This is a genomic window from Phosphitispora fastidiosa (genome assembly GCF_019008365.1).
GTDB classification, from domain to species: Bacteria; Bacillota; Thermincolia; order Thermincolales; family UBA2595; genus Phosphitispora; species Phosphitispora fastidiosa.
The window spans coordinates 1-52,859 of the sequence record NZ_JAHHUL010000024.1; the positions used below are offsets into that span (position 1 = coordinate 1).

Annotated in this window: 48 protein-coding genes, 3 pseudogenes and 1 riboswitch; of the genes and pseudogenes, 40 read left to right on the plus strand and 11 right to left on the minus strand. The window is 46.9% G+C overall.

The features are described 5' to 3' along the window. Positions 1–153: 153 nt before the first annotated feature. Positions 154–1,857, minus strand: coding sequence for an IS1634 family transposase (locus tag Ga0451573_RS16980; RefSeq protein ID WP_231685354.1), 1,704 nt, complete (start codon positions 1,855–1,857; stop codon positions 154–156). A gap of 431 nt (positions 1,858–2,288) precedes the next feature. Between Ga0451573_RS16980 and Ga0451573_RS16985 the strand changes: the two genes are divergently transcribed. The 11 genes from Ga0451573_RS16985 to Ga0451573_RS17035 all read left to right on the plus strand — a co-directional run bounded on the left by Ga0451573_RS16985 (position 2,289) and on the right by Ga0451573_RS17035 (position 13,966). Continuing rightward, positions 2,289–3,140, plus strand: a complete 852-nt coding sequence (locus Ga0451573_RS16985; RefSeq protein WP_231685355.1) for a methyl-accepting chemotaxis protein — start codon at positions 2,289–2,291, stop codon at positions 3,138–3,140. A gap of 114 nt (positions 3,141–3,254) precedes the next feature. Further along, positions 3,255–3,917, plus strand: coding sequence for an HD domain-containing protein (locus tag Ga0451573_RS16990; protein WP_231685401.1), 663 nt, complete (start codon positions 3,255–3,257; stop codon positions 3,915–3,917). Beyond that, the gene (locus tag Ga0451573_RS16995; RefSeq protein ID WP_231685356.1) at positions 3,914–4,447 is read left to right on the plus strand and encodes a methylated-DNA--[protein]-cysteine S-methyltransferase; all 534 of its coding nucleotides are present in this window, start codon (positions 3,914–3,916) and stop codon (positions 4,445–4,447) included. The genes Ga0451573_RS16990 and Ga0451573_RS16995 overlap by 4 nt, the downstream gene beginning before the upstream one ends. A gap of 294 nt (positions 4,448–4,741) precedes the next feature. Then, positions 4,742–5,455 carry a phosphatase PAP2 family protein gene (locus tag Ga0451573_RS17000; RefSeq protein ID WP_231685357.1) on the plus strand — a complete coding sequence of 238 codons (714 nt, stop codon included), beginning with the start codon at positions 4,742–4,744 and terminating at the stop codon, positions 5,453–5,455. Between the two features lie 120 nt (positions 5,456–5,575). Further along, a complete protein-coding gene (locus Ga0451573_RS17005) occupies positions 5,576–6,511 on the plus strand; it encodes an AAA family ATPase (RefSeq protein ID WP_231685358.1) in 936 nt (311 codons plus the stop codon). Between the two features lie 55 nt (positions 6,512–6,566). After that, entirely contained in the window at positions 6,567–7,796 is a 1,230-nt protein-coding gene (locus Ga0451573_RS17010; protein WP_231685359.1) for a DUF58 domain-containing protein, read from the plus strand. Then, positions 7,783–9,900, plus strand: coding sequence for a transglutaminase TgpA family protein (locus Ga0451573_RS17015; RefSeq protein WP_231685360.1), 2,118 nt, complete (start codon positions 7,783–7,785; stop codon positions 9,898–9,900). The genes Ga0451573_RS17010 and Ga0451573_RS17015 overlap by 14 nt, the downstream gene beginning before the upstream one ends. Before the next feature lie 68 nt (positions 9,901–9,968). Continuing rightward, a complete protein-coding gene (gene hpt, locus Ga0451573_RS17020; RefSeq protein WP_231685361.1) occupies positions 9,969–10,508 on the plus strand; it encodes a hypoxanthine phosphoribosyltransferase in 540 nt (179 codons plus the stop codon). Positions 10,509–10,554: 46 nt separating this feature from the next. After that, on the plus strand, positions 10,555–12,096 hold the full coding sequence (guaA, locus tag Ga0451573_RS17025; protein WP_231685362.1) for a glutamine-hydrolyzing GMP synthase: 1,542 nt from the start codon (positions 10,555–10,557) through the stop codon (positions 12,094–12,096). Positions 12,097–12,752: 656 nt separating this feature from the next. Further along, complete coding sequence (locus Ga0451573_RS17030) at positions 12,753–13,244, plus strand: hypothetical protein (RefSeq protein ID WP_231685363.1); 492 nt, start codon at positions 12,753–12,755, stop codon at positions 13,242–13,244. Continuing rightward, positions 13,241–13,966 carry a YetF domain-containing protein gene (locus Ga0451573_RS17035; protein WP_231685364.1) on the plus strand — a complete coding sequence of 242 codons (726 nt, stop codon included), beginning with the start codon at positions 13,241–13,243 and terminating at the stop codon, positions 13,964–13,966. The genes Ga0451573_RS17030 and Ga0451573_RS17035 overlap by 4 nt, the downstream gene beginning before the upstream one ends. A gap of 54 nt (positions 13,967–14,020) precedes the next feature. On the opposite strand, the gene Ga0451573_RS17040 is transcribed toward Ga0451573_RS17035, so the two are convergent. Together Ga0451573_RS17040 and Ga0451573_RS20460 are read right to left on the minus strand one after the other, a co-directional pair. Then, positions 14,021–14,194: a DUF2512 family protein gene (locus Ga0451573_RS17040; protein WP_231685365.1), complete on the minus strand. Its 174-nt coding sequence runs from the start codon at positions 14,192–14,194 to the stop codon at positions 14,021–14,023. A 45-nt stretch (positions 14,195–14,239) separates the two neighbouring features. Next, entirely contained in the window at positions 14,240–14,590 is a 351-nt protein-coding gene (locus Ga0451573_RS20460) for a four-helix bundle copper-binding protein (protein WP_231685366.1), read from the minus strand. A 194-nt stretch (positions 14,591–14,784) separates the two neighbouring features. Between Ga0451573_RS20460 and Ga0451573_RS17050 the strand changes: the two genes are divergently transcribed. Both Ga0451573_RS17050 and Ga0451573_RS17055 read left to right on the plus strand, forming a co-directional pair. After that, complete coding sequence (locus Ga0451573_RS17050) at positions 14,785–15,498, plus strand: DUF421 domain-containing protein (protein WP_231685402.1); 714 nt, start codon at positions 14,785–14,787, stop codon at positions 15,496–15,498. A gap of 1 nt (position 15,499) precedes the next feature. Next, the gene (locus tag Ga0451573_RS17055) at positions 15,500–15,892 is read left to right on the plus strand and encodes a DUF4363 family protein (RefSeq protein WP_231685367.1); all 393 of its coding nucleotides are present in this window, start codon (positions 15,500–15,502) and stop codon (positions 15,890–15,892) included. A 12-nt stretch (positions 15,893–15,904) separates the two neighbouring features. Here Ga0451573_RS17055 and Ga0451573_RS17060 read toward each other — a convergent pair whose 3' ends face one another. Further along, positions 15,905–16,786 (minus strand): LysR family transcriptional regulator, encoded by an 882-nt coding sequence (locus tag Ga0451573_RS17060; protein ID WP_231685368.1) that lies wholly within the window; start codon positions 16,784–16,786, stop codon positions 15,905–15,907. 125 nt (positions 16,787–16,911) lie between these two features. Between Ga0451573_RS17060 and Ga0451573_RS17065 the strand changes: the two genes are divergently transcribed. From Ga0451573_RS17065 to hisZ, 13 genes and pseudogenes are all read left to right on the plus strand, one after another. Beyond that, on the plus strand, positions 16,912–20,751 hold the full coding sequence (locus Ga0451573_RS17065) for a phosphoribosylformylglycinamidine synthase (RefSeq protein WP_231685369.1): 3,840 nt from the start codon (positions 16,912–16,914) through the stop codon (positions 20,749–20,751). Between the two features lie 11 nt (positions 20,752–20,762). Continuing rightward, a complete protein-coding gene (locus Ga0451573_RS17070) occupies positions 20,763–22,754 on the plus strand; it encodes a monovalent cation:proton antiporter family protein (RefSeq protein WP_231685370.1) in 1,992 nt (663 codons plus the stop codon). A 132-nt stretch (positions 22,755–22,886) separates the two neighbouring features. After that, positions 22,887–22,988, plus strand: a riboswitch (guanidine-I (ykkC/yxkD leader). 142 nt (positions 22,989–23,130) lie between these two features. Next, positions 23,131–24,504, plus strand: a complete 1,374-nt coding sequence (locus Ga0451573_RS17075) for an NCS2 family permease (protein ID WP_231685371.1) — start codon at positions 23,131–23,133, stop codon at positions 24,502–24,504. An 86-nt stretch (positions 24,505–24,590) separates the two neighbouring features. Continuing rightward, positions 24,591–25,121 (plus strand): 5-(carboxyamino)imidazole ribonucleotide mutase, encoded by a 531-nt coding sequence (gene purE / locus Ga0451573_RS17080; RefSeq protein ID WP_231685372.1) that lies wholly within the window; start codon positions 24,591–24,593, stop codon positions 25,119–25,121. A gap of 21 nt (positions 25,122–25,142) precedes the next feature. Further along, complete coding sequence (purB, locus tag Ga0451573_RS17085; protein ID WP_231685373.1) at positions 25,143–26,435, plus strand: adenylosuccinate lyase; 1,293 nt, start codon at positions 25,143–25,145, stop codon at positions 26,433–26,435. A 420-nt stretch (positions 26,436–26,855) separates the two neighbouring features. Further along, the gene (purC, locus tag Ga0451573_RS17090) at positions 26,856–27,584 is read left to right on the plus strand and encodes a phosphoribosylaminoimidazolesuccinocarboxamide synthase (protein ID WP_231685374.1); all 729 of its coding nucleotides are present in this window, start codon (positions 26,856–26,858) and stop codon (positions 27,582–27,584) included. Positions 27,585–27,657: 73 nt separating this feature from the next. Continuing rightward, entirely contained in the window at positions 27,658–29,106 is a 1,449-nt protein-coding gene (gene purF / locus Ga0451573_RS17095; protein WP_231685375.1) for an amidophosphoribosyltransferase, read from the plus strand. After that, complete coding sequence (purM, locus tag Ga0451573_RS17100; RefSeq protein ID WP_231685376.1) at positions 29,103–30,161, plus strand: phosphoribosylformylglycinamidine cyclo-ligase; 1,059 nt, start codon at positions 29,103–29,105, stop codon at positions 30,159–30,161. The genes purF and purM overlap by 4 nt, the downstream gene beginning before the upstream one ends. Positions 30,162–30,165: 4 nt before the next feature. Further along, positions 30,166–30,774 carry a phosphoribosylglycinamide formyltransferase gene (gene purN / locus Ga0451573_RS17105; RefSeq protein WP_231685377.1) on the plus strand — a complete coding sequence of 203 codons (609 nt, stop codon included), beginning with the start codon at positions 30,166–30,168 and terminating at the stop codon, positions 30,772–30,774. A 442-nt stretch (positions 30,775–31,216) separates the two neighbouring features. Next, positions 31,217–31,801, plus strand: a pseudogene (gene purH / locus Ga0451573_RS17110) (bifunctional phosphoribosylaminoimidazolecarboxamide formyltransferase/IMP cyclohydrolase); the annotation flags it as partial. A 17-nt stretch (positions 31,802–31,818) separates the two neighbouring features. After that, a complete protein-coding gene (gene purD, locus Ga0451573_RS17115) occupies positions 31,819–33,090 on the plus strand; it encodes a phosphoribosylamine--glycine ligase (protein ID WP_231685378.1) in 1,272 nt (423 codons plus the stop codon). A gap of 315 nt (positions 33,091–33,405) precedes the next feature. Further along, positions 33,406–33,693 (plus strand): YerC/YecD family TrpR-related protein, encoded by a 288-nt coding sequence (locus Ga0451573_RS17120; protein ID WP_231685379.1) that lies wholly within the window; start codon positions 33,406–33,408, stop codon positions 33,691–33,693. Positions 33,694–33,998: 305 nt separating this feature from the next. Then, positions 33,999–35,216, plus strand: coding sequence for an ATP phosphoribosyltransferase regulatory subunit (gene hisZ / locus Ga0451573_RS17125; RefSeq protein ID WP_231685380.1), 1,218 nt, complete (start codon positions 33,999–34,001; stop codon positions 35,214–35,216). A gap of 52 nt (positions 35,217–35,268) precedes the next feature. On the opposite strand, the gene Ga0451573_RS17130 is transcribed toward hisZ, so the two are convergent. Continuing rightward, the gene (locus Ga0451573_RS17130) at positions 35,269–35,469 is read right to left on the minus strand and encodes a hypothetical protein (RefSeq protein WP_231685381.1); all 201 of its coding nucleotides are present in this window, start codon (positions 35,467–35,469) and stop codon (positions 35,269–35,271) included. Positions 35,470–35,681: 212 nt separating this feature from the next. Between Ga0451573_RS17130 and hisG the strand changes: the two genes are divergently transcribed. From hisG to Ga0451573_RS17175, 9 genes are all read left to right on the plus strand, one after another. Continuing rightward, positions 35,682–36,341 carry an ATP phosphoribosyltransferase gene (hisG, locus tag Ga0451573_RS17135; RefSeq protein WP_231685382.1) on the plus strand — a complete coding sequence of 220 codons (660 nt, stop codon included), beginning with the start codon at positions 35,682–35,684 and terminating at the stop codon, positions 36,339–36,341. After that, positions 36,338–37,621, plus strand: a complete 1,284-nt coding sequence (gene hisD, locus Ga0451573_RS17140; protein ID WP_231685383.1) for a histidinol dehydrogenase — start codon at positions 36,338–36,340, stop codon at positions 37,619–37,621. Before hisG ends, hisD begins: the two co-directional genes overlap by 4 nt. An 11-nt stretch (positions 37,622–37,632) precedes the next feature. After that, the gene (gene hisC / locus Ga0451573_RS17145; RefSeq protein ID WP_231685384.1) at positions 37,633–38,703 is read left to right on the plus strand and encodes a histidinol-phosphate transaminase; all 1,071 of its coding nucleotides are present in this window, start codon (positions 37,633–37,635) and stop codon (positions 38,701–38,703) included. Positions 38,704–38,719: 16 nt separating this feature from the next. Continuing rightward, the gene (gene hisB, locus Ga0451573_RS17150) at positions 38,720–39,313 is read left to right on the plus strand and encodes an imidazoleglycerol-phosphate dehydratase HisB (protein WP_231685385.1); all 594 of its coding nucleotides are present in this window, start codon (positions 38,720–38,722) and stop codon (positions 39,311–39,313) included. A 94-nt stretch (positions 39,314–39,407) separates the two neighbouring features. Continuing rightward, positions 39,408–40,010: an imidazole glycerol phosphate synthase subunit HisH gene (gene hisH / locus Ga0451573_RS17155; RefSeq protein ID WP_231685386.1), complete on the plus strand. Its 603-nt coding sequence runs from the start codon at positions 39,408–39,410 to the stop codon at positions 40,008–40,010. Then, positions 40,010–40,747 (plus strand): 1-(5-phosphoribosyl)-5-[(5-phosphoribosylamino)methylideneamino]imidazole-4-carboxamide isomerase, encoded by a 738-nt coding sequence (gene hisA / locus Ga0451573_RS17160; RefSeq protein ID WP_231685387.1) that lies wholly within the window; start codon positions 40,010–40,012, stop codon positions 40,745–40,747. The genes hisH and hisA overlap by 1 nt, the downstream gene beginning before the upstream one ends. Positions 40,748–40,759: 12 nt before the next feature. Then, positions 40,760–41,518 (plus strand): imidazole glycerol phosphate synthase subunit HisF, encoded by a 759-nt coding sequence (gene hisF / locus Ga0451573_RS17165; protein WP_231685388.1) that lies wholly within the window; start codon positions 40,760–40,762, stop codon positions 41,516–41,518. Beyond that, positions 41,518–42,141, plus strand: a complete 624-nt coding sequence (gene hisIE / locus Ga0451573_RS17170; protein ID WP_231685389.1) for a bifunctional phosphoribosyl-AMP cyclohydrolase/phosphoribosyl-ATP diphosphatase HisIE — start codon at positions 41,518–41,520, stop codon at positions 42,139–42,141. The genes hisF and hisIE overlap by 1 nt, the downstream gene beginning before the upstream one ends. A gap of 126 nt (positions 42,142–42,267) precedes the next feature. Continuing rightward, positions 42,268–42,513 (plus strand): SHOCT domain-containing protein, encoded by a 246-nt coding sequence (locus tag Ga0451573_RS17175; RefSeq protein WP_231685390.1) that lies wholly within the window; start codon positions 42,268–42,270, stop codon positions 42,511–42,513. 41 nt (positions 42,514–42,554) lie between these two features. On the opposite strand, the gene hpt (Ga0451573_RS17180) is transcribed toward Ga0451573_RS17175, so the two are convergent. Beyond that, a complete protein-coding gene (gene hpt, locus Ga0451573_RS17180; RefSeq protein WP_231685391.1) occupies positions 42,555–43,094 on the minus strand; it encodes a hypoxanthine phosphoribosyltransferase in 540 nt (179 codons plus the stop codon). Beyond that, positions 43,091–44,095, minus strand: a complete 1,005-nt coding sequence (locus Ga0451573_RS17185) for a cytidylate kinase family protein (RefSeq protein ID WP_231685392.1) — start codon at positions 44,093–44,095, stop codon at positions 43,091–43,093. Before Ga0451573_RS17185 ends, hpt (Ga0451573_RS17180) begins: the two co-directional genes overlap by 4 nt. 827 nt (positions 44,096–44,922) lie before the next feature. Here Ga0451573_RS17185 and Ga0451573_RS17190 point away from each other — a divergent pair. The 3 genes from Ga0451573_RS17190 to Ga0451573_RS17200 all read left to right on the plus strand — a co-directional run bounded on the left by Ga0451573_RS17190 (position 44,923) and on the right by Ga0451573_RS17200 (position 46,883). Beyond that, a complete protein-coding gene (locus Ga0451573_RS17190) occupies positions 44,923–45,615 on the plus strand; it encodes an HD-GYP domain-containing protein (protein WP_231685393.1) in 693 nt (230 codons plus the stop codon). Positions 45,616–45,717: 102 nt separating this feature from the next. Continuing rightward, a complete protein-coding gene (locus Ga0451573_RS17195) occupies positions 45,718–46,521 on the plus strand; it encodes a sulfite exporter TauE/SafE family protein (RefSeq protein WP_231685394.1) in 804 nt (267 codons plus the stop codon). A 2-nt stretch (positions 46,522–46,523) separates the two neighbouring features. Further along, the gene (locus Ga0451573_RS17200; protein ID WP_231685395.1) at positions 46,524–46,883 is read left to right on the plus strand and encodes a DUF1634 domain-containing protein; all 360 of its coding nucleotides are present in this window, start codon (positions 46,524–46,526) and stop codon (positions 46,881–46,883) included. A gap of 357 nt (positions 46,884–47,240) precedes the next feature. Here the strand turns inward: Ga0451573_RS17200 and Ga0451573_RS20435 are convergent. Continuing rightward, a pseudogene (locus Ga0451573_RS20435) lies at positions 47,241–47,966 on the minus strand (IS3 family transposase); the annotation flags it as partial. Positions 47,967–48,597: 631 nt separating this feature from the next. Between Ga0451573_RS20435 and Ga0451573_RS20330 the strand changes: the two are divergent. Both Ga0451573_RS20330 and Ga0451573_RS17210 read left to right on the plus strand, forming a co-directional pair. Next, a pseudogene (locus Ga0451573_RS20330) lies at positions 48,598–48,864 on the plus strand (reverse transcriptase domain-containing protein); the annotation flags it as partial. 44 nt (positions 48,865–48,908) lie between these two features. Next, a complete protein-coding gene (locus Ga0451573_RS17210; RefSeq protein ID WP_231685397.1) occupies positions 48,909–49,292 on the plus strand; it encodes a group II intron maturase-specific domain-containing protein in 384 nt (127 codons plus the stop codon). Between the two features lie 298 nt (positions 49,293–49,590). Here the strand turns inward: Ga0451573_RS17210 and Ga0451573_RS17215 are convergent, their stop codons facing one another. The 3 genes from Ga0451573_RS17215 to Ga0451573_RS17225 all read right to left on the minus strand — a co-directional run bounded on the left by Ga0451573_RS17215 (position 49,591) and on the right by Ga0451573_RS17225 (position 52,615). Continuing rightward, positions 49,591–50,811, minus strand: coding sequence for an IS110 family RNA-guided transposase (locus Ga0451573_RS17215; RefSeq protein WP_231685398.1), 1,221 nt, complete (start codon positions 50,809–50,811; stop codon positions 49,591–49,593). 468 nt (positions 50,812–51,279) lie between these two features. Next, positions 51,280–52,026: a hypothetical protein gene (locus Ga0451573_RS17220; RefSeq protein WP_231685399.1), complete on the minus strand. Its 747-nt coding sequence runs from the start codon at positions 52,024–52,026 to the stop codon at positions 51,280–51,282. A gap of 37 nt (positions 52,027–52,063) precedes the next feature. Then, positions 52,064–52,615, minus strand: coding sequence for a hypothetical protein (locus Ga0451573_RS17225; protein ID WP_231685400.1), 552 nt, complete (start codon positions 52,613–52,615; stop codon positions 52,064–52,066). Positions 52,616–52,859 lie beyond the last annotated feature (244 nt).

The following is a 52,859-nucleotide window of genomic DNA, read 5'->3' on the forward strand; positions in this document are numbered from 1 at the left end:
TCAGGAGCCGTATACGAGGCCCGTACGTACGGTTCTGTGAGAGCGAAGAAGTCGGGAAATTATTCCCGACTTCTAGCGTGAGTTTACGAATTAGCGAATATAAAATCCCTTAACCTTAGACCCGTAAGGTTTTTGGAGATTACGGTGTATTACCTAATCGAATTTGTATTTCTGTAGATTTAAAACATCAAACATCTTTTGCTGAACCTCGTCCATTTCGGTTATTGTAAGGCATTCGCGCCGTTTTTTGCCTTTGCGGGGTTGACCGTAAACAGTCAGCACTTCATGAACTCCCGATAACTTTTCGAGCATGCAGGAAATGCTCAAATCAATTCCTTGGTGGTACAATTCACGCCGAAGCAGTGAACATAGCATCAATGCAAGGACACAGTAGAAAGTATGCACCATGATTTTTTGGTCAGTCCAGTGGTATTGAGGACTCCAGCTGAGAAAATGCGGATTCTTCATTTGTTTAAAAGCATCCTCAATCTTAGACTGGCCCCGATATGCGGTAATAATTGCTTCATTGGTCCATTCGTGATTATCCGTATAAAGCAGCGTCTTGCCAAGTAAGTATTCCTGTAAATGCTCAAAAGCCGCTTGGCTAAAACTGAAGGACATCCGGATAAAATGGTCTTCTTCATAAACATTTATATCAAAAAGATCCTTCATATGCCGGGCGGAAAGTATATCGCCAACACGTTTTCGGACTGAACTAATGGTTGGCTTGACCCCTTTCTTAGTTAATCCGGCTGCCCGGTTGTCCAATTTAGTTTTTAGTTCCTGCAACGCCAATAAACATTTATTAATTGTTTTATGGAACCCCTGCATCTGGCCGAGAAACAGTTTTTCGTTGTACACAACCAAAACCGTACGCTTCCGGTCAAATATTCCCCTGGTTGTACGATACACGCTATGCCCGGGAAATTTTGTTTCGTCCAATGTCACAAACTCACTTTTAGGAACCTTCAGAAGATCAGTATAGTGGGTAGGTGTCAGGCTGCCTACCACCTTGAAAACACTACCGCTAATTTTATTTTGGTTTTGCAGTGAATTGTTAACCTTATCAAAAACCAAGGTGACTTTTTCCGAGCCATCCCTGATATTATCCACGCGCTTGATCAATTCTGTAATAACCAGGCCAAATTCGCGTGCATCAGGAATATTCCCGGAATAAGTCTCGTGAAATAAAGGGATATGAAAACCCTTACTGACCATAAGAGCCAAATTAACAATCCTCAGGTCGTTACGCTTAGCTTTACAATGACCGCGCTGAGGAAGTGAACATGGATTATTAGTGTCAATATGGGTAAAAAAGTTTGTGGCATCGTAAAGCAGGCATTCCAGGTCCACGTTAAACTCTTTTACCATACGTGCGGTCAGTTCAGCTTCAATCCTTTCAATATGCTCTTTTTGCAGGAGATTCATATTATCCCAAAACCGCTGACTTGATAACTGGTCTTTCTTTAACCGGAACATTCGTTTAAGAACTGTCCCATCGAACCAGTCGGCCATCTTGCTTTTACTGGTTGATGCCACAGCTCTGTTAAGAGTAGCCAAAAGAATATACTCACCAACACTAACACCTTGATCCCGTTTTCCCACATGGCGGTTAATGGTTTCAACCAAGTCAAGACGCTCAGCCAATTGTAAAAGAGCTGTTTCGGCAGCAAAACTAAAGGCTACAGCACGTTGAGGTTTTTGCAGTTCCTCAATGTTCTTAAATTTATCGGCAAGGTCTTCTGCCTTGCCCAAATAAATTTGATTAGTGTATTTAGGCTTGCCATTAACACGTTTTGACTCCACCAGGTAATAATAAATCTGGTTTTTGATCTTCTTTTTAATGATGGTAGCCATGCGCCCCCTCCTCAATTAGTTAGGTTATACTTATATTCGGCGGAGGGTGCTAAAATTCCTGCTAATTCATATAAAATCTAGTATTTTAGGGACATTTTTCTTAAGAACATGGGTGATATTTATGGTTTAAGTTAGGTTATACGTTTAGCTACCATTATTGTAAATAATCGGTAAGAGTCTAAGGCTTATTTTACTTTATTAAAGCTACTATAGTAGTTTAAAAAGCGGTCAAAATAACTGGAAATTTATTGCGTATTTCGTAAACTCACGCTAGCTACTCGATTTCCCCAACCATTCAAGGGTGCCTTGTTACATTTTAACCCCAAAAAAAGACATTCTGCCAGCTGGTAGCAGGGAAATGTAAAATAATGTAGAAAAATGTAGCAATATTGTATTTAAGCAAAGCAGAATTGATAAGTGGGGTGGAATCTATGGCGTTAAAGGACAACAAAGCTCAAATACCCTTGGAGGTAATGGAAGCTTACCAAAAAGTGGCTTCCTATATGGGCCAAATCACGTTTAATGAAATATCTACCGGAATTACAGACACAGAAAAATTTATCGCATATTATAAAGGAACATACCTGGACCTGGGAATTAAAGTGGGGGATCCGGTGCGACCAGGTTCCCCGGCAGAAGTGGCCATGCGGGAAAAACGCCGGGTTGTCAAGAATATTCCCAGTGAGGTTATCGGGATTCCATACATAATCACGGCATGCCCGGTTATTTCCCCGGACGGCAAAGTAGTTGGCGCGATTGCTACAGGGACCACTACTGAAAAAGAAACACTCATCAAGGAAACATCCGGCGCCCTGGCTTCTGCTATCGAACAAATAAATGCGGCTGCCAATGAACTGGTGCGGGAGACAGAGAAGTTTTCAGCCCTTAATGATGACCTGCTGGGTTTTTCTGCCCGGACTCAGGAAGAGGTTGCCAATACCAATGAAGTTATTGAATATATTAAGGATATTGCCGATGAGACAAAGGTTCTCGGTATCAATGCCTCAATTGAGGCTGCCAGGGCGGGGAATTACGGTCTTGGGTTTGGGGTGGTAGCCAAGGAAATTCAGAAACTCTCGGCTAACAGCCTCAAGTCTGTGAAACAAATCGAGAAGACACTCGGTACTATTCAGAGTACGATAGAATTGTTTGTTTCCAAGGTTGGCGAATTCAATAGTGTTGCCCATGCGCAGATGGCGATGACAGAGGAGACCTTTGCCACAATAGATGAACTTAAAAAAATGTCTACTAACCTTACCGAATCAGTTAAAAATATTATCTGAGTATTTTTCTCTATAATGTTTGTATGATAAAATATAAACAGGACAGTATACAACTATATGTGTGAAATTTGCTGCGATTGGCAGCACATGTGATTGAGATTTGCGGGAGGGCTTCTGTTGATAGGTTTTGAAGAAATAAAAAAGGATGCCGAAATAGATTCCTATTTTAAAGCAACAAATGTTTACCTTGCCAATATGGGAGCCATAGTTCATGACTATGAGCATTCCCTTACTGTGGCTGAGAACAGCAGGCGAATTCTGGAGGCTTTGGGATATCCCCAAAGGGAAACAGAGTTGGCGGAAATTGCCGGATATCTGCATGATATTGGGAATGTGATTAACAGGTATGATCATGGCAGAGTCGGGGGCGCCCTGGTATTTTCTTTCCTGCTGCGTATGGGCATGGAACCTGAAGAAATAGCAGTAGTGGTGTCTGCTATAGGAAACCATGAGGAACAAACCGGAAGTCCGGTGAGCAGTGTAGCGGCTGCGGTTATCATTTCAGATAAAGCAGATGTGCACCGGGTGAGGGTCAGGAAAACCGATTTTTCTACGTTTACCACAAGGGACCGGGTGAATTATGCTGTAGAGCACAGCCAGCTAAAGATTGACCTTGATCTCAGGAAGATTACCATGGAACTAACCATCGACCTGGAAATCAGTTCAGTAATGGAGTATTTTGAGATTTTTCTTACCCGGATGGTTTTATGCCGGCGTGCTGCTGCTCACCTGGGGTGTGAGTTTGAACTCCTCATCAATGAGGCCAGGTTTTTATGAGGCAGTATACTGTTTTTTCGACTGAGGCCGGCTGGATGGGGCTGGCGAGTAATGACAAAGGAATCTGCGCTTCTGTTCTGCCCCGGCAGACAGAGACCGAGGCAAGGGACGCGCTTTTTTCCCTGTTAAGGTTCATCCCGGATTTTTCCGGTTCTGCTCTTAAAGAGATGGAAAGGTTGCTGCAGGCTTATTTCAGGGGAGAAGAAGTATGCTTTAATTGTAACCTTGATTGGTCCTGGGCCTCCCCGTTCCAAAAAAGGGTGCTGGAAACTACCGCCCTCATTCCCAGAGGGGCATTTATGACTTATGGGGAGGTTGCTTCCCGGATAGGAATACCCAAAGGGGCGCGGGCCGTGGGAGGAGCGTTGGCAGCCAACCGGATACCTGCCATCATTCCCTGTCACCGGGTTATCGGCGCCAAGGGACGGCTGGGCGGTTTTACCGGGGCTGGGCTGCAGCTTAAAGCACATATGTTAGAAATGGAGGGAGTTAAGCTGAACCTTAGTTCGCTGACACCTGAAAACAAATGAAAAGAAAACAAGGGACATTTCTGTCCCTTGTTTTCTATGTGTGTATTTTTTCTAGTCTGCCCTTAATCCTTGGGGGGAGAGGGCTTTCTTATAATCAAGTTTACCAAAACCTACACATGTAGTAATTACTTTTGCGGTGAAATGCAGAATTTGGGGGTCCAGCGGTCGAAATCGGGGATTGAATCAACTACTCATGTAGTAGAAGGGCGCTGGAATAAAAAAGATTTGAAAATATTAGCGAAACAGGCATAATATACTTTTAATAACAGTAAAAATATATTAATGGAGGAGGGGATGACAGTGCAAATCATGGGGAGACATATTGCTGCCAGGTGGTTTGTAGTTGTTTTCCTCCTGGTTATCTGCCTGTGCACTGTGGGATACTACCTGTTTCCGGCAGCTTCTGACAGACCTCCGCGGGAGGTAATCGGGGAAGCTTTGAAAAACACGGAGAAAGCAAAAGAATATGAGTATACCATCAAAATGTTCACTACCATTGACGGTACTGAAAAGCAGGTCAGCCATGTTGACGGATGGCGTGAAAGCCACGAAAGAATACACATTGGTGGCCGCATTTTTGATTCCGAAGTTGAATTCTATCTGTTTGACAATAATACTTACACCAAAGACCAGTTAACCGGTGAATGGGTTAAGCTAGCCGGAAACCAGCTTAACCAGCAGCAGATTTTCATGGCTGAGTTGAACCCCCTGGCCAGTTTCACATATAAGGAACTGGAAGAAGCAGAATATGAAGGGACCGAAGGGGAGGGACGGGAAAAAAGGCTGGTCTATTCCGCAGTTCCGCTTATTGATAACCCATATATGGAGGTGCTCTGGAAGGATTTCAGGTATAAGTTCTGGCTGGAACCCCGCAGTTATCTTGTCCATAAGGGAGAAGTCACCGCAGTCAGCAAAAACAATTCTGCTGATAAGCTTCGCCTGGTTGTTGAATTGCGGAATTATAACAGTGATATTAAGATAAGGCCTCCTGAAATGAAGAACCAATGAACCGCCCGGGTTGGGCGGATTTTTTTGTTACAGGAATATCTAAACTCTAGAGGAATTTGATGGAATGTGTCGAAATTTTATTGTATAAATTCTATTTCATGAATTATCCGGAGGTAGTATATGAAGGCCATTCAGGAACTGTTGGAAAAACTCAGACAGAACATTCACACTGTTATTGTTGGGAAAACAGAGGTAGTGGAACTTATAATGATTTCTCTTTTATGCCGGGGACATATGCTGCTGGAAGATGTACCGGGAATGGGCAAGACTATGCTGGTGCGAACCCTGGCTAAGTCCCTGGGGTGTGCCTTCAAGAGGATTCAGTTCACTCCTGACCTGCTGCCTTCAGATATCCTGGGAGTTTCCATATATAATCAAAAGACTCATGAATTTGAATTCAGGCCGGGACCGGTAATGGCCCAGATAGTATTGGCAGATGAAATCAACCGGACCTCGCCGCGAACCCAGGCGAGTCTCCTGGAATGCATGGAAGAAGATCAGATTACCATTGACGGGGTCGGTTATAAGCTGCCCAAGCCGTTTTTGATCCTGGCAACACAGAATCCTATCGAATATGAGGGCACATTTCCCCTGCCGGAAGCCCAGATGGACAGATTTCTCATCAAGGCGCACCTGGGTTATCCTTCATATGAAGAAGAAATGGAAATTCTGGACCGCCTGGAAAAAAGGCATCCGATTACTGATATTAAACAGGTATTTGACCTCAGCGAACTGATAAATCTTCAGGAAAAGGTGGCCAATGTCCATATAGACGAGTCCCTTAAGGATTATATTGTCAAAATCGTACAGGTTACCAGACGCCACCCTGAAGTAGCTCTTGGAGCAAGCCCGCGGGGATCTCTGGCTCTGATGAAAACAAGTAAGGCCAAGGCCGGCCTTGCGGGACGGGAGTTTGTTATTCCAGATGATATCAAGTTCCTGGCAGGTTCTACTCTGGCTCACCGGATAGTACTGAAGCCGGAAGCGCATCTTAAGGGGAAGAATGCTGAGGAGATCATAAATGAAGTTTTGACTCAGGTTCCTCTGGATATTTAATCGGCGGTTCTTATGAGTTACTGGAGATTGGTTTTTTTCGGGGTGGGGGTTGCACATGGATATTGGGGCAATTATAAAAGCAGTTATCTGGTTGGGGCTGGTATTCCTTTATGCCTTTGGGGCCGGGGGGAAGGTGCCCTATTTTCTTTTTTACACCAGCCTGGTTATTTTTGCCGCCGGTTTTGTATGGGCGTTTATTAATCGCAGAGTCAGTGCGCTTTGCTATACCGAATCCCTCAGCACCCAGGTAGGTTCAAAGGTGAAATTCACACTAGAGGTTGAGAACCGTTCCGGCTGGCCTGTGCCATGGGTTCAGTGCTGGGTACAGATGCCTGGAACCTTCGACTTGCCTGATAATCTGGGCTGCTATACCTTTTCCCTGAAAGCCCATGAAAAGAAGGTTCTCCATGAAGAACTTGAATGCAGGCAGCGAGGCCGGTTTAGCTGGGGGAGCATACTGGTGCGCACCGGTGATATATTTGGTGTTTTTACCAGCTCACAGCATATGGGAGAAATGAAACAAATAGTTGTTTTGCCTAAAATATATGACCTGGGTGATGACCTGGGGATTATTTACTCACAGGGGTTAGGCTTAAATCGTGGTCTAACCAGGAGGGGACGCAGCGGCAGTGAATTTATGGGAGTTAGAAAATATGACAGCGGTGACGGTATCTCCAGAATCCATTGGAAGGCTTCAGCCAGATCTCAGAACCTGCTGGTAAAGGAATTTGAGGAAAATAACAATTATGGGTTTATCATAATTCTTGATGCCGATGAAAAACATCACAGAGGCAGCGGGCCCGATTGCAGCCTGGAAAAGGCAGTGACTCTTGCGGCCTCGCTGGCGGCTATGGGTTCACGAAACAGTTACGGTACAGGTATTGCTGTATCTGGGTCGCAAATTGCCCGGGTTCCCATCGGGTATGGTAAAGGCCATTTTAATCTGATTCTGGAAACACTGGTCGGCGTCAGGACTGAAGCCGGTCTTGATTGCTGGGAGAGGTTCAGTGACTCTGTTTTCACGGGAAAGCGATGTGGTACATATTTGATAACGGGTTTTATTGATGGCAATCTGGTTGATCGGCTTATCAGGATGAAGCACCGTGGCTGGGAAATTGTTGTTTTTCTATTGAAACTGGAGAGCTTCGGCGGGCGGGACATCACGGCTGAGAACAGGCAGAAAGAAGCGCTTCGCCTGCGGGGCGGGGGCATATCTGTAGTTATGGTGGACAGGCAGACAGACCTGCGTTTGCTGTTTAGGGGGCTGGAGTATGGCAACTGCTAAAGGGGTGAAAGGAACTGCGCTGCTGCCGGTACTGATTTTTGGTTATCTGGAGACTTTGCGCCGGGCGACCTTTCATGGTTTTGGATGGTCCGGAAGCGGGCAGGCTCTAACAATAATAGTAGTGATAGTTTTGCTTTACCAGTTTACGGATTATTTTCAACCCTCAGGAGTCAGGAGGAAGGCCACCGGTACAGCGGCTATCATATACGCTATTCTTGTCTGGTATATCAACCGCTCTAATGAACCCGGAGAAATTTCTAAGGCCGGGGAGCTCTTTTTTGGCCTGCCCAATTTCGGTCTTGGCTCCATCAGTCTTGAATACTACGGAGCCTTCTGTTTTTTCGTGGTTTCATTCTATGCTCTTCTGGTGTTCCTGATAACGGGCTATATTATTGAAAAAAATAACCTGGCAGAGATGTTTTTTTTCGGTATCCTTCTCCTGGGTGTATTAATTATTGTATCAGGGGAAAGTATCACGGGATATGTGATTTTAAATGTTTTTTTCAGTATTGGGCTGAGGAGTCAGGTATACCTGCTGGAGATGGAAAGTGATTTCAGGGTGAGACGGGCTCGGGGATCAGGGCTTAATATCCGCTCATGGAGCTGGATAAGTCTGGCGTTTATTATTCCAGTCGTGTTGGCGGCATCAATGCTCCCGACTGGGAGACCCAGGATAGACCTGGTATCTGCCGGAAACAAGCTGGCCATGGAGGTGACCGGTAAATCTGCAGCCGTAAAACAGGCTGCGGCAGGGAGCTATGATGTATTCTGGGGGCGGCTGCAAAAATTTGACTTAAAAGGCGAGGTAGTGACCGAAACAAGGCCTGTAATGTATGTTAAATCGGAACAGCCGTTTTATTGGCGCGGTGACAGCGCGGATTTCTACACCGGAAAAGGCTGGCGGAATACACTTTTGCCTCGGAGCCTCAATGGTGGCGAAATTTCCAGCCCATATTCGCGAAATGTGTCTGTGGACAAGGTTGAACAGGTATTTGTCCTGGCGCCGGGAGTTACCTCACAGGTAATTTTCAGTCCCGGGCTTGCGGCACAGGTGGAACTGCAGGAAGAAGACATCAGAATTGACACCGGGGGTAATATATATACATCAGGTTTAAATCCCGGAGGCACATACAGGGTGATATCATATATCCCGAAACGTGACGAAGCCCAATTGAAGCGGAGTATTGATGAATACCCTCTTGACATAAAGCAGCTTTACTTGCAGCTTCCTTCAGGCGTTCCGGAACGCGTCGGCACACTGGCCGAAAAACTCACTGCCCATGTCCGGAACCCTTATGACAAGGCGGTCATAATCGAAGACTACCTTTCTTCAAAGTATGCTTATGACCTTTCGGTAAGACCGGCTTCGGGTTCCCGTGATGTAACCGACTATTTTTTGTTTGACCTGCAGAAAGGGTACTGTACGTATCATTCCACCGCTATGGTGGTAATGCTGAGGTCAATCGGGATTCCAGCCAGGTGGGTCAAGGGCTTTACCACAGGTGTTTATAATCCTGAAACGGAGGTATATGAGGTAACCATGGGTGATGCCCATTCCTGGGTGGAGGTTTATTTTGCTGATTATGGCTGGATACCTTTTGAACCGACTCCGTCCTTTGCCCTTACAGGGGTTGGCGGCGCACCCAATGCTGTCCTTGCGGGCGCTGAGACTTCCGGACAGGAAACAGAATTTCAAGGCCTTTCTCCGGAGGAGATATTAAACACCGGAGATGAAGGATTCCCATGGGGGATGGCGCTTGCCCTGGTTATAGTTATTGCCGGTGCTGCTGTGGTGTATTTATTGTGGCGGACCAAAAACATATTTAAGATAGGTACAGGAGACCAGATCAGGGATATGTACATTTCCCTTGTGGAGATGCTGAAGCGTAAGGGATATCCCCGGACATCCAGCCAGACTCCTCTGGAATATGTGCGTGGTTTGTCTGACCAACTTCCTGATGATTACTGCAGTATTTTTACAGTCACGAATGCATACCTTACTGACAAATATGGCAAGGGAAAGCTGAGCAGAGAAGAGTTGGAAGAGGTCAGGTCAGTTTGGCGGGCGCTGGTAAACAAGTGGACTGAAAAGCCCGGGGATTGACAATCGGTCAGTTACTCTGCTATGCTTTGATGTGTAGTCCTTTCAGAAAAATTTTTGGAGGTAAATAGATGTTAAACGATGTTGAAAAGTGCCTAATCTCCAGGGAGCAGATTGCTGAGAAGGTTGCCCTGCTTGGGCAGCAGATATCGGAAGATTACAGGGGTAAGGACTTGATTGTGGTGGGAATCTTAAAAGGTGCAGTGGTTTTTTTATCAGATCTTATAAGGGAAATTTCCATACCTCTCTACATAGATTTCATGGCTGTTTCCAGTTATGGTTCGTCCACCGAGTCTTCGGGTGTGGTCAGAATTCTGAATGATCTTGATATGAGCATAGAAGGAATGCATGTGCTGATTGTTGAAGATATAGTTGACACTGGGCTTACTCTTAAATACCTTGTGGAAAACCTGAAAAACAGGAAAGCCGCTTCAGTTAAAGTCTGTACACTCCTGGAGAAGCCTGCCAGAAGGAAGGTCAAGGTGGACTTAGATTATAACGGGTTTGTGATTCCTGATGAGTTTGCAGTTGGTTATGGCCTGGATTATAATAACAAGTACCGCAGCCTGCCGGGGATTTATGTGCTCAAGAAAGAAATTTACTCCAGTTAGTGGAGCAGGAAGCAAATAAAAGATTATTAAGGGAGGATATAAAGGGATGGTAAGAGATAAGGAACTGGTGCTAATCCTGGATTTCGGCGGTCAGTATACTCAGTTGATTGCCCGGCGCATCAGGGAGTGCAGGGTGTATTGTGAGATAATTTCTTACCGTACCCCGGCTGCAGAAATTGCCGCAATGGGACCAAAGGGCATCGTCCTTTCCGGGGGGCCTTCAAGTGTTTATGTGGAAAATGCCCCTGTTTGTGACCTGGAAATTTTTAACCTGGGGATACCCATTTTTGGGATTTGTTACGGGATGCAGCTTATGGCCCAGGTCTTGGGCGGCAATGTCAGCAGGGCTGATAACCGTGAATATGGGAAGACAAAGCTGCAGGTACTTGAAAAGGACAATCCTCTTTTTAAGGGACTTCCTGAAGTCCTTCAGGTATGGATGAGTCACGGCGATTTTGTGGCAGCGCCGCCGCCCGGGTTTAAGGCCTTAGGATGTACCGGCAATACCCCTGTGGCAGCTCTGGGCAGTGATGAAAAGAAAATCTATGGAGTGCAGTTTCATCCGGAAGTGGTTCATACGCCGGAAGGCCAGCGCATGCTTGAATTTTACCTTTTTGATATCTGCCGCTGTTCGGGAAACTGGACCATGGAGTCTTTTATTGACCAGACGGTGAAGGAAGTCAGAGAAGCAGTAGGTGACAAGAAGGTGCTCTGTGCCTTAAGCGGCGGAGTAGATTCCTCTGTGGCTGCCGCATTGGTCCATAAGGCAATCGGGGACCAGCTTACCTGTGTCTTTGTTGATCATGGACTGCTGAGGAAGGACGAAGCCAAACAGGTAATTGAAACCTTCCGCAATCAGTTCCACATCAACCTTATCGCTGTAGATGCTTCCGGAAGGTTCCTGGACAAGCTGGATGGAGTCACTGAACCGGAACAAAAAAGAAAGATTATCGGAAATGAGTTTATCCGTGTATTTGAGGAAGAAGCCCGAAAACTCGGCGAAATAGATTTCCTTGTCCAGGGCACTCTGTACCCTGATGTTGTGGAAAGCGGCACAGACACTGCTGCAGTTATCAAGTCACACCACAATGTGGGCGGACTGCCTGAGGATATGGAACTGGAGCTTATTGAGCCTCTGAAATGGCTGTTTAAGGATGAGGTCCGCCTGGTTGGGGAACAACTGGGATTGCCGGAACAAATTGTGTGGAGACAGCCATTTCCCGGACCGGGGCTGGCCATTAGGATACTGGGTGACATAAACAGAGACAAACTGGATACCTTGAGAGAGGCTGATGCCATCCTCCATGAGGAGATAATCAAGGCAGGCCTGTACCGGGAAATCTGGCAGTTTTTCGCCGTTCTGCCCTCCATGCGTTCCGTCGGGGTCATGGGTGATGAGCGGACCTACAGCTACACCTGTGTGCTGCGTGCTGTCACCAGCCACGACGGGATGACTGCCGACTGGGCCAGGATACCCTATGATGTGCTGGAGAGCATTTCTTCCAGGATAGTGAATGAGATAAAGGATATCAACCGGGTTGTTTATGACATTACCTCCAAGCCCCCGGCAACTATTGAGTGGGAGTAGGATGACAATTCACAATGCACAATTGACAGTGGACAATTGACGATTAACAATTGACAATGATAAAACCGGTGGTTTAGAATTTGGGCATTTTTGCTCACTGCTAAGCCACCGGTTTTTTTGTTTGCCAATCTCGGGTGGGTATATAAATTTCGCGCATTTCGGTGCTTTTGGAATACCGTTGTTTCCACCCATTGCCTGGACAGCCTATTATATGCTATTTTTATATTTCATGCCTCAGAATAAACCCTGGAAGTACATCTTCCCTGTAATTGCAGGATGTTTTAGTTTATACTTTTCTTATTTTTTACAGGAAATTGGTATTTTCAGGTGGAATTACGGAAGTCCTGTTCTGCATCTGCTTATCATTTATCTCCCTTGGGAATTTTCGGTTGCCTGGATATATTTAAGAACGATAAAAGGGAAGACAAATAAGCGGCGGCTGCCCAAACATTATTTCGCTGTTCCGGCACCTGCAATGAAGAACAAACATGCTAAGAGAGTGAAACCGAAGAAACTATAATCCAAATACTTTGATAAAGATTGGAGAGGCATGATTCTTACCCTGGCCATGGGGATGTTCTCTCTATTTTCCTGCCATATAACTTTCTGGTTTCGGAAAAGATAGGAACAATCAACCTTATGAAGGAAGACGATAAATGCTAAAAGACAGAATCTTAGCCGGAACAATTGCAGGTATGATAGCATCAATAATTAAAACAAGTTCAAACCTAATACTTTGGAAAATGGGAGTAATTAAGCACCTGTATTTATTCATAGCATCTGCCGCATTAATTCAACCAGAAGATGCTACTACAGTTCTGGGTGTTATTTTAGGAGTAGTAGTGGATATTATTACCGGAGGAACAATCGGGTTGGTCATATTATATCTTTTTGAGTTAACCGGAAGGGATTATTGGTGGTATAAAGGTTTGATCATAGGCAATGTCATTTGGTTGTTTGGTCTCGGACTGGCAATAAATTTCGGCGCTTCAAGGATTGTTCCAGTTGACCCTGTATTTAGATTAACCTCCTTAATTGAACATCAAATCTTTGGATTGGTTGGGGCTTACCTGATTATTAAATGGTATCCGGAAACCAATACTAAATTACATGAGCAGGAGAAAACCAGGAGGGTATCAAAAAAATGAATGACATCTACGAAGCAGTATTGTATTCGGTTATAATTTTTATCCTATTGGTAGTCCTGACTCGATTGATTGGGAAAAAGTTATTATCACAGTTGACCTATTTTGACTTTGTCATTGGGATAACAATTGGGACCATTGGTGGTGCATTTGTTACATCAGAAGTTCACAGTTTCTACGTTTTGATTAGTCCGGTTATCTTTACTTTTGCGGTAATTCTTACCGGTTACATATCCATGAAAAGTGTTCCGTTCAGAAAACTGCTGGAAGGTGAACCTTTGGTTATGATACAAAACGGCAAGATCTTTGAAAATAATCTGAAAAAAATTCGGTATAACGTTGACGATTTGCTTATGCAGCTAAGAGAAAAGAACGTTTTTGACTTGAGTGAAGTTGAATTTGCTATCCTGGAACCTCACGGAAAACTCAGCGTACAAAAAAAGACTCAGTATACGCCAATTACTCCAAGGGATTTGAATCTAAGTACAACTTACAGAGGAGTATCATCAGAGATAATCAGAGATGGCAGAATTGTTGAACAAAATCTCAGGCAAAATAACCTGAATCACGAGTGGCTGTACAACACGCTTTATTCGAAGAATATAAGAGATATCAGAAATGTATTTTTGGCAACATTATCGACAGACGGTAACCTCTATGTAGATGTTAGAAATGACAATCCGCAATATATTCAAGAAGTGGAAGATGATGATTCGGTTATTTAATTATAATTGATTTATGCTTTACCAACCGGGGGGAATACCGCTCCCCTGACAAATTTATGATAAAACCATTCTCCTACAGCCAGCACCTATAAGATAAGCTACCAAGGTTACTGCCAAAGCGACGTACAGGATATTCATTGCCGACAAATCAGTGAGATATCCTAAAACCACCTCTAAAACAATGGCAATTACCGCAAACTTTATGATAAGCGCTAAAATATGCTTCATAGATTCACCTCCTTCTCTGATGAATCCCCTGGCTTGTTTAGGATTCTACATTCCAGCCATGCTGCGGCATTCCTGAGCACACCTGCTGCATTCATCTGCACATGCCTGGCAATGCTCGTCTTTGAACATTCTGCATTCATTTGCACATTGGTCACAGATGTTAGCACATAATCCGCAGATATCTTTGGCATATTGACTGTCTCTGGACATGAATTGGGATGCGAAAGAACATATATCAGCACAGTCATGAAGAATTTGCATACATTTTACCCTTGCCTGAATGTCCGGTTCCTGCATACAAGAGGTAAGGCATTGTTCACAAGCCTGCATGCACGTGTTACATTCATTGATACATTTTTGCATGTGTTTTACTGAAGTATCAACCATTGTTGGCATTGAGTTATTCCTCCTAAATTAAAATTTTTACCCGAAAATATTGTTTTCTATCAAGGACTAAATTATTCTTCAATGCACATTTGTTCATAATTATTGCTTCCGATGACAAGAAAAGCATAATATTGCGGTTCATCATCAGGTATAATTTTTATTACTAAATGCTAACAATAATTTCGGGTGGGATGCAAATGTTAATCAATGAAGTCCATGTTGAGGTCCTCAGGGCAGCCATTGGTTTTTTCACTCTCTTGATATTTACGCGTGTCTTAGGAAAACAGCAGGTCAGTGAACTGACCGTTTTCGACTATATTTTAGGGATTACCATCGGTTCAACGGCGTCCTCCCTAACAACTGATCTCACCAGCAGCGCTTTGCCCCACTGGGTGGCTCTTTTAACATGGGTAGGATTTGCTTTTATGATGCAGGTGGTAACCGTTAAGTGGCGCAGGGTCTCAAGGTTAGTGGATGGAGAGCCCTCTGTAGTCATCATGAATGGCATGATAATGGAAGATGCTATGAGAAAAATGCGGTATACTGTTTCAGACCTGCTGGAGCAGTTGAGGAGTAAGGACATTTTTGATATCAAGCAGGTTGAATTTGCTGTTTTGGAACGCAGTGGCGAAATTTCCGTGCTGAAGAAATCGCAATACCAGCCGGTAACACCCAGTGACCTGAACCTCAGCACTAAATATGACGGGCTGCAAACGGTGATTATATATGACGGAATGGTGTTGGAGCAGAACCTGAAGCAGCTTAACCTAGACAGGGTCTGGCTGCAAAACGAGCTCAGCCAACATGGGGTCAATGATGTTTCCCAAGTCCTCCTGGCATCCCTGGATACTCAGGGAAAGCTGTATGTGGACAGGTACAAAGATCACCTGATAAAAATAAATGACTTGAGTGAATAAAATGAGTCCAATTAAGCGAAATGTTAAATCCAAAAAAAATTTAAAATACTTACTGTCGATATTAATAGTGGGCATATTCCTGGCGGTCTTGGTTTCCGGCCCCATTTTGATTAAACCGCTTGATACCAGGCATCATATTACCCAAACCTTTTCTCAGATTGAAACTAATCTAAAATTAAAAAACTGGTCTGAGGCTACAGCTAGTACTCACATTTTGAGGTCCTCACTGAACAAATCCTTTAAAATCCTTCGATATAGTGTGGAACTGGATGAAATGGCAGATATTATGATTAATCTTGACCGTATCGAAGGATTTATTCAGGCTAATGACGAAAAAAACGCCCTGGGTGAGCTTTATGAGGCCCGGGGGCACTGGCGGGAGTTGGGCAAATAAGACCGGCATCGTTCAATGAAATAATTGGACGAATTTCTGAGCGGCAAGGGAAACCGGGATGTTTTTGTGAGTTATGATGCCAAGGCTTCTTTGGGGAATACTTTCTTTTATATTGAGCACAAATATATCCCCATCGGACAACTCTTTTTCAATATAATCCCTGACCACAAAAGATATGCCAAGGCCGATTTTGGCCAGTTCCACCAGCAGGTCAACACTTCCCAATTCAATTTCAGGGGTCAGGCTGATACCCCGGTGTTTTAGATAAGAGTCAATGAACTCTCTGGTGATGGTATTCCTCTCCAGCATCAAAAGGGGGTAACGGTTCAATTCGTCAAGTGGTATGGCCTTGTCTTTCAGGTGTGCGAAATTATTTCCGGCAATAAACACGTCCTGAATTTTTTTTAGTTCCTTGATAATGTGGTACTTATCCTGCTTTTCAGGAATATTGACAACTGTAACATCAACGGCCCCATTGTTTAGAAGCTCAATACACATGGGGGAGGTGCGGTTAATGACCTGAATATTGATATTGGGGTAGAGGCTGATGAACTTTTTGAAATATGGCAAAAGGTAGTGTTTGCAGATAGTATCACTTGCCCCTATTCTGACTTCACCACTTTCCAGGGAACGCAGTTCACTGACCCGCCGTTCTCCCGCCTTGATGAAGTTAAAGGCCTGGGAGATATACTCAAACAGCACTTCACCTTCCCGTGTCAGTTTAACCTGTTTTGTATTTCTGATAAAAAGTCTGCAGTTCATTTTTTCTTCAAGGAGCTTAACTGACTGGCTGACTGCTGACTGGGATATATAAAGACTGTTTGAAGCCGAGGAAAAGCTCAGGTCTCTGGCTACATAATAAAACACCTTGTACAACTCAAAACTAACATCCACAGAAAACCCCCCCTTTTTTTATTAGCTGTACTAATCAAATACATTAAAATTATTAACTATTCTTATTAATTTTATTATGTTAGAATTATATTTGTAAAGTAATATTTTATCGGGAGGTAATACTGATGAATACCGGGGTGAGACGTATTTACGTTGAAAAGAAACAGGGCTTTGATGTTGAGGCCCGCAGCCTTTTGGCCGACCTCAGGGAAAATCTTGGTCTTAGAGGCCTGGAAACGGTAAGGGTGATCAACCGTTATGACGTATCCGGAATTACTGATGAGGAGTACCAAAAGGCACGCACCACCATTTTCTCAGAGCCGCCCGTTGATAATGTATATGATGAAACATTTCCGGAACCGGGTGAGAGCAGCAGGGTATTTGCCATGGAATACCTGCCGGGCCAGTATGATCAGAGGGCGGATTCAGCTGCCCAGTGCCTGCAGCTTCTCAGTCAGAAGGAAAAGCCGGCTGTAAGTTCTGCCAGGGTGGTTGTCCTCGGGGGGGCGCTGTCCGATGCCGATTTTACCAGGATAAAAAGCTACTGTATCAATCCGGTTGACTCCCGGGAGGCCTCTCTGGACAAACCGCAAAGGCTTGATATCGAGTGTGCGGTACCGGCGGATGTTGAGGTTGTTGCCGGGTTTATTTCTAAATCCGAGGCAGAGCTGCAGGAGTTTTTTGACAGCATGGGATTTGCCATGAGTTTTGGTGACCTGAAGTTCCTCAAGCAATATTACCGCGATACGGAGCATAGGGACCCGACCGTGACCGAACTCCGGGTGATTGACACTTATTGGTCAGACCACTGCAGGCACACGACTTTTTTGACAGAACTCCATGAGGTGTCTTTTGAGCCGGGGGCTTTTACGGTTCCGGTTGAGAATGCCTACAGGGAGTATCTGCAGTCAAGGGAATATGTTTATGGCAGCGCGGTTAATCAAGAGAAAGACATTTGCCTGATGGATCTGGCTCTGATGGCGATGAAAGAACTGAGAAAGAGCGGAAAGCTTACTGACCTGGATGAGTCAGATGAGATAAATGCCTGCAGTATAGCCGTGAATGTCGATGTAAACGGTAAAGACGAAGAATGGCTGGTAATGTTCAAGAATGAAACCCATAACCACCCCACGGAAATCGAGCCCTTCGGCGGTGCGGCAACGTGCCTGGGAGGCGCTATCAGGGACCCGCTGTCAGGGAGGTCATATGTCTATCAGGCAATGAGGGTTACCGGCAGCGGCGACCCCAGGGTAAGGATAGAAGACACCCTGCCGGGAAAACTGCCCCAGAGAAAAATTACTACCGAGGCCGCTGCCGGATACAGCTCTTATGGCAACCAGATAGGGCTGGCAACCGGCCAGGTGGCCGAAGTTTATGATGCCGGGTTCCTTGCCAAGAGGATGGAAATTGGTGCGGTTATCGGCGCTGCGCCTAAGAGAAATGTTGTCAGGGAGGCTCCGGTTGAGGGTGACCTGGTTATTTTGGTAGGCGGCAGGACAGGCCGTGACGGATGCGGGGGGGCTACCGGTTCCTCCAAGGAGCATGACGAGGAATCAATTCTGACCTGCGGTGCTGAGGTGCAGAAGGGGAACCCGCCTGAAGAACGCAAAATTCAGAGGCTGTTCCGGGATTCTGAGGTCAGCACCATGATCAAAAGGTGTAACGACTTCGGTGCCGGCGGCGTGTCTGTGGCCATAGGGGAACTTACTGACGGCCTGGAGATAAATTTGGATGCCGTACCGAAAAAATATGAAGGCCTGGACGGGACGGAACTGGCCATTTCAGAGTCTCAGGAGCGGATGGCTGTTGTAGTGGCGGCCGTTGATGCGGACAGCTTCATCAGCAGGGCAAGCCGGGAAAACCTGGAGGCAACAGTTGTGGCCAGGGTTACTGCGGACCGGAGGCTGAAGATGTCCTGGAGAGGCCGAAACATTGTTGATATAAGCAGGGATTTTCTGAATACAAACGGTGTGAAACAGAATACTACGGTTAGGGTTGCTGCTCCTAAAGAAAACGGGAACTTTTTTCATGTTGTTCCTAATGCAGCTAAGCCTGAAGCCGGGAGCCTGAAAAAAGCCTGGCTGGCTAACCTCAGGGAACTGAACGTCTGTGGGCAGAAGGGCCTGGTGGAGATGTTTGACAGCACCATCGGTGCGGGTTCTGTGCTGCTTCCCTTTGGGGGCAGGTATCAGCTGACTCCTGCTGAGGGAATGGCTGCCAAGATTCCTTTGGTATCTGGTGAAACCAAAAGCGGTACTTTGATGGCCTTTGGCTATAACCCCAAATTGGTCTGCTGGAGCCCGTTCCATGGGGCGCTGTATGCTGTTGTGGAGGCTGTCACCAGAATTGCGGCCCTTGGAGGCGATTACAGCAGGGTCAGGCTTACCCTCCAGGAATATTTTGAAAAACTGGGGTCAGACCCGGTTAAATGGGGGAAACCCTTCAGCGCCCTCCTGGGAGCCTTTTATGCCCAGAAGATGTTTGGTATTGCGGCCATAGGCGGCAAGGACAGCATGTCCGGAACCTTTAAGGATCTGAATGTTCCGCCTACCCTGGTTGCTTTTGCCATGGATATGGTCAACGTGGAACGGGTTGTATCCCAGGAATTCAAAAAAACGGGGAGCCGGGTGGTCCTTGTCCCTGCATCCCGGGATAAAAATGAGATTCCTGACTTTGACAGGCTGAAACAGAATTTTACTAAAATTTATCAACTAATCCAGCAGGGTCACGTACTGGCTTCTCACTCGGTGAGGGCCGGGGGGCTGGCTGAAGCTATAAGCAAAATGTGTTTCGGCAATAAGATTGGTTTTGAATTCGCCGGGACGGTAAGCACTGCAGAACTGTTTACCCCTGATTATGGTTCTGTAGTCCTGGAAATTAATGCAGGTGTTGACATAAATAAAGTATTTGGTGATGTACCATTCCGGGAACTGGGCCAGACAACGGAAAAACCTGCTATAAAAGTAAGCGGCGCCGAAGCAGGAATTAACAATACAGGGGTAGGTTTCGGCAATGCTGAAATAGGGATTGATGAAGCAGTCGAAAACTGGATGGCTCCCCTGGAGAGGGTTTTCCCCACCAGAGTAACCGGTGAACCAGATTTCCCAAAACCGGCCGCGGTGTTAGATAACCGGAGAAATACTGCCAGGCCAGGGCTGACTGTGGCCAGGCCCAGGGTGTTTATTCCCGTGTTTCCGGGCACCAATTGTGAGTACGATTCGGCCAGGGCCTTTGAAAGAGCCGGTGGTGCAGTGGAAACCCTGGTAATCAGGAATCTGACCCCGGAAGATATAGAGCTGTCAGTTGATGCGATGGCTAAAGGTATAGATAAGGCTCAGATAATAATGATTCCGGGAGGTTTCAGCGCCGGTGACGAGCCTGACGGTTCCGGTAAATTTATTGCCACTGCCTTTAGGAATCCCAGGGTCAGGGATGCGGTAATGAACCTTCTCAAAAACAGGGATGGCTTGATGCTGGGAATATGCAACGGCTTCCAGGCGCTTATCAAGCTGGGGCTGGTTCCCTATGGCGAAATTACCGATATGGGGGCTGACTGCCCGACACTGACATTCAATACTATCGGCCGCCATGCCTCCTGCATGGTGAGAACAAAGGTGGTTTCCACCCTTTCGCCATGGTTTGCCAATGCCAATCTGGGCGATATTCACACAATCCCCATTTCTCACGGTGAAGGCAGGTTTGTGGCCGGTGAGGAGCAGATCAGGCAGATGATTGCCAATGGCCAGGTTGCCACCCAGTACGTTGACCCTGACAACAACCCCACTTATGATATCGCTTATAACCCCAATGGGTCGGTAGATGCCATTGAAGGCATCACCAGTCCCGATGGCAGGGTGCTGGGCAAGATGGGGCATTCGGAGCGGATTGGTTCTAATGTTGCCGTAAATGTGCCGGGTGAGAAGAACCAGCAGATATTCGAGTCAGGTGTAAAGTATTTCAGGTAAGAGGTGAAAAAATGGAGATACCAATATTAAAGGGGATAACGATCATATTTGCTTTGTCGGTTGGGGTATTGTTTATATTCCACCGGCTGAGGATTCCGGCAGTTGTCGGCTTCCTCCTGACGGGGGTACTGGCGGGGCCCCATGGTTTTGAGCTGGTAAATGAAGTTCATGAGGTTGAGATGCTGGCTGAAATCGGGATAGTCCTGCTCCTCTTTACTATTGGTATAGAATTTTCCTTTGATGAACTGCTGCAGATCAGAAAACCTGTGCTTATGGGCGGCTCTCTGCAGGTGGTCCTTACTTCGGCGGCTGCTTTCGGAATATCCGGGGTTATGGGGTATCCACCGGAAAAGTCCCTGTTTATCGGGTTTCTGATATCGCTCAGCAGTACGGCAATTGTCCTCAGGCTGCTCCAGGAAAGAGCCGAGCTTGACAGCCCTCACGGGCGTGCTATCCTCGGTACGCTTATTTTTCAGGATTTTGCCATTGTCCCGATGATGCTTTTTACTCCGATGCTGTCGGGGCAGGCGGGCAATCTGGGCACTTCCCTGATTGAGCTGGCTGTTAAGGGCATAGTCATAGTGGTCCTGGTAATTGCGGGTGCCAAGTGGATTGTGCCCTATATTTTGTACCAGGCTGCCCGGACACGTAACCGGGAAATTTTTCTATTGAGCATTGTGGTCATCTGTCTGGCAGTGGCGTGGCTTACTTCCAGCGCCGGTCTGTCTCTGGCTCTGGGTGCGTTTCTGGCTGGACTGATTATCTCAGAGTCTGATTACAGTCATCAGGCCTTGGGAAATATCCTGCCCTTCCGTGACGTATTTACCAGTTTCTTTTTTGTTTCCATAGGAATGCTATTGAACATCGGGTATCTTTTGCAGCACCCTCTGCTGGTTGCTGTCGCTGTTATTGTGGTAATATTTGTGAAGACGGTTGTGTCAGGTTTCGTGGCACTCCTGATGGGGTTTTCGATCAGGAGCGCGATATTAACCGGATTTGCCATCAGCCAGGTGGGGGAATTCTCGTTTATTCTTTCCCGCAGCGGTGTGGAGTATGGCCTGCTCAGCGGGGATAATTACCAGCTTTTTCTCGCCGTATCCATAATTTCCATGGCCGGATCCCCCTTTGTCCTGGCTTTGGCGCACAAGATCGCCGATTTGGTTGTCAGGCTGCCTCTTCCGGAAAGGCTGGTTTCCGGGGGGGAACATTCAACACGGGAGATCTCCGATGATTTAAAGAAGCACCTGGTGATTATAGGTTTTGGGATTAATGGACGCAATGTTGCCAGAGCTGCCGGAGCTGTTAATATTCCTTATGTGGTCATTGAGATGAATCCTGATACGGTCAGGGATGAACGGGAAAAGGACGAACCGATTTATTACGGTGACGCTACCCATGAAGCAGTCCTGAAACATGTTAATATTAAGGAAGCAAAGGTTGCTGTTGTGGCCATTTCCGATCCGGCGGCCACCCGGAGGATTATCGAAGTTATCCGCAGGCTAAACCAGAGGCTGTGTATTATTGTCAGGACCCGTTATATTCAGGAATTGGAGGCGCTCCATGAATTAGGCGCCAGTGAAGTTATTCCTGAAGAGTTTGAGACCTCTGTGGAGATTTTTACCCGGGTGCTCAATAAGTACCTGGTGCCGAGGGCCGAAATTGAAAGGTTTGTCTCTGAAGTGCGGTCAGACACCTATGAGATGTTCCGCAGCTATTCCCGGAGGCCAACCATTTTTTCTGAATTGAGACTTCAGATGCCGGATTTTGAAATAACCACATTCAGGATAAGTGAAGAGTCAAAAGCGGCAGGGAAAAGCCTGCAGCAGATTGCACTAAGGAAGAAGTATGGTGTCACTATGCTGGCAATAGGGCGTGAAGGGAAATTCAAAGCAAACCCCCACGGAGAAGCAGATCTGCTGCCGGGGGATGTGGCCGTAGTTGTCGGGCCCCGTGACAAGGTAGCCAGGGTTTCCGGCCTGTTCCAGGAGCAGCAGCAGAGCTAATGAATTGGCGATATCTATGCGGGGGAAAGGTGAAACAGGCTGTTTTGCTTGACATTGACTCCCGGCCTTGTTAAGATATAAATGTGAAAAATTGAATCTTCGTAGGTTCCGGGATTATACCGGGGACACGAGGGAAAGTGTACCTAGGGTTCCGCTGATATAGGATATCAGGTCAGGTCCAAGTGGTACAGGCGTATTCATGCGCCACACCGACGGGATAAAAGCCCAGACGGGTAGGTTTCACTCGAATGAGAGAATCTGCTCGCCCGGGCTTTATTATTTGTCTTGGGGCTGACCGCCGCAGGGCTAAATAAATTGCCATGAAAAGTGGCAAACTTAATACAGCCGATTACAAAAAAAGGGGGGCTGGATTAAGTTGATAGAACGTTTATTCAGGTTCCGGGAGCTCGGGACAGATGTGAAGACTGAAGTTATCGCCGGTTTGACCACTTTTATGACAATGGCATATATCCTGGCAGTTAACCCGATTATCCTGTCAGGAGCCGGCATGGACTACAATGCTGTCTTTATTGCCACTGCTCTGGCAGCAGGGGTAGTCACCATTGCAATGGGGCTTTTTGTGAATTTCCCGATAGCGCTTGCTCCAGGAATGGGCCTCAATGCTTATTTCGCAGCTATTGTTGCTTCGGGACAGATGTCATGGCAGGTCGCCCTGGGGGCGGTATTTCTCTCTGGAGTAATATTTATTATACTGACGGTCACCAATATCCGCCAACTGCTGGTGGAGGCTGTGCCTAATTCATTGAAAAAGGCTATTACGGTAGGTATCGGGTTGTTTATTACATCTATTGGCCTGAAGCTTTCGGGGCTGGCAGTGGTGTTTATCGAGCTGCTCCCCGGGGAATTCGGCGGTAGTTTTGAGAATATAGCAAAAGCAGGCAAGGGGGTTATCACACCCAGTGAGTGGGCCTCAAAGCTGGGCATCATTTCAGAGGGGCCTGCCCTGCTGGCAATCATAGGCCTTTTGCTTTCAGGACTCCTCTTAGCCAAAAAGGTCAAGGGATCACTGCTCTGGGGGATCATTATCACCACCCTGGCAGGGATTCCGCTGGGGGTAACCGATCTTGAGGGCTTCAGCTATAGTTTTCCTTCTTTTCAGAACCTCGCGGTAGGCAGACTGGATATCATGGGCGCTCTGCAAGCAGGGTTGCTGACCGTTATCCTGACTTTTACGTTTGTGGAACTGTTTGATACCTTTGGGACCCTTATCGGTACTGCCGGAAAGGCCGGCCTGCTTGATGAAAAGGGCAATAACCCCAGGATAGGGCGGGCCATGCTGGTAGATGCCTTTGGGGTCAGCTTCGGGGCGCTGATGGGGACAAGTACTGTCACCTCATATATTGAGAGCGCTGCCGGTATCGGCGAAGGAGGCAAGAGCGGCCTGACGGCTGTGACCACAGGGGTTATGTTTCTCCTGGCAATACTTCTGGCGCCGTTTTTCATCCTGATTCCCAGTGCGGCTACCGCACCGGCACTGATACTGGTAGGGCTGTTAATGGTTTCCGCCATCAGGGAAATTGATTTTGAGCATATGGCTGATGCCATTCCGGCATTTCTGACCATCGTATTCATGCCTTTTACAGCGAATATTGCCAATGGCATTTCGGCCGGTATTATTACTTACGTATTCTTAAAGGTTACCACCGGCAAGCCCAGGGAAGTCCACTGGCTGATGTATATACTTTTCGTACTGATAGCGCTCCGGTATGCCTTCCTGGGCGGAGAATGATAATTTGACCCGGATTAACCCTTGCTTAGAGGATTATGGAATAATTTGTTGAAAAGAGTACTATCAATTTTTGAACGGGGGTAGGTATGGTGAAACCATTGGTAGGCATAGTTATGGGGAGCGACTCTGATCTGAAAATAATGAAAGAAGCAGCAAAAATCCTGGCTGAGCTCGGGATTACCAGTGAAGTGGTTATTTCCTCGGCACACCGGGTGCCGGAACAGACGGCCCAATATGCCAGGACTGCGGAAGAACGCGGCCTGGAGGCTGTTATAGCCGGAGCCGGCATGGCCGCTCACCTGCCGGGGGTAATAGCTGCTATGACTCCCCTGCCTGTTATCGGGATACCTATCCAGTCAGGTGCGCTATCAGGGGTTGATGCCCTTTATGCCATTGTACAGATGCCTCCGGGAATACCTGTGGCCACAGTTGCTGTTAATGGCGCCAAAAATGCCGGTATCCTGGCGGCACAGATACTGAGTGTCAAATACCCGGAAATTCGGGAAAACATTAGAGAATATAAAGTCAGGATGGAGAAAGAGGTTGAGGCCAAGGCTGCCAAGCTGGCAGAACTGGGGATAGAGGGTTACCTGGAAAGCAATGAGGGAAGAAAATAATGTACGGAGGTACCGGACAAAATGATTGAACGCTATACTCTTCCTGAAATGGGGAGAATCTGGACCCTGGAGAACAAGTTTCAGAAGTGGCTTGATGTTGAGATCGCAGCCTGTGAAGCTATGGCTGAGCTGGGGCAGATCCCGGCGGAAGCGGTCAGGGTCATCAGGGAAAAAGCCGCTTTTGATGTTAACAGAATTGATGAAATCGAAAAGGTCACCAATCATGATGTGATTGCATTTCTGACTAATGTCGCGGAAAACGTCGGTGAAGAGTCCAAGTATATCCATATGGGGATGACCTCATCAGATGTTGGTGACACAGCCCTGTGCCTGCTGATGAAAGAGGCGGCAGAGCACCTGCTCCCGAGGCTGACAGTTCTCCGGGAAAAGCTGGTGGAAAAGGCCGGAGAGTACAAGTACACTCCGATGATCGGGCGGACCCACGGGATCCATGCCGAACCGATGACCTTTGGGATGAAGATGCTGCTTTGGATTGCTGAGACCGACCGGAATATGGAACGCCTCCAAAGGGCAGTGGAAACCATCAGTGTGGGCAAACTCTCAGGGGCTGTGGGAACTTATGCCAACATCGACCCTGAAGTGGAAAGAAGGGTCTGTGAGAAACTGGGGCTGCAGCCTGCTTCTATTGCCACACAGGTAATTCAGCGGGATCGGCATGCCGAGTATATGTCGACCCTTGCGGTAATAGGCTGTACCCTGGAGAAGATTGCCACCGAACTGCGCAACCTGCAGCGTACCGATATCAGAGAAGCGGAAGAGTATTTTGCCAAGGGCCAGAAAGGGTCCTCGGCAATGCCCCATAAAAGGAATCCCATCACAGGTGAACGCATCAGCGGCCTGGCCCGTATTTTGCGGGGCAATGCCCTTGCGGCCATGGAAAATGTGGCCCTCTGGCATGAACGGGACATCTCACACTCATCAGTGGAGCGGGTCATTGTTCCTGACAGCACCATCCTTCTTGACTATATGCTGCACCTGACCATAAAGATAGTCGGCAGCCTCCTTGTTTACCCTGAGGCCATGATGGAAAACCTTAATAAGACCAAGGGCCTGATTTATTCCCAGCGAGTCCTGCTGGCACTGGTGGACAAGGGGGTTTTGCGGGAAAGAGCCTATGAGCTGGTACAGAGAAATGCCATGGAGGTCTGGCGGACCAAACAGAACTTCGCTGACCTGCTGCAGAACGATGCCGATGTGGTCAAATTGATTCCTGCAGAAGAGCTCCACAGCCTGTTTGACTATAACTGGTTCCTCAGACATGTAGATGCGGTTTTTCAGCGCTTTGGGTTGTAGCGGCTCTCCGGAAATGACCGGTGATGGAATATGGTGAGATGTTGTAACGATTTTCCGCACTGCCGCCTATGAGTCGGAGCTGCCACCCCCCCCGTCAACAAGGCAGCGTCCCCGAACTCGATGGCTCATGAGGCCTGTTTCGTGAGATGGCCGCCTCTCGTTTTGGCGGGCCAAAACTTCCCGGCGGCCTTCGCCATCTTCTGACATGCGGGGACTCCCTGCCTTGTTGACGGTGACTTGCAGCAAGACTCATAACGGCGGCAGTGCCAAGGAAAATCTTATACGACATCTCACCACATGCCCCGGTCATTTCCGAAGCCGCACATAAAAAGGAAAAAAACAAAAGGGAAATAAATAAAAAAATAAAAGGAAACATGTTTTAGAGAAATTTATTGGAGTGTAGAAGGAGGTAAGAAAAGCATGGATGTTCAGAAGCTGGAACAGCTGCATGAGGGGAAGGCTAAAAAGGTATACAGAACCAATGACCCGGACCTGTACTGGATAGAGTACAAGGATGATGCCACAGCCTTTGACGGCAAGAAAAAAGGCACTATCATGAACAAGGGGATTCTTAATAACAGAATCTCGGTGCACTTCTTTAACCTGTTGGAAAGCAAGGGGATTGTAACCCACCTGGTTAAACAGGTAAATGACAGGGAGCAGATAGTCAAAGCAGTTGATATCATCCTGGTGGAAGTAGTTGTCAGGAATATTGCTGCCGGTTCGTTGTCCAAGAGACTCGGGATGGCGGAAGGGACCATGCTTCCCAAAACAGTGCTGGAATTTTACTATAAGGATGATGCTCTCGGTGACCCGCTGATCAATGACTATCATATCCAGGTACTTGAACTGGCTGCTCCTGAACAGATGAAGTCGATATCAATAATGGCTCTTAAAATAAATGATATTCTCAGGGAATACCTTAAGGAAAAGAAAATAGACCTGATTGATTTTAAGCTTGAATTCGGTACCCATAAAGGGGAGGTCATCCTGGCAGATGAGATATCTCCCGATACCTGCCGCTTCTGGGATTTAGAGACCAGGGAGAAACTGGACAAGGACCGTTTCCGCAGAGACCTGGGCAATGTTGAGGAAGCCTACCGGGAAGTGCTCAAGAGACTGACCGGTGAAACCATATCTGATAGCTGACAACTGACATAAGAAAGCTGTTTAATTGCCGTAGACCATTGGCCAGGAACAATAAATAGCGGAGGAATTTAAAATGTTATTTCAAACTGACCGCTCTAACAGAAAAAACAATGATCATGACAAACCTGAAGAGGAATGCGGTATTTTTGGCATTTACGGACCGGGACTGGATGTATCGCGCCTGACCTATTACGGATTGTATGCGTTGCAGCATCGCGGTCAGGAAAGCGCCGGGATAGCAGTATCCGATGGTTCAGGTATCAGCCTGCATAAAGATATGGGCCTCGTTCCGGAGGTCTTTTCCGATGACATCCTCCAAAAGCTGCAGGGCAGAATGGCTCTTGGACATGTCCGTTATTCCACTACTGGTTCCAGTCTGGTTTTAAATGCCCAGCCCCTGGTATGTTATTATTCCAAGGGGATGATTGCCCTGGCCCATAACGGGAACCTGACAAATACTGCTGATCTGAGGGAGCGTTTGGCTCTGGAGGGGTCGGTATTTCAGTCTACTATTGACAGTGAGGTTATTGTCAACCTGATTGCCCGGTACAGCCAGGGATCCATTGAGGATGGCATTAAAATGACTATGAAACAGGTCAGGGGAGCCTATTCTCTGGCCGTCATGACCGAGGACAAACTCATCGGGGTCCGCGATCCCTGGGGGGTAAGGCCGCTCTGTATCGGGAGACTGGGTGATGCCTATATCCTGGCATCTGAATCATGTGCTCTGGATACTGTGAGCGCTGAACTGATCCGGGATGTGGAGCCCGGAGAAATTGTCATCATCAGCGAAGCCGGTCTGGTGTCACATAGGACTGAACCTGAGGAACGCAAGGGGATGTGTATTTTTGAATATATTTACCTGGCCCGTCCGGACAGCATAATTGACGGTTTTCATGTCAGTGAGGTCAGGCGTGAAATGGGAAGGCAGCTAGCGCGTGAGTATCCGGTGGATGTTGACCTGGTTATCCCGATACCCGATTCAGGCAATGCTGCTGCCAGGGGGTATGCCCTGGAGAGTGGAATACCCTTTGAAGACGGCCTGATGAAAAACCGGTATATTGGGAGGACTTTTATCCAGCCAAACCAGGCTATGAGAGATCTGGCAGTCAGGTTGAAACTGAATCCTGTGAGAAACATCCTCAAAGGCAAGCGGGTTCTCATGATTGATGACTCCATTGTCAGAGGCACTACCAGCGGGAAAATGGTCAAAATGGTACGGGATGCCGGCGTGAAGGAAGTCCATATGTGTATCAGCTCACCCCCGATAGAGTGGCCGTGCCACTACGGAATAGATACGTCTGACAGGGATGAACTGATTGCGGCCAAGCTTTCGGTTGAGGAAATAAGGAAACATATCGGCGCTGACGGTCTGCATTACCTTAGTATGGATGGTCTTCTGAAGGTTTTTGGCAGCCCGCGGAATTTCTTCTGTACCGCGTGTTTTGACGGTGATTACCCAATAAGGGTTTCAGGGCAAGCAGGCAAATTCTGCCTGGAAAACGGGAGGAAATGCAAATGAATGAAAGCAATAAGAAAGGCCTGACTTATGCCGATGCCGGTGTGGACATCAATGCCGGCGCTGAGGCTGTGGAACTGATGAAAGAACATGTGAAAAAGACCTTCCGGCCGGAGGTGATGACCGATTTAGGTGGTTTTGGAGGGCTTTTTGCCCTAAATGCCTCCAAGTATGCGGAGCCGGTCCTGGTTTCCGGTACAGATGGTGTTGGGACCAAACTGATGATCGCCTTTTTAATGGATAAACATGATACGGTCGGGATAGATGCTGTAGCCATGTGTGCCAATGATATTTTGGTACAGGGCGCTGAGCCCCTCTTTTTTCTGGACTATCTGGCAGTGGGCAAACTTGTTCCGGAACGGGTGGCAGATGTTGTCAAAGGCATAGCAGATGGGTGCCGCCAGGCGGGGTGTGCCCTGATTGGCGGGGAAACCGCCGAGATGCCCGGCTTTTACGGTGTTGATGAATATGATATTGCCGGTTTTGTGGTAGGTGTAGTTGACAGGCAGCGCATTATAGACGGGAGCACGATTGCCCCCGGTGATGCGGTAATCGGGCTGCCATCATCGGGACTCCACAGTAACGGGTATTCACTGGCCCGGAAGGTACTCCTGGAAGTCGGCGGGTTTAAGACTGATACCTACTCTGATGAACTGGGCAGGACTGTTGGTGAGGAAATGCTGGAACCTACCCGGATTTACGCCCGGCAGATTCTCCCCCTTCTGGGAAAATACGATATCAGGGGCATGGCCCATATTACGGGAGGCGGACTCACGGAGAATATCCCCAGGATACTGCCTGAGGGTACTAAGGTTGTGCTTAATCCCAAAGCATGGCCTCAGAAAGCAGTCTTTAGCCTTATCCAGAAAACCGGGGGAGTAGATATTGAAGAAATGTGCCGGACCTTTAATATGGGAATTGGAATGATAATTATTTTACCATCTGAACAGGCTGCTGCCGTGCTGGCAGACTTGGGTGCGGACGGTGAGGCGGCATACCTGATAGGGAAAGTAGCAGCAGGTGACAGGCAGGTCGAGTACAAAGCTGAGGAGGTGTAAGACGATGTCAAAATTACGCCTGGGCGTTCTGGCTTCAGGGCGTGGTTCAAATCTGCAGGCCATTATTGACAACATCGCCGCCGGAAAACTTGATGCTGAAGCTGCTGTAGTTATAAGTGACAAACCTAATGCCTTTGCCCTGGAAAGGGCCCGGAACCATGGTGTTCCGGCTGTACATATCAAACCCGCCGATTACCGGGGAAAAGAAGAATATGAAAAGGCAGTGACTGACTGCCTTAGAGAAAACCGGGCGGAGCTTGTGGTTCTGGCCGGGTATATGCGTATAGTGGGAGATGTCCTTCTGGGCGAGTATCCCAACCGGATTATGAATATCCACCCTGCACTGCTGCCATCCTTTCCGGGAGCGCATGGCCAAAGGGATGCAGTTGAATATGGGGTCAGGTACTCGGGGTGTACCGTTCACTTTGTGGATGGGGGAATGGATACAGGGCCGATTATCCTCCAGGAGGTTGTCCCGGTGCTCCAGGAGGATGATGAAGACAGCCTGGCGGCACGGATTCTGAAGGAAGAACACAAGGTTTATTCCCGGGCCATTCAGCTTTTTGCAGAAGGGAAGCTAAAGGTTGCGGGCAGAAAAGTGATTATCAGTTAGGTCTGGGAAATGACTGTAAGGGAATATGGTGAGACATTGTACCGATTTTCAGCACTGCCGCCTATGAGTCTAAGCTGCTATCCCCGGCATCAAGGCAGCGTCCCCGAACTCGATGACTCATGGGGCCAGTTTCGTGAGATGGCCGCCTCTCGTTTTGGCGAGCCAAAACTTCCCGGCGGCCTTCGTCATCTTCGGACATGCGGGGACTCCCTGCCTTGCTGCCGGTGACTTGCAGCAAGACTCATAACGGCGGCGGTGCAAGGAAAATCTTGTACAACACCTCACCATATGCCACGGTCATTTCCAGACCTAACTACTAATAATATAGATAAGCTGATGCCGGGGTTTCGAGTCCTGAGAATAGTTGAGCTTGAAGTTCATGAAGAGTTAATTATTAATAAAGAAGGACAATAATTAAAGATTGAAAAAGGGGGGTATTAATTTGAAAAAACGTGCGCTTGTCAGTCTTTCCGACAAGGCGGGCTGTGTTGAGTTTGCCCGCGAGCTGCATGAACTTGGTTTTGAAATTATCTCCACCGGGGGGACTTTTAAGACTATCAAGGAAGGCGGGGTTCCGGTTACCTATGTGACTGAAGTGACGGGCTTCCCGGAAATTCTTGATGGCAGGGTAAAGACCTTGAACCCGTATATTCACGGGGGCATTTTGGCCCGGAGAACCCCTGACCACTTGGCCCAGTTGGAAGAACACAAAATCGGGACAATTGACCTGGTTGCCGTTAACCTGTATCCCTTTAAGGAGACAATTGCCAAGCCTGATGTAACTCTGGAGGATGCCATTGAAAACATTGATATCGGCGGTCCGACCATGGTCAGGGCAGCAGCCAAGAACTGTGAGAGTGTCACTATCATTGTAAATCCGGTAAGATATGCTGAAGTCATTGCGGAACTTAAGGAAAAGGGTGAGGTTTCCCGGGAAAACAGGCTGAAGCTGGCTGCTGAGGCCTTTACCCATACAGCCGATTATGACACCCATATCAGTACATACCTCAACAAACTGGTAAAAGAGAATTAGAGGTGAATCAATTGAAGGTACTTGTGGTAGGCGGCGGAGGCCGTGAACACACACTGGTCTGGAAACTGAAGCAGAGCCCGCGGGTAAAGGAAATCTACTGTGCTCCCGGTAATGCCGGGATTGCCCTTGATGCTGCCTGTGTCGATATCGCAGCAGATGATATTGACGCCCTGCTGAGCTTTGCCCTGGCAGAGGGGATTGACCTGACGGTTGTCGGTCCGGAGGCTGCGCTGACCCTCGGAATAGTGGACAGGTTCCGGGAAAAGGGACTGAAGATATTCGGCCCGGCCCAAAAAGCTGCCGAAATAGAAGGCAGTAAGGTCCTGGCCAAGGAGATTATGTATAAGTATAATATTCCGACAGCCCATTATGCCGATTTTACTGACCCTGACAAGGCCATTGCTTATATCAGGGAAGTTGGAGCCCCAATTGTGGTTAAGGCTGATGGCCTGGCAGCAGGTAAGGGTGTCATTGTGGCCATGGATGAGCAGACCGCTGTCGATGCGGTGAAGAATATTATGGAAGACCGGGCTTTCGGTGATTCCGGAAATCGGGTGGTTATTGAAGAATTTCTGGAGGGTGAGGAAGTCAGTATCCTTGCCTTTACAGACGGGACTGCTGTTGTCCCCATGGTTTCCTCACAAGACCACAAACGCATCTTTGACAATGATGAGGGCCCCAATACCGGCGGCATGGGAGCATATTCCCCGGCTCCGGTGTATACCCGGGATATTGAGCCATTTGTTTATGACCGGGTCCTGGTCCCGACTATTCAGGGGATGAAGGCAGAAGGGCGCACCTATGAAGGGGTTATCTATGCCGGGCTGATAATGACAAAAGGAGGGCCCAAGGTCCTGGAATACAACGCGCGCTTTGGCGACCCCGAAACCCAGGCCGTGCTGGCCAGGCTGGAAACGGACCTGGTGGATATTATCGACGCTGTCCTGGAAAAACGGCTTGCCGGTATTGAAATCAAGTGGTCTGATGATGCTGCTGTGTGTGTTGTCATGGCATCAGGAGGCTATCCGGGGAGCTATGAAAAGGGGAAGGTTATCTCCGGGCTTAACGAGGCAGGAGCGGAAGGGGCTCTTGTATTCCACGCCGGGACTGCTGAAAAGGATGGCCGGATAGTGAATTCCGGCGGCCGGGTGCTGGGAGTCACGGCCCTCGGCAGTACAATTCCCCAGGCGATTGCCAATGTTTACCGGGCAGTGGAGAAAATTACCTGGGACGGGGTACAGTACAGGAAGGATATTGGGCAGAAAGCCATTAAGCACCTGTAGTTCTGCTGGAAAAAAATAATGCCCCAAAACGAGAAAAGCCCCCAAAGGGCTTTTCTCGTATCCTAAAGCTAAGGAGTTATTATGACAGCCAGCATCATTGTCGGCTGTTGTTTTTAACATTTCCCTGTTTCAGACGGTTTATTCATAAATTGCCTTATTTTTTTCTTGTTAAGCCAAGGATTTATATTGATTTGTTTAAAGACCCCATTGTGGTGGGAAAATTAAAAGAGGAATTTCCCTGAAGCACAGAGAATATATACCGACATCAAATGGTCAGTTGTCAAATGGCCATCTATCAAGGAAAGAGGGAGTTGTGTGACCAGCAAATTTAAAGACCCGCTGCTTGACCGCCTTTTTGAGGCAGTGCTTTGCCTGGAAAACTCTGATGAATGTTATCGTTTTTTTGAAGATATCTGTACCGTGGCCGAATTGAAATCCCTGGCCCAGAGGCTGGAAGTAGCCAAAATGCTGGAAGCCAGCCGGACCTATGGCGACATAGCCGAGAAAACTGGCGCCAGTACTGCTACCATAAGCCGGGTGAAAAGATCCCTCAACTATGGGGCTGATGGGTATAAGCTGGTACTTGACCGGCTGAAAAGCTGAATATGCAAGGTGGAGGAACTGCTGGCAGCGGCAGTTCCTTTTGTATTTATTAAGGAAATTACCGTTTTGCAGGGTTATGGATAATTTCCTTAATAATGGGGGTTATAGGGGGTATGCCCCCTATTCTCCGGGGGTAACAGGAGCGAAGCGACGTCATAGGGGGCTGGCCCCCTTTGAACAAGAAAATTGACATCGAAGATAAATTTGACGAAGTCAATTTTCTTGATTGACAGGGTCGGCAGCGTATGTTAATATAGCTTTATTACTTTAACTAGTTAAAGCACGAAAGAAGGAGCTGCTAGATTATGACCAACAATCACCTGAGATTACAGGTTCCTGCCGGGGTGCGCGACCTGCTGCCCGGTGAGGCCCAGCGTAAAAGAAGCCTGGAGAATGCTTTTGAAAAAACCTTCAGGGTTTGGGGTTACCGGGAAGTAATCACACCAACCTTTGAATATTATGATGCCCTCTCCACCGGCAGGGGTGTTGAGGAGGATGCCAGGCTCTACAAGTTTATTGACCGGCAGGGACATATCCTGACCCTGCGTCCGGACATGACCACCCCCATAGCCCGTCTGGTAAGCACCAGGATGCGGGATGAAGCGTTTCCACTAAGGCTTTTTTATATGGCTAACGGGTTCAGCTTTGAAGACCCCCAGGCAGGCCGGCAGCGCGAATTTTACCAGTCAGGAATAGAACTGATTGGGGACAGCAGTCCTTTCGCTGATGCTGAAGCCATCGCCATTGCAGTGGAAACACTGAAGGCTTCTGGTTTGCAGAATTTTAAAGTAAGCATTGGGCATGTGGATATACTTTACGGGATGATGGAAGAACTGCGACTGCCGGAAGCACACAAGGGGAGGATAAAGGCAGCCCTGAGCAATAAAAACTATGTCGGACTGGAAGAGCTTCTTGATGAATTTGAGGTGAGTGAAGCCGAAAAGGAAAAGTTTATGCATGTTATTACCGCAAGGGGTGGTCGGGAGGCAATAACCGGGGCAGGCCGGTTTGCGGAAAACGCCAAAACTGCTGCGGCTCTGGCAGCGTTGGGAAATGTATATGATGCCCTTAGAGCGTATGAGGTGACCTCATATGTTGAAATTGATCTGGGGGTGCTCCGGGGCCTGGACTATTATACCGGGGTAGTTTTTGAAGGGTACTCAGCTTATCTGGGATTCCCTATCCTGGGGGGGGGGAGATATGACCACCTTTTGGGACGGTTCGGATTTGAGTGCACTGCAACCGGCTTTGCCATGGGCATGGAACGCCTGCTGCTGTCCCTGGAAAAGGAAGGAAATGAGATCAGCCCGGCTCCTGATGCTGATTGCCTGATTATATATAACCCCTTACAGGCTGATGCTGCTTTTAAAAAAGCGCGGGAACTGCGGGAGGCGGGGCAGGTTGTTGTAACGCTCCGGTCAGATATGGAAAATCCCTCAGGTCCGGCAGGTTGTGCACTGCCGAGCTCCCAGAGGATACCTGCCAAAGAAGTAATATATATCAATAACAATAAAGGGCTCTAACTGCTTTAACGTCAGAGCCCTTTATAATAACATTGTAAGACAATATTATAATTTAGCTTTTAAAAAAACCCTTTATTGTTGTCATCCAGGATTTTTCCGGTTTCGGCGATAAATCTGCCATGGGACCGGGATTAGGATTCTCAACAGGTACATGGCTGATATCCTTTTGGCATCTGGGACATAACCATGGGTCACCGAGGGTCGTGGAACTAAAGGAAGCGCTGCCGCAGTACGGGCAGACCTTTTTTAACATAAAACGGATCACCTCAAAAGGTAAGTTGAAACTAATATATATTTTTATTATCGGTAAATCTGAAAAAATCTTAATAGTTTTTAGAAAAAGAGGTTTTAGAAAAAAAAGTTTTTAGAAAAAAACATTGTCTTGTTGTTTTCATTGACACTAAATAGAATAGAATGGTATAATTTAACGTATTAGCACTTTAACGTATTAAAGAGGTGTATAAAATGAAGTCTGATCTTGTTTTGGCTGTTCCTAAGGGAACGCTCTATAAACCGACTGTAGCGTTACTTAAAGAGGCCGGTTTCAGTTGTAGTGATATGGAGACAGATACCAGAAAACTGCTGTTCACAGATGAGGAACAAAAGGTTAAGTATATTGTCTGTCGGCCTACTGATATCCCCACCTTTGTAGAGTATGGCGCGGCGGATCTGGGTTTTGTAGGTAAGGATACTATTGTGGAACAGAAAAAAGAGGTTTTTGAATTACTTGACTTAAAGTACGGTTTCTGCCGCTTTGTTGTGGCAATGCCCGAAGAAGCCGCCTTGGAGAAAGACTGGGATCAGCTAAATCATGTGAGAGTTGCCACCAAGTTTCCCAGGGTTGCGGAGGAATTTTTTATGAGCAGGGGCAAACAGATGGAAATAATCAAGCTTCACGGTAATATTGAACTTGCGCCTATGGTGGGTCTGTCTGACCTGATTGTGGATATTGTTTCCACAGGGAGGACACTTAGAGACAACAAGCTGGTGGAAGTGGCCCGGATTTTTAATTCCACTACCAGGCTGATTGCCAACAGGGTCAGTCACAGGATGCTAAACAGCAGGATTAACCCTATCGTCAGGAAGATAAGGGAAATAGTTGAAAACGGGGGGATGCCTGAATGATAAGGATATTGGAATCCGGAGATACCGCTATTGCTAATGTTATCAAGAAAGAATTTCCTGACCAGGCGGTTTATGAGGAACGGGTCAGGGAAATTCTGCAGAATGTCAGGGAACGCGGTGACGAGGCCCTTATTGAATACACAGCCAGGTTTGACCGGGCTCAGCTTGCCCCAGAAACCCTGAGGGTTTCTACTGCGGAAATAGAAGAGGCATATAAAGAAACAGATGATGAATTTCTGACTGCTATCCGGAGGGCCAGGGATAATATTGCGGTTTATCACCGCAAACAGCTGCATACATCATGGATGGAAACCAGTGAGGACGGCACCATCCTCGGTCAGCTGATCAGGCCGGTGGAGCGGGCCGGTATCTATGTCCCGGGAGGTACGGCCAACTATCCGTCTTCGGTGTTAATGAATGCGGTACCGGCCGGTGTTGCCGGGGTCCGTGAGATAGTAATGGTGGCCCCGCCGGGAAGTGATGGGAGGCTGCAGGCTTCTACCCTGGTAGCTGCCGCTGAGGCCGGAGTTACGGAAATCTATAAGCTGGGAGGAGCCCAGGCAGTGGCGGCTTTGGCTTATGGTACCGCAACTGTAAAGCCTGTTGATCTGATCACCGGACCGGGTAATATATATGTTACTCTGGCCAAAAAAATGGTATATGGTGTGGTTAATATAGATATGCTGGCCGGACCCAGTGAGATACTGGTGATTGCCGATGATACCGCAGACCCGGTTTATGTGGCGGCTGACCTGCTGTCCCAGGCCGAGCATGATGTACTGGCTTCGGCAGTGCTGTTAACTCCCTCCAGAGTCTTGGCCGAAGCTGTCAGGGAAGAAATTCGCCGGCAGGTCGGTTACCTCTCCCGGAAGGAAATCATGACCGCATCTTTAAGGGACTACAGCGCCATCATTGTGACCAGGGACCTGGCGGAGGCAGTGGAACTGGCAAACAGTTATGCCCCCGAACACCTGGAGCTGGCTGTGGCAGCGCCCTTTGACATGCTGGGGAAAATCAGGAATGCCGGTTCCATCTTTATGGGGCATTATACCCCGGAGCCGGTGGGAGATTATTTTGCCGGACCCAACCATGTGCTGCCAACCGGCGGAACGGCAAGGTTTTATTCTCCGTTGAATGTGGATACCTTTATGAAAAAATCCGGCCTGATTGCATATTCTCCGGACAGACTGAAGAAGCACGGCGCTGATATCATCAAACTGGCTGAGACAGAAGGCTTGGATGCCCATGCCAACTCTGTCCGGGTCAGGCTGGGAAAGTGAGGGCAGATACTATGCAAATCAGAGATATGGTAAGGGAAGACATCCGGAACCTGGTGCCCTATGAGCCCCATCCATATGCGGATGTGATTAAACTTGATGCCAACGAAAATCCTCATGCCTTTCCTGCTCCGGTAATTAAAGATATTTTCGAAACCCTTACCGGTGATGTTTTCACCAGGTATCCGGACCCCCTTGGTGAGGAATTAAGGGGTGAGATCGGGAAAATGACAGGGGCTGCCCCGGAAAACATTATCCTGGGGAACGGGTCTGATGAGCTTATCCAACTGCTGCTGCAGACCTTTGGCGGACCGGGCAGGCGGGTGGTCATTCCGGTCCCTACATTTGCAATGTACAAAATCCATGGACAGATTACCGGGACTGAGCCTGTAGAGATTCCCCGGAACAGCGATTTTTCTCTTGATGAGGAGAGATTAATTGCTGAAATGCAGGTTTCGGGCGCTACCACGACCTTTATTGCCACACCCAATAATCCGACAGGCACCATAGCGCCGGTGGAACAGGTGCGCCGGCTTCTGGAGCGGGTGGATTCCCTGGTGATAATTGATGAGGCATATATTGATTTTGGAGGCCAGACCTGCCTGCCCCTGATTCGGGAATACCCGAACCTGGTGGTGCTGCGGACCTTTTCCAAGGTTGCCCTGGCAGGGCTGCGGCTCGGTTATCTGACGGCAGATGCCGCTGTCGTCAGGGAACTGCTGAAGGTAAAGCAGCCATACAATGTTAATGGATTTTCTCAGGCGGCGGCCCGGGCAGTGCTCAAAAACTGGCAGTATTTCCGGGAACAAATTGCGGAAATAGTTGCGGAACGGGTAAGACTGGAGGCTGAATTGGGAAAAATAAAGGGAATTGAAGTGTTCCCTTCAAAAGCAAACTTTGTTCTCTTCAGGGTTCCGGTCCCGGCGGCTGAACTTCACCGGGGGCTGTTGGAAAACGGTGTCCTGGTCAGGAAAAACCCCGGCCGCACTCACGGGTTGGAGCAGTGCCTGCGGGCAACAGTCGGCACCAGGCAGGAAAATGACTTTTTTCTGGAGAAACTAACTAAATTAATTCCCATTTCATGAAACGGAGTGATTTGAAGTGGCTAAGGCACGGAAAAGCAAGGTATCCAGGACGACAACAGAGACAGATATTAATATCTCGCTGAACCTGGATGGTAAAGGAAGCTACAAACTGGATACAGGGGTCCCTTTTCTGGACCATATGCTGGCATTATGGTCCAGACACGGTATGTTTGACCTGGATGTAGAAGCCCAGGGAGATACCGGGATTGATGACCACCATACTGTGGAGGATATCGGCATCTGCCTTGGACAGGCAATTTCTCAGGCCTTGGGAGATAAGGCGGGAATCAGGCGTTACGGAACTGCTTTTGCGCCCATGGATGAGTCTCTGGCCATGGTAGTTATTGATATCAGCGGCAGGGCCTTTACCTCTGTTGATATACCTATGCCGGCTCAGAAGGTAGGGGACTTCGATACCGAGCTGGTGGAGGAATTCTTACGGGCTCTGGCCACTAATGCGGAGATTACTCTCCATGTCAGGCTGCTTCAGGGAAAGAACACTCACCACATAATCGAGGCTGTTTTCAAGGCGCTGGGCAGGGCTATCAATGAAGCTGTTTCCATTGATGTGCGTATTGAGGGAATTATGTCTACAAAAGGGCAGCTATAAGCATTGAGCGGCTGAGAGACAGGCAGTATGGGGCGGGAGGCATGAGAGCCGGCCCAGGTTGGCAGCATGAAAAATCGGAGGATAGACAATTATTATGATAGCTATAATTGATTATGGGATGGGGAATCTGCGGAGTGTGCAGAAAGGTTTTGAACACGTAGGGTTTGATGCCCTGGTAACATCAGACCCTGAAGAAGTCAGAAAAGCCGCTAAGGTCGTATTGCCGGGAGTCGGGGCCTTTGGTGATGCCATGGCGAACCTGAGGAATGCCAGAATGACCGAAGTAATTACCGATGCTGTGAAAGACGGGAAACCCTTTCTAGGGATCTGCCTGGGCCTGCAACTGATGTTTGATTCCAGTGAAGAATTTGGCTTTCATGAGGGCCTGAAAATCTTCCCCGGCAGAGTCAGGATGCTTCCTCCGGGGCTGAAAATTCCCCATATGGGATGGAACCAGATAGAGATCCGGCAGGAGGTTCCCCTGCTTAAAGATATTCCTGAAGGGGCGTCCTTCTATTTTGTGCATTCTTTTTATGCGGAACCCAGTGACCCTGGGATTATCACAACAGTGACAGACTATGGAATAAAATTTACATCCATAGCCGGGAAGGACAATGTTTTTGGCATCCAGTTCCACCCGGAGAAAAGCAGTTCACTGGGGCTGCAGATTCTAAAGAATTTCGGGGAGATGAGATAATGCTGGTTATACCTGCAATCGACCTGCGCAACGGAAAATGTGTCCGGCTTGTGGAGGGGAAAATAGAGAATGAAACCATCTATTCAGATGACCCGGCAGAAATGGCGCGTAAATGGGAAGGGCTTGGGGGGCAGTTCCTGCACCTGGTTGACCTGGATGGCGCTTTTGCCGGGAAACCGCAAAACGATGAGGCTGTCAGGAGCATTGTTGGCGCTGTCTCCATCCCTGCAGAGCTGGGTGGCGGAATCAGGGATATAGAAACCATTGCGTACTACCTGGACATGGGTGTGAGCAGGGTTATCCTGGGGACAGTGGCGATATCCAATCCAAAGCTTGTCGCCGATGCGGTCGGGAAGTTCGGGGCAGAGCGGATTGTGCTGGGGATTGATGCCCGGGACGGGATGGTGGCCATTCACGGCTGGGACTCCACAGTTACCAAAACAGCAGTTGAGCTGGCTTTGGAAATGAAGCAGTTAGGGGTCGAAAGGGTTATTTATACTGATATCAAGCGGGATGGGACCCTCAAGGGACCCAATATCGAGAGCACCAGGGAAATTGCTGTGGAAACAGGTCTTAAGATAATAGCTTCCGGAGGTATCGCCGGGCCAGAAGATATCAGAGCGGTAAAAGAGTTGGAGTCGGCGGGGGTGGAAGCGGTTATTACCGGAAAAGCCCTTTATGATGGCAGGCTGGATCTGGAGGAAGCCCTAAGGATTAGCGGGGGACAGGAAAGATAGGAGAGATAGGAGATGCTGGCAAAAAGAATCATACCGTGTCTTGATGTAACCGGGGGCAGGGTGGTTAAAGGGACAAACTTCGTAGACCTGAGGGATGCCGGTGATCCGGTGGAGCTGGCGGCCTTTTATGACCGGGAAGGCGCAGATGAGCTGGTCTTTCTGGATATCACCGCTTCCTCGGACGGTCGGGAGACAATGCTTGATGTGGTCAGGAGAACTGCTGAGGAGGTCTTTATCCCGTTTACTGTTGGCGGGGGGATCAGGAAGGTTGAAGATATGAGGATAATGCTGGCTGCAGGAGCGGATAAGGTTTCGGTGAATACTTCTGCGGTGCAGAACCCGGGCCTGATAGCAGAGGGCGCCAATAAGTTCGGGTCCCAGTGTATCGTCCTGGCAGTTGATGCTAAAAGGACCGGCGCTCCGGGGAAATGGGAAGTATATATCCACGGCGGGAGGACCCCAACCGGGATAGACGCCATGGAATGGATTAAAAAGGCCGAAGAGCTCGGCGCCGGTGAAATACTCCTCACCAGCATGGATGGGGACGGGACCAAGGACGGTTATGATATCGAACTCACCAGGACGGTAGCGGAACTGGTTAATATACCTGTTATCGCCTCAGGCGGAGTAGGCAATCTGGAACACATCAGTGAAGGACTTGTCGAGGGAAAGGCCGATGCCGCCCTGGCAGCCTCCATATTTCATTTTGGAGAATATTCCATCAGTGAGACAAAGCAGTATTTGAGGGCAAAAGGGGTGGTGGTCAGATAATGGATTTTGAGATGAATTTACTTAAATTTGATGCACACGGGCTGATTCCGGCCATTATTCAGGATGTGAATACAGATGAGGTTTTGATGATGGCTTATATGAACAAGGAGTCTCTGCAGAAGACCCTCGAAACCGGGCGGACCTGGTTCTGGAGCAGAAGCAGGAAGGAACTGTGGAATAAGGGGGCTACCTCCGGTCATTACCAGGAGGTAAGGACCATAAGTTATGACTGTGACGCTGACAGTCTGCTGGTCAAGGCTGTGCAAACAGGGGCAGCATGTCATACCGGTGAACGCACCTGTTTTCATAACCCTGTTTTGGAGGCTGCAGCCGAAGACTCCGCTTCAGCTGGCATACTCAATGAGGTTTATGAGGTGATAATGAGCCGCAAGAGGGAGATGCCGGAAGGCTCATATACCACTTACCTGTTTACCAAGGGAATTGATAAGATCTGTAAGAAGGTAGGGGAAGAAGCCGCGGAAGTGATTATCGGAGCCAAAAACAGGAACAGGGAAGAGGTCATCTATGAGGTGGGGGACTTGATTTACCACCTGTTGGTCCTGCTCGGTGAACAGGGGATAGAGCCAAGCGAAGTTTACCGGGAACTGGCCGGGAGAAGATAACGCTGTAGTTGCAGCCGCCGGCAGCCAATAATCAAGGCAGCTTAGCTGATATTTCGAAAAAATTACATTATTTCTTCACATTTTGGTCATAATTTTGGTTTATCCTATAGATGGAGGTGAAGAAAAATGATGTATGGCTGGGGTGCCGGAGCCGGTTATGGTATGAGTATATGGATGTTGATAAGCTGGATAATAATGGCGGTTGTGATAATTTTTGCTCTGTATGGGCTTATTGCAATAATCAGAAAATCTGAAACAGGGCGCTTTACGAATAAATCTTTAGAGCCAATAGAGTATCTCAAGGAAAGGCTTGCCAAAGGCGAAATTTCTCACGAGGAGTACCAGAAAATTAAAGAAGAACTGCTAAAATAAAAACTGATTAAGTAGATGAGACCTTCCCGGAACGGAAGGTCTTAACCTTTTTCTGCAGGGGAAAGCTCGGCAATATATGGGAGATTACGATATTTTTCTTCATAATCCAGGCCGTAGCCAACCGCGAATGCATCAGGCTGAATAAATCCCTGGTAGTCAACCGGAATGTTCAGGAGACGTTCCGCGGGATTGTCAAGAAGGGTGCAGATCTTTAAACTGGCCGGTTTGCTGGATTCCAGGTACTGACAGATATAACCGAGGGTCAATCCGGTACCGATGACATCCTCTACCATCAGGACATGCCGTCCGGTTATCGAAATGTCCAGGTCCTTGGTGATGCGCACAATACCTGTTTCACTGGTTACACCGGGGTAAAGACCGATGGCAAGGAAGTCAATACTGAGTGGAATGGTAAGTTGTCTGGTGAGGTCAGCAACAAAATATAATGACCCTTTAAGGACACTGACAATAACCGTATCCCTGTCCCGGTAGTCGGAGCTGATCTGCCGGCCCATTTCGGCAACTCTTTGTTTGATGGTTTCTTCACTGAACAGTATTTTTCCTATTTCGGGTTCCTTCATTCTCCCTTGGTTCCTCCTTTATGCATTGTATTTCTATTTTGAAGCCGCGCTGCATCTGCTTCGCGAAGGGCGGGTTCACCTTCGCGCAGTCCGAATCTTTTCAGAAGTGAGTAGAAATCATTCTTAAATACAATATTTATGTTAGTTCCCGGGTATAGTTCCTTGAGGAGCCGCATCTTTTTCTTTTTTTCGGTGACATACTTTTGGTCCATAGTAGTAAGCTCGATATATGTGTCAAAGCGGGGCAGGTAAAAATCCGGAGCAAAGGCTTTGGTGATATTGCCTTCGGCATCCCATTCAATGGGAAAAGTCCGGGGTTCATACTCCCAGGCGATATTATACATATCAAGAATTTTGGAAAACTCTTCTTCAGAAGGATGCCTGAAGGCAGAAGGCTTCCCCGCTTCTTCAGTACCCTCAGGGCTGCCGGTGGAGACGGCAGCGGTCATTTTGACCTCAGCCAGATATGCCAGGAGAGATACACATTCCCTAATCCCCAGATAATCGGTATTCAGGGTAAGGTGATAAAGTCCGGGGTCTGCCCAGTCTTTCTCATATACTGTGTTGATAAACCTTCTGCGTTTCCGGTCGCTTAACTCAAGAAACCTTTTTGCATCTTGTTTTTCCAGTCCGTGAGTCTGCATCACTCTGCTTAGCCGGACAGCATCAGAGGCGGTTATCCTAATATGCAGGGCGGCAGGATCGCCGGCAAATATTACCTGGGAGCCTAAACCCTGTATTATTACGGATTGTTTGGTCACCACTTCCCTGAGCCTGGTCTCTATATATTCGGCAAAGCTTACTCCGGCATCAGACCGTTTCAGAAAGAAGCGGGGACTCTCTGCCAGCATACGCATTTCATGGTCATCAGCTATTTCGGGCAGCCAGTGATTCATAATAAAATCGTGGGTGATTACCTCAAAGCCAAGGCGTTTGGCAAGCATTTGGATAATTTCATAGCCCAGGCTTCCGGCCTGTCTGGAAAAGGTAATAAAAAACATATCCTCACTCCGTCATCAGCATTCTAAGTTATTTAGTAATATTATACCAGAAATTAATCAAATAACTAAATCAACATTGCCACGGCAAAGATTTTTCAGTTAAAATAAAAATGAATGCAACAGGTAGATATAGGAAGGTAGAACGAAGCTTGGCTGGTGCAAACCAATAATTTGAGTCTTTTTGAGCTTTGACTGTTGGCTGCCGGTTTAGTAGAATTGAATCAAGCTCCAAGGAATTCCTAAGATGGAATGCCTGAAAGGCCGGACCACAGAAGCGGAAAATACCGACACAATCAGTGAAACCGGTGAAATTAAATTCACTATATCGGAAGAGATTTAGCGAACCACTACTATAACAGAACTAACGGCATCGTATCATCTAAGGGTAAACTCATTCAGGGTTTTCAAGAAGGTGATAAGGTGATGGGAGGGTTGTTGTGGGAGGGAAGTAGCTGGATAGACGGATGATGAAGGGGTCACAAAAAGTTGGTAACAGGAAGTGGAAGTGGAATGGTATAGACAGGTGGGAAATCGATAAAGGTTCGTTGGAGCCTTTATTTTTTTATCCAGGAAAAGATATATGTTGTGAAAAGTAAGTCAATCAAGCTAAAAGCGGTTGGCTTATTATTTTTGCCAGCTCATTCATAGATGGGTATAATTAACTTCTATACCGGTATAAGCAAATTGAGGCAGGAAAAAAGAGACATATGACAAATAACATTATAAAGAGAAAAAAGTGGATAAATGGTTGATAAAAAGGGAAATAGAAGTAAAATTTAGCCAGGGAATGTGAAATGTTTAACAAACACTTAAGGAATGTGAAACCAATGAATAAACCAGTGCAAATTAACAAAAATATAAGGCATGGTTTTAATTTATGGAGCGGCAGTGCGGGAACAGCCTTGGAAGGACTGAATGTTTTACTCAATAGGCGGGACACCGGTACCGGAGGCCATTCCCTGAGGGTACTCAGATATACGGAGGCGATTGCCGAAGAACTTGGGATACAGGGACCGGAGCTCGAAGCTTTACGAATTGGGGCGCTGCTCCACGATATCGGGAAAATAGCAATACCTGATTCAATCTTACTAAAACCAGGTAGTTTAAACAGGGGTGAATGGGTGATTATGAAAACACATCCCCGTTTGGGGGCAGATTTGATATCGGTGGTTAAGTCACTGCAGCCAGCCATCCCAATTGTGCTGCACCATCATGAGTGGTACAATGGTTCGGGTTATCCCGATGGCCTGATGGGAGAAGAAATTCCTCTGGGAGCAAGAATTTTTGCAGTTGCAGATGCCTTTGATGCCATGACCAGCGTCAGGCCTTACAGAAGCGCTATGGACGTTGAAAGCGCTATCAAGGAGTTGAAGGCAGGCAGCGGAACTCAATTCTGCCCGGCGTGTTTAAAGGCGTTTTTGAATTTGGAACATAAGAACCTGATTAACATATATGCTGAATGCAAGAAGGAAGCTGAACCTATACAGCTTTACGGTGTCCAAAACTATATTGACCTTTAGCCCGCTGCCGGGCTTTTTTTATTACACCGATATGGGTATGCTATAATTAGGTGATAGTATTTAAAATTTTTTTACCGGACAGTGTAAAAAAGGAGTTATGTTGTGACAACTGTGTTACTCTTTCTAACCGGGCTGCTTGCCGGAGGCTTCGGCGCCCTCCTGGGACTTGGGGGAGGTGTCATCGTTATCCCTGTCCTGACTATTCTGTTTGGGCTGCCAATCCATACTGCCATTGGAGTCAGCCTTGTCGGGGTTATAGCTACCTCTACCGGAGCTGCAATAGTCTATGTCCGTGAAGGGAAAGCCAATATTAAGCTGGGGATGACCCTGGAACTGGGCACAACTGTCGGCGCAGTGGCCGGTGCGGTTGTGGCCGGGTTTGTCAGTGCCAGGGTATTATATTTTCTTTTCGCCGGGATGGTAGTCTATAATGCATATACAATGTATGGCAGGGAAGATAAAGAAGGCAGCCGGGAAGAAGATGCCGCGGCGGAAGATGATAAGATGACTGTAAACAAGGAAGGGTGCGGATATACGGTAAAGAATATTCCCCTTGGAATTTCGCTGTCGTCACTGGCAGGAGTTATGTCCGGCCTTTTGGGGGTTGGAGGGGGATTGATAAAAATACCGGTGATGTATTTATTAATGGGTGTTCCCCTTAAAGCGGCCGCTGCCACCAGTAACTTTATGATTGGGGTTACTGCCAGCGCCAGTGCATTTATTTATTACCTGAACGGAAACATAGATGCAGTGGCGGCAGTTCCGGTAGCTCTGGGAGTGTTCGGCGGGGCCGCTATAGGGACTCGGGTGAATGAGCGGATTTCCACGCGGGCTCTGAAAAAAGTATTTGTATTTGTGTTTATCTATATTGCGGTTCAGATGCTTATTAAGGGTTTCGGGGGGTAGCCGTGATTCAGAAGAGTAATGATATCAACCGAATACTGGCGATGCTGCTGCGCTCCGGTTCGATTATAAGTGTGGTCCTGATGGCCGCCGGACTGGCGTTTGCATTGGCAGCGGACGGAGGCCTGGAGGGACAGCGGGCAGCAGGTCAGGGCTTTTCGGAGGTAATTGCCGGGGTAATGGCATTGAATCCCATGGCGATAATGACCCTTGGCATCCTAGTCCTGTTATTTACACCGTTTCTCAGGGTAATTGCAGCGTTCTTTTCGTTTCTCCTGATTGAAAAAGATATTAATTATAGTCTGATTTCCTTGGGGGTACTGCTGATTATGATACTTAGTCTGCTGGTCCCCGGGCTGCACTAGATGGTTTGAAGGGAGCTGGTTCGCGAGAACCTCTCTTTTTTTTTGTAACTCTTCCGGGGAATAAAACAAAGTGAGCTGTCCCCCTAAAAATAGACACATTTTACTCGTATATTCTCACTAATTCGCAATGTTACAGTTTGTTTCGCAGTTATCCTTGGGGCCCTGCCCAGGGCCCTACCCCAAACCCCGTCCTCGCCGGAGGGCAAGCGGTCTGTTGTCAGACCGCTAAACAATAGGATTGGGGATTCAGGGCGAATCAAGGGTCAAGATAAACTCGCTCCGCAAGCCCTTGATTCGCGCCAAATGGTCATTTGCTCTTTAACAGGGGACCTGGGCTCAACGTTTTTGGAAGCATGATTATGCAGCACAGTGTAACAGCAACTTTTCCCTATAATATGCCTCGGGGGTTCTATAGTCATAGCTGGCATGTAGTCTTTTTCTATTGTAGAAAATCATTATGTATTCAAAAATCTTGGATTTCGCTTCAGCCCTTGTTCTAAATTTTTGGTCATTAAGCCATTCTTGCTTCATTTTCCCCCAGAAAGATTCCATCGGCGCATTATCCCAGCAGTTGCCTTTTCGAGACATACTGCAGATGTAGCCATATTTCGTCAATTGCTCTCGGTAGGCATATGAGCAGTATTGCGACCCTCTGTCAGAATGTAGAATTGCCTTTTGAGGTCTGCCAGAGGTCTTATAAGCATCATGGAGGGCATCTATTACCAATTGTTTTGTCATTCTGTCTGACATTGATAAACCGACAATTTTACCTCCACACAAATCCATTATTGCGGCCACATACAGCCATCCTTCATCCGTGTGGACATAGGTTATATCGGAGACTAGCTTTTTATTTGGTTTTTCAGTCCCAAAATCTCGGTTCAATAAATTCTCTGCCACCGGAAGATTGTGATTAGAGTCAGTGGTAGCCTTGTATTTCTTCTTCACCTTTGACTTTATCCCATTCCTGCGCATGATCCGCTCTATTCGTTTATGATTAATTCTTTGAAGTTTACAGTAGCGTTCTTCGGCATCTTTTGCTTCTAAGGACTTTCTGACCTTGATGCTTCCATAGGTATTATTATCCATGCTTATGCACGAAAAATCATGCATCCCCTGAGCTAAAAGGTAGTCCATGAAATAGCCGGATTGTTTGGTATAGTGCACTACTGTAGATTTTGAATAATCCTTTGTTGAGACACAGTAATCCTCAAACCGTTTGCTTGTCTCAATGAAATATGGATTAGTCAGCAGTTTCCGGTGTTTCAGGTATCTCCGTAAAACCGCATGGTGGAGCTGGAAGTCGCCAACCATCAGTATGACACGGAGTTCTTGGGTTTGTGCCTGGTTCAGTGTTCGCGAGAAATCATCCTGCGTAATGCCGAAGTATTCCTGTACGAAATCAATGCCAAGCTGTTCAGTGTAGTACTCCTGTCCTTTCTTGTCCGCAAAGTCTTTAAGCTTCCGCCAGCGATTGCGATAAAAGGTCATGCTGCCTTTTGTGTAACCGAGGCGGAGTAGTTCCTGTTCCAAATCCTGGAGCAGTTTGTGAAGCTTCTGTGGTTTCATAAGCAGTACCTCCTGATAGATATTTGAGAAAAATCTCAAATCTATTATCGGAGACTATGCAAAGTAATTCAACTGGAAATGCCCAAATATCAACGTTTTTTGCATACCTCTTTGCATAGTTACTTGCTTTGCATAGGGCGGTGTCATTAGTCCAGTACTGGCGAACTTGTTCTTACACTATGCCTTTGACCGGTGGATGGTGGACAAAAATCCCCAAAATCCTTGGGCCAGATATGCTGACGATGGAGTGGTCCACTGCCGGACAAAGGAAGAGGCTGAAGCTCTCTTGGAAAGGCTTAAGGCGAGGATGCTAGAGTGCAAATTGGAAATTCATCCGGACAAAACGAGAATTGTGTACTGTAAGGATGAGAGAAGAAAGAGGGAACATGAGCACACATCATTCACCTTTCTGGGGTACGAGTTCAGGCCAAGGGTAGTAAGGAGCAGGAATGGGAGGTGTTTCATAAGCTTCCAACGGCAGTCAGCCCACAGGCAAGGAAGAGTTTTCGCGAATCAATACGGGAAATACGGAGACAGTCACTTGGAGCAACTCTTGACGAAGTTGCACGGAGAATGAATCCGGTAATCCGGGGATGGGCGAATTATTTTGGCAGCTTTTGCTTCAGTATGATGAAGAAAGAACTTTGGCAATTGAATCTCGCATTAGCCAGGTGGGCAATGAGAACGCGTAAGAGATTACGGCGTAAGCCAGCAAAGGCGCTGGACTGGCTGGGTTTTTGTGCTAAGACAAGACCGGGTCTATTTGCTACTGGGAAATGGGCTGTAGGCCTACGGTATGATAACAAGAGCCGGATGAGGGGAGCACGTCCGGTTCCGTGAGCAGGCAGGGGTGAAACTCCCCTGCTTGACTCGACCTCGTCCGATTATCGTGGCGCCGGTTTCCCGAGGGCACGGCGACGTCATGGCTCGCGCAGAATGCTCGCGACGTCGCCTATCAGCCGGGTTCCCGGCTGATGCCCAAATGCCCACTGCGTGGGCACTTCGGGAACCCGGCGCCACGTAGTATGAAAATACCTGTTTGCCTCTACGCACAGGCTTTGTACTAAAAAAAGCAACAAAAAACCAGCCCCAAAACAGCCTTATTTGAGGTAAATTATGGTATATTTATGTAATCATCCTAAATTACTGCCTTTTCAACCTTATAGCCCAATGATTTAAGCTTAGAAATCATTTTTTGTTCTTCGGACTTGGAAATACGTGTTTTAGCAGGAGGTTCTCTATAAGCTTCTTGCTTTTGAATAATATGGTATATGGCTGTAAGCATGGTCCGTGAAATGGCGACAATGGCTTTGTTATGACCCCTGCGGGCCTTGATAGAGTTGAACTTGTTGGTAATCCAGGTTCCGGTTTCTTTTACTGCAGCATTTGCGCACTGCACAAGCATTGATTTAAGGTAGGAATTGCCTGGTTTGGAGCGTACACGTCTATTCTTACCGGCGGTGCGGTTGTTTTGTGGTGAGACGCCGCCCCAGGAACACAAGTGCATGGCAGAGTAGAATTTGGACATGTCAGTGCCTATTTCTGCGATGATAGCAATTGCTGCAGTTTTTTTAATACCCGGCACAGAACAAAGAAGGTCAATAATCTTTTGATAAGGCTTAACTTTTTCGTCAATCAAGGCTTCAATTTTGGTAATTTTCTCGCTGAGATTAAAAAAGTTGTCCAGGGCAATTCTTATTTTATTAGCTTGAGTTTCAGTGAGTTCTCCCCTTAAAGCTTCCATAAGTTCAGGAATTTTGCTGCGTAACTTCCCAAGGACAATTAACTGAAGTAAATCTTCAGTAATTTCCTCTTTGGCGAGAAGGGCAAATATAATATTCATGCCTGATTTGCCAAAGGTATCGGTAGCAACTGATGAGATCATTATATTGGACACAATGAGAGAATTTTGCACCCTGTTTTTTTCAGCGGAGCGCATTTTAATAAGTTTAGTCCTGTACCTGGTCAGTTCACGTAACTCCCTAATATCTCTGGGGGGAATGAAGCTGGGGTCAACAAGTCCAATTCTGTGTAATTCGGAAAGCCATTTTGCATCGCGGACATCAGTCTTTTTTCCGGGAAAAGTTTTGGTTCGTCTGGGATTAGCGAGAGTAATGTCAAAATGATCTTCAAACAGGTTAAAAACAGGAATCCAGTACTTACCAGTACTTTCTAAGGTGATGTCCAAGCAGTTGCTCTGCAGGAGCCATTCACGGGCAGACAGTATACCTGCCTGCACAGTTGAAAAAGTCTTGGCCCGGACAGAGTATGTGCCGTTAGCTTTAGTCTCATTCAATGCTATTGTGAAGGACTTTTTGTGAATATCGATACCGGCACAAATGGGATGAATAACCTTCAAGGCCTGACCTCCTTTGAAATATTTTGCAGGCAGCCAAAAAACAACCTGTCACACTTGAAAGTGTAGTATACGTCCTCAGAGGGAACAATTATTTATCTATTCAGGTTGTCGTCACATGGTTAGGCTCGGGTTTATCCCAGGATTGGATTCACCAATCGGTACCTCGTGCTCTTAATGCTGTCTGTAATATCATGATAATGGAAGAAAGAGACCTGTGAAAGAGGGAATAGTGACCTTGTTTTCATATGTTATTTATGCCGCAAAGCTTACAGCGGCGCGGCATGGGGATGGTTAGGCGAAATTCACCTTTGCCAGATTTTTAGTCATTTTTTAGGTTAAGGAAATTATTGTTGATTTCGACGGTTCTTTTTAGCCATAGAGAGAAAATCACCCCTTTTAATCTGGAATATCACACAGATTAACAAAAGGGGTGAACTTAATTATTAACTTAATTATTATAAGAATGATTTATTGCTCGCCTGGATAGAGTTTCTTAAATTCCATAACTTTATCCTTGGTAACATTTATAAGATTAGCATCTAGAATAGTTACCTCGGTTTTTTCAACTGTATCTATGACAAATGAATTCCATAGTTCTTTAGCTTTTTCGGAGTCAATTGTTTCAGAAACAATATCATTTTTTAATTTTCCAATCATTAAAGATTTTTGATACTTATCAGGCACATATTGCTCCCAATAAAAATCGGAGCCCAATGAGGAAATAAATTCTTCAATATCTTCACTAGGTTTACCGTCTGAATTTTTTACTGCTTCATCGAATGCCTTGCGTTTTTCTTTGGCGTATTGTTTAGCTTCATTGATAGAAACTTTTAAACCTTTTTTTTCAGCTTCATCTACCAAACTATATGTGGTGAGGAAATATGATAGGGTTCTAATATCTTCACCAGCATCCAGTTTACTATTTATCTCAGCTAATATACTTGTTTTTCTATCACTGTCCGGCATTGCCTCAATTTTTGTTTTTTCGCTACGTAAATTTTCTGTAACATCTTGTTGAAATTTTTTTGCAACCATATATTCGGATCGAGTAATTCGATTATCGTTTATTATTAAGACAACATCTTCACTTCCCTGAATATTTTTCGAATTCTTGACGTAATCAGCAAGTTCTTTACTTTTGGTGAGAGAATAAGCCGTGCCAGCAATAATCAAAGTTAGAATTGCTACAGTAACAAAAATACTAATTCTCCTCATCTTTTTACTACCTCCTTTTTAGTATATTATATTTATATTAAAACGTATAATATGATGTCCTGGTTATGGTTGCTATTTTACCATAGTCTCCTTCACTGATATATACCCACCAGTACCATTTGAACCTACTACAACTAGTTAGGTAATTAGTGTAAAATGTTTTGTCATTTTTATAACCTGGAAAATAGGTATCTCCTGACGGAATAATTATGGGACTTGGTGTATACCACTCCCAAAAATTAATTATTCCTGCGTTAGTCCAAGTAGTGGATGATGTACTGGTTCTAGTTTGATAGGTAGTATTATTAGCCATATCTTGACTAAAATGCAAATTAAATGCTTTCGTGTTATTTAAAGTTCCTTCATTCGAATGTTTTGATATGACTCGTTTTTTTGTAGTGGTATTGGTAGTCCAATATTCATAACAATAATAATCATAGGATGGATTAAAAGTAGCTCCATCTGAAGTGGTAAACCAATATGGATAAGTTCCACTATAAGTTTTATAACTGGCAAATGCTGTAGTTGCAGTCGTGAGTAGTAACATTATTGATGTCATGATAACTAATATGCGTTTGTGATGCAACATATTTCTCCTCCTTGTAAAAGTTATAAAATAAAAAACCAACCAACCCTCCCTTCCAGTAATATACATTTATAATTCCATAAAAAAACATAAATACCTTCTAGAGGAAGCGCGAAAATATATAATATTTAATGGTAAATAAAATTGTTGTAAGTGACGGTGAACATCACCTAACATTTTAGCCGTGTTTCCGCAGTTGAGCATGCAAAAACACCGGCTAAGCACTGGCCCTACCGGCGTTAAGTCA

What these genes read in the sequence shown, in the direction of transcription:
- Ga0451573_RS17010 (WP_231685359.1), top strand. Translation starts at nt 6,567, where the DNA reads ATGGATATTGGGGCAATTATAAAAGCAGTTATCTGGTTGGGGCTGGTA.
- Ga0451573_RS16985 (WP_231685355.1), top strand. Translation starts at nt 2,289, where the DNA reads ATGGCGTTAAAGGACAACAAAGCTCAAATACCCTTGGAGGTAATGGAA.
- Ga0451573_RS17185 (WP_231685392.1), bottom strand. Translation starts at nt 44,095, where the DNA reads ATGTTTTTTATTACCTTTTCCAGACAGGCCGGAAGCCTGGGCTATGAA.
- Ga0451573_RS20460 (WP_231685366.1), bottom strand. Translation starts at nt 14,590, where the DNA reads ATGCCAACAATGGTTGATACTTCAGTAAAACACATGCAAAAATGTATC.
- Ga0451573_RS17000 (WP_231685357.1), top strand. Translation starts at nt 4,742, where the DNA reads ATGACAGTGCAAATCATGGGGAGACATATTGCTGCCAGGTGGTTTGTA.
- hisZ (WP_231685380.1), top strand. Translation starts at nt 33,999, where the DNA reads ATGACCAACAATCACCTGAGATTACAGGTTCCTGCCGGGGTGCGCGAC.
- Ga0451573_RS17030 (WP_231685363.1), top strand. Translation starts at nt 12,753, where the DNA reads ATGCTAAAAGACAGAATCTTAGCCGGAACAATTGCAGGTATGATAGCA.
- purM (WP_231685376.1), top strand. Translation starts at nt 29,103, where the DNA reads ATGAATGAAAGCAATAAGAAAGGCCTGACTTATGCCGATGCCGGTGTG.
- hisA (WP_231685387.1), top strand. Translation starts at nt 40,010, where the DNA reads ATGCTGGTTATACCTGCAATCGACCTGCGCAACGGAAAATGTGTCCGG.
- guaA (WP_231685362.1), top strand. Translation starts at nt 10,555, where the DNA reads ATGGTAAGAGATAAGGAACTGGTGCTAATCCTGGATTTCGGCGGTCAG.
- Ga0451573_RS16995 (WP_231685356.1), top strand. Translation starts at nt 3,914, where the DNA reads ATGAGGCAGTATACTGTTTTTTCGACTGAGGCCGGCTGGATGGGGCTG.
- Ga0451573_RS17015 (WP_231685360.1), top strand. Translation starts at nt 7,783, where the DNA reads ATGGCAACTGCTAAAGGGGTGAAAGGAACTGCGCTGCTGCCGGTACTG.
- Ga0451573_RS17070 (WP_231685370.1), top strand. Translation starts at nt 20,763, where the DNA reads ATGGAGATACCAATATTAAAGGGGATAACGATCATATTTGCTTTGTCG.
- Ga0451573_RS17035 (WP_231685364.1), top strand. Translation starts at nt 13,241, where the DNA reads ATGAATGACATCTACGAAGCAGTATTGTATTCGGTTATAATTTTTATC.
- Ga0451573_RS17055 (WP_231685367.1), top strand. Translation starts at nt 15,500, where the DNA reads ATGAGTCCAATTAAGCGAAATGTTAAATCCAAAAAAAATTTAAAATAC.
- hisIE (WP_231685389.1), top strand. Translation starts at nt 41,518, where the DNA reads ATGGATTTTGAGATGAATTTACTTAAATTTGATGCACACGGGCTGATT.
- purF (WP_231685375.1), top strand. Translation starts at nt 27,658, where the DNA reads ATGTTATTTCAAACTGACCGCTCTAACAGAAAAAACAATGATCATGAC.
- purB (WP_231685373.1), top strand. Translation starts at nt 25,143, where the DNA reads ATGATTGAACGCTATACTCTTCCTGAAATGGGGAGAATCTGGACCCTG.
- hpt (WP_231685361.1), top strand. Translation starts at nt 9,969, where the DNA reads ATGTTAAACGATGTTGAAAAGTGCCTAATCTCCAGGGAGCAGATTGCT.
- hisH (WP_231685386.1), top strand. Translation starts at nt 39,408, where the DNA reads ATGATAGCTATAATTGATTATGGGATGGGGAATCTGCGGAGTGTGCAG.
- Ga0451573_RS17005 (WP_231685358.1), top strand. Translation starts at nt 5,576, where the DNA reads ATGAAGGCCATTCAGGAACTGTTGGAAAAACTCAGACAGAACATTCAC.
- Ga0451573_RS17040 (WP_231685365.1), bottom strand. Translation starts at nt 14,194, where the DNA reads ATGAAGCATATTTTAGCGCTTATCATAAAGTTTGCGGTAATTGCCATT.
- Ga0451573_RS17065 (WP_231685369.1), top strand. Translation starts at nt 16,912, where the DNA reads ATGAATACCGGGGTGAGACGTATTTACGTTGAAAAGAAACAGGGCTTT.
- purC (WP_231685374.1), top strand. Translation starts at nt 26,856, where the DNA reads ATGGATGTTCAGAAGCTGGAACAGCTGCATGAGGGGAAGGCTAAAAAG.
- hpt (WP_231685391.1), bottom strand. Translation starts at nt 43,094, where the DNA reads ATGAAGGAACCCGAAATAGGAAAAATACTGTTCAGTGAAGAAACCATC.
- hisF (WP_231685388.1), top strand. Translation starts at nt 40,760, where the DNA reads ATGCTGGCAAAAAGAATCATACCGTGTCTTGATGTAACCGGGGGCAGG.
- Ga0451573_RS16980 (WP_231685354.1), bottom strand. Translation starts at nt 1,857, where the DNA reads ATGGCTACCATCATTAAAAAGAAGATCAAAAACCAGATTTATTATTAC.
- purE (WP_231685372.1), top strand. Translation starts at nt 24,591, where the DNA reads ATGGTGAAACCATTGGTAGGCATAGTTATGGGGAGCGACTCTGATCTG.
- Ga0451573_RS17190 (WP_231685393.1), top strand. Translation starts at nt 44,923, where the DNA reads ATGAATAAACCAGTGCAAATTAACAAAAATATAAGGCATGGTTTTAAT.
- Ga0451573_RS17175 (WP_231685390.1), top strand. Translation starts at nt 42,268, where the DNA reads ATGATGTATGGCTGGGGTGCCGGAGCCGGTTATGGTATGAGTATATGG.
- hisC (WP_231685384.1), top strand. Translation starts at nt 37,633, where the DNA reads ATGCAAATCAGAGATATGGTAAGGGAAGACATCCGGAACCTGGTGCCC.
- Ga0451573_RS17225 (WP_231685400.1), bottom strand. Translation starts at nt 52,615, where the DNA reads ATGTTGCATCACAAACGCATATTAGTTATCATGACATCAATAATGTTA.
- Ga0451573_RS17130 (WP_231685381.1), bottom strand. Translation starts at nt 35,469, where the DNA reads ATGTTAAAAAAGGTCTGCCCGTACTGCGGCAGCGCTTCCTTTAGTTCC.
- hisG (WP_231685382.1), top strand. Translation starts at nt 35,682, where the DNA reads ATGAAGTCTGATCTTGTTTTGGCTGTTCCTAAGGGAACGCTCTATAAA.
- Ga0451573_RS17220 (WP_231685399.1), bottom strand. Translation starts at nt 52,026, where the DNA reads ATGAGGAGAATTAGTATTTTTGTTACTGTAGCAATTCTAACTTTGATT.
- purN (WP_231685377.1), top strand. Translation starts at nt 30,166, where the DNA reads ATGTCAAAATTACGCCTGGGCGTTCTGGCTTCAGGGCGTGGTTCAAAT.
- hisD (WP_231685383.1), top strand. Translation starts at nt 36,338, where the DNA reads ATGATAAGGATATTGGAATCCGGAGATACCGCTATTGCTAATGTTATC.